This is a genomic window from Aureimonas glaciei (assembly GCF_014643375.1).
Taxonomy (GTDB): domain Bacteria; phylum Pseudomonadota; class Alphaproteobacteria; order Rhizobiales; family Rhizobiaceae; genus Plantimonas; species Plantimonas glaciei.
The window spans coordinates 52,001-107,875 of sequence record NZ_BMJJ01000010.1 but is presented as its reverse complement, the minus strand read 5'-3'; the positions used below and the strand labels follow the sequence as shown (position 1 = coordinate 107,875).

Here is a 55,875-nt window from a genome sequence, read left to right as displayed (position 1 = left end):
CGGTGGCGACCGGCCATCCCTTGACCGCCCCGCTCGCCATGCTGGTTTCCTTCTACGGCTTCATCGAGGAAGTGGCGCGGGCGCGCGGCCTCGACCCGGACGTGCCGCGGGGCCTTTCCAAGGTCACGGAGACGGTCTGATGGCCCGCTTCGCCCTCGTCGGCGCCGAGATCTTCGACGGCGAGAAGCGGCTGGCGGCGCACGCGCTGGTCGTCGACGGCGCCCGGATCGAAGCCGTCCTGCCGGCCGACCGTCTGAAGGCGGACATCGAGCGCGTGGCGCTGGCCGGCGGCCTCCTGGCGCCCGGCTTTATCGACATCCAGGTGAATGGCGGTGGCGGCGTGCTGTTCAACGAGTCCCCTGATGTGGAGGGGATCGCCGCGATCTGCGCCGCGCACGCCCGCTTCGGCTCGACGGCACTGCTGCCGACGGTCATCACCGACCGGCCCGACGTGACCTACGCTGCGATCGCGGCAGCGACCGAGGCGGTGGCGAAGGGCGTGCCGGGCTGTCTCGGCGTGCATGTCGAGGGGCCGTTCCTGTCGCTCGCCCGCAAGGGGGCGCATGATCCCGCTCTGATCCGCGCGATGACCGAGGACGATCTCGCGGCGCTGGTCGCCACGACGATCCGCCCCCTCCTCCTCACCGTCGCGCCGGAAAGCGTCACGGCCGGGCAGATCGCCCGGCTGGCGTCCGCCGGCATCCATGTCTCGCTGGGGCACACCGACACCGATTTCGACACCGCCGAGGCCGCCTTCGCGGCCGGCGCCGGCGGCGTCACGCATCTCTTCAACGCCATGAGCCAGCTCGGCCACCGCCAGCCCGGCCTCGTCGGTGCGACGCTGGCGAACGGCGCGGTCTGGTGCGGCATCATCGCCGACGGCCACCACGTCCATCCCGCCGCCATCGCGCTGGCGCTGCGCGCCAAGACCGGACCGGGCAGGCTGATGGCGATCACCGACGCGATGCCGACGGTTGGCGTCGATGACGACGTCTTCCACCTCGGCGGCCGGCGGGTCGAGCGGCGCGCGGGCCGGCTGACGCTGGAGGACGGGACGCTCGCGGGCTCCGATCTCACCATGATCGGCGCGGTGCGCTATCTCGCCGAGACCGTCGGGGTCGGCTTCGACGAGGCGCTGCGCATGGCCTCGCTCTATCCGGCGGAGTATCTCGGCCTGGAAAAGGAGCGCGGCCGTCTGGCGGCCGGCTGGCGCGCCGACATCGTGCATCTCGATGCCGCGCGCGACGTCGCCGGCGTCTGGATCGGCGGAAGGCCAGCGGCGCTGGAAGCGTGAGGGAAGCCCGTCAGACCGCGACGGCACGGTCCGGCTGGAACAGATGCGCGACGCCTTCGAGATGCAAGGCGACGCTTTCGCCGGCCAGCGGCGCCTGGACGCTCAGCACCTTGACGCGGTAGACGCGCGCGCCGGCCGGCACCACGCCGTCGTTGCCAGCGAGCGCGAGCGAGACGGTGCAGAGCGAGCCGCCGAAGGCCACGGCCTCGATGCGCGCCCGGCATACCTCCGGCCTGTCTCCGGCGGCGATCGCCGGAGGGAGCGGTGAAAGCCGGATCTGCTCGGGCCGCAGCATGATCTCGGCCGCGCCGCGTCGGCCGCCGGTATCGGTGCGCACCCGTCCCATCGGGCAATCCGCCCAGCCATCGGTGACCGTCGCCGGCAGGATGATCGCGTCGCCGAGAAAGCCGGCGGTGACCGGGTCCGCCGGCGCGAAATAGAGGGCGCGCGGCTGACCGTACTGAACGAGACGTCCCTCCCGCAGCACCGCCACCTGATCGGCGAAGGACAGCGCCTCGGCCTGGTCGTGCGTCACCAGCAGCGAAGCGACGCCGGCCTTTTCGAGCACGGCGACGACCGCCGCCCGCATCGCCTCGCGCAGGCCGGCGTCGAGGGCCGAGAACGGCTCGTCGAGCAGCATCAGCCGCGGCTTGCGGGCCAGCGCCCGCGCCAGCGCCACGCGCTGCTGCTGGCCGCCCGACAGCTGGTGCGGCCGGCGCGAGAGCATGGAGCGGTCGAGCTCGACGAGGTCCATCAGGCCCGTGATCGTCGTCTGCCGGTCGGCGGCCCGCCGCGGCAGGCCGAAGCCGATATTGGCCTCGACGTCGAGATGCGGAAACAGCGCGCCGTCCTGCGACACCACGCCGATGGCGCGCCGGTGCGCCGGCACGACGCGCCGCCCGTCGGCGAGGCATTCGCCGTCCAGAAGGATGCGGCCGCTGTCGGGCGCGTCGAAGCCGGCGACGAGGTTCAGCAGCGTGCTCTTGCCCGAGCCCGAGGGTCCGACGATCGCCGTCCGCGTTCCCTTGGGGATGTCGAGGTCGATGCCGTCGAGGGCGGTGACCGTGCCGAAGCGACGGGTGACGGATTCGAGGCGCAGAAAGCTCATCGTCTGCCGCTCCTTTTCAGTTGCGCCTGGAGCAGCAGCGTCAGCGGCAGCGACGACAGCACCATCAGAAAGGCGTAGGGCGCCGCGGCGACGTAGTCGATCTCGCTGGTCCGGGCCCAGAACTGCGTGGCGAGCGTCGTCGTGCCGTTCGGCGAGAGCATCAAGGTCGCGGTCAGCTCGGTGGTGATGCCGAGGGCTACGAGCGCAAAGGCGGCCGCCGCACCCGGCGCCGCGAGGCGGAGCGTCACCTGCCAGAGCGCGGCGAAGGGCGAGCGCCCGAGCGCCATCGCCGCCTGCTCGAGCTCGACGGGCGCCTGCGCGATGCTCGCGCGAAGCCCGACCAGGGCCCGCGGCAGGAACATCAGCGCATAGGCGGCGAGGAGCGTCGCCGTCGTCTGGTAGAGCGGCAGGGCGATGCGGACGGTGATGGTGACCAGCGCCAGCGCCACGACGACGCCCGGCAGCGAGCCGACATAGTAATGGCACGCCTCGAGGGCGCGTTGCAGGCGGCTCGGCGCGCGCACCGACAGCCAGGCCATGGGAACGACGAGGAGGGTCGTCACCAGCGCGCCGGCAAAGGCCAGCGCCAGCGTCGTGCCGAGGGCGGCAGCGACCTCGCCCGTCAGCCAGGCCTCAGCCCCGCCGAGCCAGAGCCAGCGGCCGAGGGTATAGGCCGGCACGCCGAGCGACAGTGCCGCAATGCTGCCGTGCAGAGCGAGCGCCGGCAGCGTCGCCCGTCCCAGGCGCTGGCGGGGACGCCGGCGCGGGGCGCCCGACCCGACGCGGGCATAGCGCTCGCTGCCGCGCGCCGCGCGCTCCAGGGCGATGAGGACGAGGCAGGACAAGACGAGCACGCCCGCCATCATGTTCGCCGCCGGCCCGTTGAAGGCCGACTGGAACTGGTCGACGATCGCGGTGGTGAAGGTGTCGAAGCGGATCATCACATAGAGGCCGTACTCGGCCAGGAGATGGATGCCGACGAGCAGCGCACCGCCCCAGATGGCGAGCCTGAGCTGAGGCAGCACGACGCGGAAGAAGACCTGAAAGGGGCCCTGCCCGAGGGCCGCGGCCGCATCCTCCAGCGCCGGATCGAGCCGCCGCAGCTGACCGGCGACCGGCAGGAAGAGGAAGGGAAAATAGGCCAGCATCGAGACCAGCGTCGCCGCGCCGAGGCCGTGCATGCCCGGCGCGACGCTGATCCAGGCATAGCTGTGGACGAAAGCGGGGACGGCGAGCGGCGTCACCGCCAGCCAAGTCCACAGCCGCCCGCCCGGCAGGTCGGTGCGCTCGGTCAGCCAGGCCAGCGCCACGGCGAGGACGATGGTCGGCGGCAGCGTGCAGAGCTCGAGCAGGAGCGTGTTGACGAGGAGTTCCCCGACCCGTCCCCGGAACACCAGGGAGACCACCGTGTCCCACCCGCTCTGGACCGCGACGACGATCACGAAGCCGAGCGGCACCAGCGCCAGCAGCGACACCGCCATCGCCACGGCCTGCAGCGGCAGGCCGGCAGCCCGCAGGCGTCGCAATTTCGGCGCGGGCAGGCCAGGGGCGGACCGGCGGTCGTCGGCAAGGGGCTGGGCGATGGACGTCATGAGGGTCTCGACGGAGAACACCCCGCGTCTGGCGCGCAGGGTGTCGATGGGCCCTTCATAAAGGACCCCGGGCGAAGTTTACAGCAGGCCCGCTTCGGTCATCAGGTCGGTCACCTTGGCATTGTCGAGCGTGTCGGGAACGACGCGCGGCGCGTCCAACTCGGCCAGCGGAACCAGCGCGGCGTTCGACGCCGCGTCCTTGCCGACCGCGTATTCGAAAGAGGTCCCGTCCTTCAGCACCGCCTGCCCGCCCTGGCCGGCCACCCATTTGACGAAGGCTTCGGCGGCGGCAGGGTTGGCGCTCGTCTTCAGGACGCCGGCGCCCGAGAGGCTGACGAAGGCGCCGGGATCTTGGCCGCGGAAATAGTGCAGCGCGACGTTTTGGCTGTTCTCGCCGGTCTTCGCCTGATCACCGAAGTAGTAGTAGTGATAGATCACCGCGCCTTCGATCTGGCCGGCATTGACCGCCTTCATCGCCGTGCTGTTGCCCTTGTAGGGGGTGGCGTTGGCCTTCATCGCCGTCAGCCAGGCCCGGGTCTCGTCCTCGCCCTTCAGCGCCAGCATGGCGCTGACGATCGCCTGGAAATCGGCGCCCGAGGGCGAGGCGGCCCAGCGGCCCTGCCATTCCGGCTTGGCGAGATCCATGATCGAGGCCGGCAGGTCTTTTTCCGAAAGCTTGGTCTTGTCATAGGCGAAGACCGTCGAGCGCGCGGCGATGCCGATCCAGTGGCCGTTGCTGGGGCGTCGGTCGGCGGGGACCTCGGCCAGCGTCGCCTCCGAGAGCGGCGCGAACAGTCCGGCCTTGTCGACCAGCGCCAATGCCGGCGAGTTTTCCGTCAGGAACACGTCGGCGGGCGAGGCCGCCCCTTCCTGCACCAGCTGGTTGGCAAATTCCATGTCGCTGCCCTTGCGCAGCGTCACCTCGATGCCGGTGTCGCGGGTGAAGCCTTCCGCCCACTCCTTGGTCAGGCTCTCGTGCTGGGCGTTGTAGACGACGATGCTGCCCTTGGCGGCGTCCTGGGCGCGCGCGGCAACCGAACCGACCGCGACGGCGAGGACCGCCAGGCTGACGATGCGGGCAAAGGATTTCTTCATGGCAAACCTCGGAGCAAGCGCCTTCCCCGGGGGGACGGCCAGGTCCGGCCGTGGTCGCAAACATGATCAGCAGTGTCAAATTACATTTTATCGAATTATAACGATTCTAAACAAAGACCCGCGGTATTTTATCATGAATCAACGGAAATCTCATGATGATTGCTTAGGGATAGCAACAATACCAGCGTTCTATGCTTGGGCGGAGAGCGGCCGGCGCGGCGTGCGGCATGCCATCACACCCTCGGCACGCTGACCGAAACGCCGCCCCGGAACGCGCCCGTGGCCCCAAACCGCAAGCCGGCGGTGCTGATTCGGTGGTAGTGCCATAGACTAAAAAATTAGGGACTCCCTTCCTATGGTCGAGACAGATCGGAGCGACGGCGATTGACTTGGCTCCTGCAGTACATTGGTAAGGATTTGTTACAGAGCGGCGGCCCTTGTCAGTCCGCCCGCGCCGGACCGCAAAGCAAAAGGCTGGTCCGGGCGACGCCTTCGTCCGCTGGCGAATCATGCGCCTCGACGGCTTCTGGCGGCACGCTTCTCGGCTCCGCCGATGCGGCGGCGGACGGAGCGAAGGACCGGCAGCATCGACAACGGATGCGCCGACAGTGGCTGAAATCAGGATGGGAACCAGGCGCGGAGTGCCGCATCTGGGAGTGGGGGTAGTGCATTGAGCGCGATGACGGAAATCAGGCAGACCTTCTTCGAGGAATGCGCCGAGCAACTGGTCGAACTGGAGTCGGGACTGGGCGCGCTGGAAAGCGGCGCCCACGACGGCGAGACCGTCGGGCGGGTCTTTCGCGCCGTCCATTCGATCAAGGGCGGCGCCGGCGCCTTTCACCTCAAGGAACTGGTCCGCTTCTCGCGGACCTTCGAGGGCGTCCTCAACGAGATCCGGTCGGACCGTCTGGCGCTCGAGGCGCCGGTCCTATCGCTGCTGCGCCGCGCCGCCGGCGTTCTGGCTGATCTCGTCGCCGTGTCGCGCGAGCAGGAGGGCGTCTATTCCGAGCTGCGGGCGCTGATCCCGGGCGCCGAGGCGGAGGTCGAGGACGAGCCGGAGGCCGAAAGTGAAGCTGAGGTGGACCTCGGCTTCACGCCCGTCGCCGTGGATTTCGGCAACCTCTTCGACGGCGGCGAAAAGCAGTTCCGCATCACCTTCACGCCCCGGCCGGAGCTCTACGCCAATGCCAATGAGAGCGCCCGGCTGATCCGGGAGTGCCTCGCGCTCGGCTCGGGCGACGTGTTCTGCGATACCAGCGCCACGCCGCTCCTCGACGCGCTCGTCCCGGAGGGGGCCTTCCTGTCCTGGACGATCGAGTTGACCACGCAGTCCGGCGAGGATGCGATCCGCGAAATCTTCGACTTCGCCGAGTTCGATTGCGATCTGGCGCTCGAACGGCTGGCCGACGGCGACGGCGCACAGGAGCCGGAAACGGAAATCCTGGACCCGGAAATTGCCGCCCTGTTCGAGCGGCTCAAGGCCGCGGAATAACCCGATCGATGCCGCAGCCGGCCACGCCGCGCCCCGAAGAGGGCGGAAGGAAAGTCTGATGAACGACAATATCGACGCCCTGGTCATCGACCTGCCGGCCCATCTCGACCTCACGGCGGCCGGCCCGCTCGCCGAGCGCTTCGTCGCCGCCCGCGGCGAGGCCATCGCCATCGACGCCTCGCATGTCGAGCGGCTCGGCGGGNTCTCCCTATGACCAAGACGATCCTGACCGTCGACGATTCGCGCACCATGCGCGAAATGCTGCGCCGCGCCCTGCAGGATTCCGGCTTCATCGTCGTCCAGGCCGAGGACGGCGTGCACGGCCTCGAAGTGCTGGAAGGCATGGCCTATCCCGACGTCATCATCACCGACGTCAACATGCCGCGCATGGACGGCCTGCAGTTCATCGAGGAAGTGCGCGCCGACGTGAACCGCCGCGTCATCCCGATCCTCGTCCTCTCCACCGAGAGCGATCCGGAGAAGAAGGCGAGAGCCCGCGGCGCCGGTGCCACCGGCTGGATCGTCAAGCCCTTCGATCCCGTCAAGCTCGTCGACGCCATCCGCCGCGTCGCCGCCTGAGCCTGCCGCGCCCGAGACGGGACTGGACTTTCGCGCCGGTTGCGCCAAGAGAAGATCGGGCGGCCGGCCGAAGTCACCCTCCGCCATTCCAGAAATCGAGAAGGAGAGGGTATGGCCTTCAAGTCGCAACTGAAAGTCATGATCGTCGACGACCAGCGCACCAGCCGTATGCTGATCCGCGACGCGCTCGACCAGCTGGGCATTTCGCAGATCACGATGGCCGTGGACGGCGAGGAGGCGCTGAAGATGCTGATGAGCGCGCCCTGTCACATCATCATCTCCGACTTCAACATGCCCAAGGTCGACGGCCTGCAGCTCCTGAAGGCGGTGCGCTCCTATCCGCCGACGAAGAAGACGCCCTTCATCATCCTCACCGGCCGCGGCGACCGCGAGCTCGTGCAGAAGGCCGCCGCCCTCGGCGTCAACAATTTCCTGGTCAAGCCGATCTCCGTGCCGGTTCTGCAGAAGACCATCGAAGCCGTCGTCGGAAAGCTTCAGTAGCCGTCGGGCGACCGCCCTTTTTTTTTGGGGGGGGGGGGCAGGGCTCCGGCCCGCCCGCGGCCGCTCGGCGGGAACCGGACGCCGGCGCATAATTCTGAGGCAAGTTTTCGAGCCTAACCTCCCGGTTCATCTCTTGTTTTGGAGGTTAGGATGACGCGCACCGCCTGGCATTGCCCGCATTGCGACCTGTGGCACGGCCCCCATATCGACACCTGCCCGCATGGACAGAAGGCATCCCCCGCGCAACCGGAAGCCCTGTCGACTCGGTCCTTCCAGCCCGCCCAGAAGCAATACGCGGTGCCCGTCCGGGGCGCCCGGCGCGGCCTCTACGACGCGCTCGGCCGCAACTGACGCCCGCCCTGCCCCACCGCGCGGCCGCCGGTTGGCGCGGTCCCGCCGCAGGCCTGGGATGCCGTACTCACCCACGCCCGGACCCGGCCGGACGCGACCGGAGCCAGCCCGTCGTCGCAGCATCGCAAGCCTCTAAAATTCGACCCATATTGGCAACGTGAAATAAAACGCCGAAGTATATCTACGGTCCGGAAGCAACCGGAGCTGGAAAATGCGGGCGCAAGGGTTTTTAGGGAGACTATGCGCCGGCCTGGCTATCCTGGCGGTGCTGCCTCTCCCGGCACAGGCCGACCTCAGCGGCCTCGCCCGCATCGCACCTGAAATCGAGCCGTCGGCGCACATCACCGCCAACAGGACGACGCTGGCGCCCTTTTCCTACATCCTGTTCTGCCAGCGCCAACCCGGCGAGTGCCGCGGCGGCGTCGAGGCGACCATCGCCTGGGACCTCCATGCCCGAATGCGTCTGGCGCGGATCAACCGCCGGGTCAACCGCCTGATGCTGCCGCAGCACGACAAGGCCGACGTCTGGAGCGTCGGAATGGCGGCCGGGGACTGCGAGGACTTTGCGCTGACCAAGCGGCACCTCCTCATCCGCGCCGGGTTTCCCGCCGCGTCCCTGCAAATGGCCGTGACGCGCATCCGCAGCGGAGAAGGCCATGCCGTTCTCGTCGTGCGCACCAGCAGGGGCGACCTCGTCCTCGACAGCCGCAACGATCGGCTCACCGAATGGCATCGCACCGACCTGACCTGGCTGAAGATCGCCTCGTCCGAGAATCCGCGCCTCTGGTACGCGATGAACTGATCGCCGAGCCCTCGGCCATCGCCTCCGAGCAAGAGGGAGCGCGAGCCCCGCGGCGCCGACCACCCGCTCCTTCGCCTCCCTTTGCCCCACCCCTTCGCGCCCGAACGGCGAGCAAAACGTCCGGCGAGGTCCGGCCCGGCGCTGGAAAATCGCGCCGCCGCCTGTTCGGCCCGGGCCGTGCGGGTTACTCTCGCCGTGGCCACCGATGGTCTTCGTCGGGCGAGGCCGGGACGGTCTGGGGCGACGCCGCGGCCAAAGGGAACGGCCGCCATGCACCCCATTGATCTGACGCATGGGCGCCACCGCCCCGGCGTGCCGCCGTCGGCCTGGTGCGGGCGATGACCGGCCCCTCCCGCCGGGCTCGGCTCCTCGCCGTGGTGACGGTCGCGCTTCTGGCAGCGGGGAGCGCGCCGGCGGCCGAAGGCAAGCGTTTGCCGCCCGCCTCCTACGGCCGCACGGTCGACAAGGGATTCGTCGTCGAGGCCGTTCCGGCCGCACGAATGGATCCCCGTCTTCTGCGCCAGCGCGTGGCCTATGGCGCCGGCGAGCCGCCGGGGACGATCGTCGTCGATTCCACCAACCGCTTTCTCTACCTGGTGGAAAAGGGCGGCACCGCGATCCGCTACGGCATCAGCGTCGGCGAGGCCGGCGCATCGTGGAGCGGCGAGGCAGCGATCGGCGCCAAGCGCTCCTGGCCGCGATGGACGCCCCCGGACGAGATGATCCAGCGTTCGCCGGAAGTGGCGCGCCATGCCGGCGGCCTCGCCGGCGGACCGTCGAACCCGCTCGGCGCGCGGGCGCTCTATCTTCATCAGGACGGCCGCGACACGCTTTTCCGGCTGCATGGCACCGGCGAATGGTGGTCGATCGGCCACGGCGCGACCTCCGGCTGCATCCGCCTCATGAACCAGGACATCATCGACCTCTTCGATCGCGTGCCGCTGCGGGCCCGTGTGATCGTCCGCCCGCACCGGCCGATCGACCTGATCGTCAAGACGCGATAAATGCTCACTGGTAATTTGAGGCGATAACCGCTTAGATATGAGGGGTCGGCGCGGAACGGCTTGTTAACATGTGGGGCCCAAAGCTTCGGGCGGACCATGGGAGAAACACGATGCTCTTGCTGATTGCCGCGGCGGCAGGCTTCGGTCTGTTGTCGGGGACGACCACCACCTTGCCCTGGATGGTCGTCCTGTCCCTGGTCGTCAGCCTCGTGACCGGCCTGTTGGCCCTGGCCAGCGCCACCTCCTGGCTGGCTGCTTTCGGTTTCGCCGTCTGCGCCGGCGCCGCCTTCCAGCTGTCCTTCGTGGTCGCCGCCGTGCTTCAGGAGGCCGTTCTCGCTCGCACAGCGAGACGGGCATCCGCCGCCGCGATACAGAATTAGACCCGGCCCCTCAAAGACGCGACCCCGCCCGGCGGTTCACCGCTTCGCCGGTGACGCCGCGAAATCGACCATCACATTGTAGCGCGGAACAGGGCCGAACTCCCGGCGCAGTTCCATGACCATGCCGCCGGTCTCTTGCCTCAGCGGCACGTGCTCGGCCAGCGCGGCCCGAAGGGCCTGCGGAAGGTCCCTGTCGAGGGCGGCGAAGACGGCTTGCAGGATTTCCTCGGCGGCCTGCTGCGCCTTTGCTCCCGCCGCGTCGTCGGGCAGGTTGAGCTTCAGCCTGAGACCGTCGACCCCGCTCTCGGCGCGACCGCGCAGGATTGCGAACACCGAGCCGCCACCCTCCTCCGCGGCGAAGACGCGCTCGGCGAAGCACTCCCAGCTTTCGTCCGGCAAGGCGCTGCGCTGCCACGCCGGCGCAGTCGCTGTGCCAGAGGTGAGCGCCGCGCAGAGCTTTTCCGGCTCAGCCCCGTCCCGCAGAGGCGCCGATTCCCCGAAGCGCGCGGCATCCGGCTCCGCTTTCGCCGGCCCGACGGCCTGATCCGGCCGATCGCGGCGGGGGCCCGGCAGTTCGGCTGCCGGCGTCCGGGCGCTCGGGTCTCCCGCCTGGTCATGGGGCGCGGCGGTGCTCGCGCCTGGAACCGACATGTCCCTCCCCTGCGCCTGCGCCGGCATGGGCGAAAGCATGCCGACGAGAAGGACGGCGCGGACCGTGGTGACGAGACAGGTGAAATCGGCCTCGCGAATCCGGGACCGGGGGAAGCCGAGAGAATGCCGCCGCGGCAAGGCGCCGGGCAACGCCCCGACCTCCTTCTCACCGCCCTCCGCCGCGATCGCCTTTTGCGGCATCGTCAGGTCTGCAGCAGCCGGTGCCCGTCACCGTCGAGCACGAGACAGGTGAGAACGCCCGTGGCGTAGGCGCCGGTATCGATGTTGATCCGGTTGCTCCGGAACTCCACCGCGCGGCACGGGGTATGACCATGAACGACGACCTGGCCGAAGCTTTCGTCGTGATCGAGAAACGGTCGCCGGATCGAGATGAGGTCCGCGGCGCGCTGGCGGTTCAGTGGCCGGGCGGGAGCGACCCCGGCATGGGCGAAAAAATACCCGCCATTGCTGAAGCTGAGGTCGAGCCCGCCGAGGAGAGCCAGATGGGCGGTCCCCAGGGCCGCGCGAAATTCATGCTGGCACGCCGTCGCCGTTGCCGCATCCAGAAAGGCCGGCGGCGAAACGCCGAAGGACAGGAGCGTCGGATATCCCCCGATCTTGCGCCACCCCTTCAGCGCCGCCGGATCCTTCAGGAAGCGCAGCAGCATCTCCTCGTGATTGCCCTTGAGGACGACGACCCGGCGCCCGAGTGCGCGGCGGGAAAGGATGAGGTCCATCACCGCCCGCGAGGCCGGGCCGCGGTCGATGAAGTCGCCCAGCACGATCTCGACGCCAGCGGGACCGGCGCGGTCCGCCTGGTCCTCATCGATCTGGCGAAACAGCGCGTGCAGCAGATCGGCACGGCCATGAATATCGCCGATGGCGTAGAGGACGTCGCCGGCCTCGGGGCGCGCCGGGCGCGCATCGACCCGCAGCCCCAGGGCTGCGCCCAGCCGTCGAAGCAGCCGCGCGATCACCGGTCCTGTCCCGGCCACGCCGCGCGGTGCGGGTTCGCTCCCGGCACCAGCCCGGCGCTCACCTCTTCCGAGCGGCGCTTCCAACGCTTCCCATGATTTCCCGCTGTAAATGTCTTGATAATCCCCATGGTCCAAGATGTTAGCGTAGTCTTGTCATTCAGGCTGACACAAGCTTCCTGCTCTCCTTGTATCGGTGACAGTGGCGTATCTTTCCTTAGAGCTCAGAAGCTACTTAAATTGTGATGTTATCGCAACGCACACACCGAATATACGCTATCTCAGACGCGCATGGGCGGGTGAATGATGCCTATTTTTCTTCCAAGATGCTAAAATCCGGAGAAATAGCATCGTCTGGGCCTGAAGGCCGACGCAACGCGGCGGCATGGTCGTTGCCGACATCCGGTGCCGGGAGACGTCGACCATGCGCATGCTGAGCAAACTGGCCCCGGGAATGCTGTCGCTGGCCTTGCTCAGCGGATGCGCCGCCTTGCCCAAGGATGGCCCGGACGACCGCACGATCCGCCGCGAGGCGTCGCTGACCATCGCCTCGCCCCGCGTCGCTTACGGCTACGCCCTGGTCAACATTTCCGACAAGATCCTGGAATTCGTCGGCAGCAACCGCGGCAAGGACGTCTTCAAGGGTTTTGGCGGCGGGCGCGGCGGGGCGCCGGAGATCACGCTCGGCGTCGGCGACGTCATCCAGATCACGGTCTACGAATCCCAGTCCGGCGGGCTCTTCATTCCGGCCGAGGCGGGCAGCCGCCCCGGCAACTTCGTCACCTTTCCGGCGCAGACGATCGGCCGCAGCGGCTTCATCACCGTGCCCTATGCCGGCGCGGTCAAGGCTGTCGGACGCTCGCAGTCCGACATCGAGGCCGACATCGTCTCCCGTCTTGTCGACCGCGCCATCGAGCCGCAGGTTACCCTGTCGGTCGTCAACCAGCAGGCCGCCAACGCCTCGGTCGTCGGCAGCGTCAACAACCCCAATGCGATGATCGTCCGGCCCGGCGGCGACACCGTCCTCGACATGATCGCACGGGCCGGCGGCCTGAAGGGAGAGGCCTACGATTCCTTCGTCACCCTGCAGCGCGGCGGCAAGGCCCGCACCGTCAGCTTCAACACGCTGGTCAAGGATCCGAAGGAAAACATCTACGTCGCGCCGGGCGACACGCTCTATGTCTACAGCGAGGCGAAGGTCTTCCAGGGGTTCGGCGCCTCCGGGCAGGTCGGCCGCTTCCCCTTCGGGCAGGAGAAGCTGAGTCTGGTCGATGCGGTCGGGCTCGCCGGCGGTCTGCTCGACGATCGCGCCGATCCGGGCGCCGTCTTCGTCTACCGCATGGAGGACGTCGCGGTGCTGCAGCAGATGGGCGTCGACGTGTCCCATCTCTCGCGCTCTGGCGAAAAGTCCTCGACCGCGAAGATCCCGACGATCTACCAGGCGAACTTCCGCCGGCCGGAAATCTATTTCCTGGCGCAGCGCTTCTTCATGCAGCCGGGCGACGTGCTCTACGTCTCGAACGCCGACGCGGTGGAACTGTCGAAGGCGATGAAGATGCTCGACAACATCACCGCCCCCGTCACCTCCACGGTCAGCACGGTCAGAAACTAGCGCTTCGGCAGAGGCTGGTCGCAGGCGGGCGGACGGCTCAGCCGCCGCGGGCGCCGTTCACCAGCGACAGCCGCGCGGGATCGGCACCCGAAACCGGAATGCCGCGCAGGAAGGGTCGGAGCTCCGGCCCCTCGTCCGCCAGCATCGCCCTGATGTCGTCGAGGCTCGCCCAGTTGAGGAAGACGAGGAGATCGGCTTCCAGGAGGGGAACCGCTTCGCCGACCGACTGGCCCGCGAGCCAGGTGGCATAGCGAATGCGCGCCTTCAGGGGCGCGGCGTCGTGCGGCGCGAACCAGGAGGACAGGACAACGCCCGGATAGGCCGCCGCGGGACGACCCTGCAGCCGGGCCGTGAGGACCGCATGGTCCAGCCAGGCCCGGCCGTCCGTAGGCGAACAGCCGAGAAGGTGGCGCGCGGCCGCGCCTGCCCGCTGGAGCGCCGACCGCTTCGTCGCCACCTCGCCGAAGTCGCCGATCAGGTCGACCCGCGCCAGAGCGAGGGTCAGCAGGTCGCGGTCGCGCTGGCCTAGGCAGGCAGGCTGAACCGGTGTCGCCTCCAGAAAGCGCTGCAGCGTGGCCGCCTCCTTTCGCCAACGGGCCGGGTCTTCCCGCAGGCTGGTGACCGCCGCGGCAACGCCCGCCCCGCCCCGCTCCTCGACGAACAGGCGGATGCACAGAAAGGCGCAGCCGAGGGAAATCAGGATCAGCCCCAGACGTGCCGCGCGCATTCGCATCCCTTCGGGCTCCGGCTGTTATCGGGAAATCGGAACCCGTTCTCGGTAAGGCGTCGATCCGAGGGTTCCAGGGTCGGCCGTCCGGACACCCGCAGTCTAGCTGCGATAGCTGGCATAGTCCTCGCCATAGTAGGCGGAGGAGTGATAGCTGTCGTAGAGACGCATCTTCTTCGGGTCGACCTTGTTGAACACGACACCGACGCACATTTCGCGCAGGCGCCTGTCGTTGTCGAAGGCGGTGCGGACCAGCTTGCGGTCGGTATGGCCCCACTCGACCACGAAGACCAGCGCATCCAGAAGCGGCGCCAAGGCACGGGCGTCGACGACGGCGCCGAGCGGCGGCAGATCGACGAAAATGTAGTCGAACTCCTCGCCCGCCTCGGCCAGCAACGCCCGCATGCGCGGCGAGGTCAGGAGATCGGCGGTGTGCGAAATCGACCGCGACGGAAAGGTCGGCAGGATCGACAGCCCGGTACTTTCTTCGACGACGAGCGCGTCGCGCCAGCCGCAATGGCCGTGCAGAACGTCCAGCAGGCCGCCCTCGCGCCCCTTGACGGTGCCGCGCGACAGGCCGGGATTGCGAAGGTCGGCGTCCACCAGAAGCGTGCGCGTCTCGCCGCTCGACACCAGCGAGGCGAGATTCTTGGAAACCGTCGTCTTGCCCTCGCGCGGCAGCATGGAGACGATGCCGACCAGTTTCGTCTTCTTGGTCCCGAGCACCAGGTCGCAGGCGACCTTGGTGGCGCGCAGGGTTTCGGCAAAACTCGACAGCGGCGCGTCGATCGTGTGGCGCAGAACGGGATCCTGGTTGGCGATCACCGCCGCGCCCGGCGCCTCGGCCCCGTCGGCGAGCGGGCCGGGCGACCGCTTTTGCCGGACGGGCCGCAGCAGGTTCAGCATGCCGATGAACTCGACGCCGAGTTCCTCCCGGACCTGTTCGCCCGTGCGGAACACGCGGTCGCGGAGCTCCCCGACGACGCCCAGCGCTCCGCCGAGCATCGCGCCGAGGACGGTGGAAAGCGCCAGAGCGACGAGCGAGCGGGGATAGGTCTGCATGCCCGCCGCGGCGGAGGTGATCACCCGCGCCTCGGTGATCGGAAAGGAACTGCGCTGCGCCGTCTCCTCGTAGCGGGCCAGAAGCGACTCGTGCAGGCCGCGAAAGATCGTCGCCTGCCGCTCGAGATCGCGCAGCGCCGACTGCGACTGCGTGGCCGAGGCGGTCATGCCGGCCAGCCGATCGACTTCGCGCGAGAGCGCGTCGACGCGGCTGCCGGCGACTTCCAGATTGCTCTTGTAGACCTGGGCGATCCGCTTCAGCTCCTCGAAGATCAGCCGCTCGTACTGGGCCATCTCGCCGCGCAGTTTCACCCCCTGGGCATGGGCCGGCCCGAGCCGCGCGACGATCTCCTGATAGCGCTTGGAGGCGTCGAGATAGCGGGTTCTGAGGTCGGAAATGATACCGCTCTGCAGCGCTTCCGAGACCGCCGCATCGGTCTGCTTGTTGTCGATGATCGAGCGGATCCGCTCGTAGCGGGCGGCGGCCTGCCCGGCTTCGGATCGTGCGGTGATCAGCTCGGCGTTCACGCCGGTCAATTGCTGGTCCGACAAGAGCTCGCCGCTGGCCGACATCATGTTGTTCTGGCGCCGGAAGTTCTGGACGGCGAGATCGGCGGCCCGCGACTGCTGCTCGGCCTCGACGATCCGCTGCTGCAGCCACTCCCCGGCCCGCCGCGTGGCCTCGAACTTGGCGTCGAGCTTGTCGGTGATGTAGGCCTCGGCATAGGCATTGGCGATCTGCGCCGCCAACGCCCGATCGGGCGAGGTGTAGCTGATGTCCAGCACCTGCGTCCGCTGCACGCGCTCGACACCGAGATGGGCGCGCAGTTTGGCGCCGGCGGCCCGCTTGCTCGCCTCCGGCCGTTCCGCCACCGCCAGGAGATCGGCCCCCTCGACGGCGGGTGCCGCGACGAGATCGACCAGCCTGTCGACGAGCCGGCGCGTCAGAGCGACACCCTGCGCGACGAGGCTGCCTTCACGGCTGGTGAAAACCGGGTTGTCGAGCAGACCGAGACGGTCGACCACCGCCTCGGCGATCTTCTGCGATTTCAGCACCTCGACTTCGCTTTCGACGACGGAGGCATCGAAGACCATGTCCGTCACCAAAGCGGACTCCTGGGCGCTGCGCGCTTCCCGCGTGTCGATGAGGAGCTGCGTCGAGGAGGTGTAGAGCGGCACCGCGGTGGCGAGGTAGGCCACGCCCAGCGCCAAACCGACGAGAGCGAGCAGAAGGACGGTCCAGATCCGACGCCGTATCGCCGCCAGGATCTTGTCGACCTCGATATCGCTGCCGGCGTTGGCCGGCCTGTGGTCCGCGACGAGCGTCCCCTGGGAGTGCAGCATTGGGAAAACCATTCAGTACGCAACGCGCCGACGGACGAAACCGGGGCCGATCGCCGAATTGGGAGAACGCTCGTCTGGCAAGGCGCTGGGGCGGCACGACGAGGATTTACTCGCCGCGCCGCCCGCATCAAAGGCACGCGCATGATCTTGTCCGGCGGCGGCAAGCCACCGTCCGGAATTACGCCTCAGCGCGTGGGGCTGAGGGGCGCGCCGTCGCTGTTGTCATTGTCATCATCGTTGGAAGAGCCGGAACCGGAAAGGCCGGAGAGGAAGCTCGTCCCATCGCCGAGACCGCCGCTCGCGGCCGCGGGATTGGCGATCGGCCCGGAGGCCGCCATGGCGACGTCGCCGGTTCCCGCTGTCGACTCCGTTTCACTGCCGCCGCCGACCGCGTCGCTGCCGATGACAGTGGCGTCACTGCCGATTGGAAGGGCGCCTTCGCCGAGGACACTCGCATCTGCCGGCAGGGCAGGCGCAAGGTCCTCCAGTGCCGCCGTCGCCACATCCTCGCTCGCGACGGCGAAGGATGCCTGCATCTGCGGCATCTCGGAGGCGGCGACCTTCTCCTGCAGAAGCGAAGCGAGTTCGGGAAACTCGGTCACGCAGGCCTTCGCCGCCGAGGCCAGGCCGCGCCCGATGGCGCTCTGGACCTCCGGCGGTGCGGCCACCGCCAGCGCGATGACGGCATCGGCGGTCCCGAGATCGGACGCGACCAGCGACCGGACCTCGTTGGCCAGCGCCTGCCCCCCGAGAGGGTTCCTCGACAGCAAGGTCGATGGCTCCGCCCTGAACCCCGCGATTGCCTCCGGGCCCATGGCCGCAGTTCCGCTGAGACACGCCGCTGCCGAGGCGGCCTGCGGCGACAGCGCCAGAAGGGCCCCGACGGCGCCACCGAGAAGCCTGCCGAAACGCCTGTGCATAGCATTGGTCATTCGCCCAGCCTCAATTACGCTCATCGTCAAAAGAATTTCGCACCGAAATGCCCAGGAAGTATGTCAATAATAACTTCTTCTGGCAATATTTCTAAATCGCCACAACAAGTTGCTCAATGATCCGAATGAAGAAGTAGCCAATGAGCAGCTATCTGTTTTCCAGTCGCGCCCGAAACGCCGGAGAGGTCGCTCGACCAATGCGACCGCGATCAAAGGGTTCCGCCCTGCGGCGAGAGCGCTTCCCGCAAGGGCAGGGTTCGGTCGCCGGCCGGGGACGCAGGGCATGACATGGTATGGGTTGAAGGACGCGGTCGCCCTTCTGTTGACGACCCCGCACGACAGCATGCACGGGCACGTCGGCCTGGCGATCTTCCTCTCGTGCACGCTGCTTCTGCGCCGGCGCCGGCATCCCGTCGCGCTGGCCTTTCTCGTCACCGCCGCCCTTGAATTGGCCAACGAGGGTCTGGACGCGCGGGACTGGATCTCCTGGACGGGCCATGTGAACTGGCCAGAGACCGCCAAGGATATCGTCGACACCCTGCTCTGGCCCGGCATCTTACTCTTCGCCACGCGCGGCGGGGGAGACCGGGGCATACCGCGCCCCGATTCCGGAACGCCCTCGGCAACGCCCATGCGGCCGTGACGATGGATTCTTACGGCGGCGATGGCAAAGCGAGGCGGATGGCCGCGAGGTAGCGGTCGATGACGATCTGCTCGTCGAACTCGCGCTCCACCTTGCTGCGGCTGAAGGCCCCCATCTCGGCGCGCTCGGCGGGCGAGGCCGCGATCATCTCCAGCATGCACCGCGCCAAGTCTTCGGCGTCGCGGACGGCGCAGAGCAACCCGTTGCTGCCGTTGTCGACGACCTCGCGGCAGCCGGGAACATCGGTAGCGATCAGCGGGCGTCCGAGGGCGGCGGCTTCGAGCAGCGTGCGCGGCGTTCCCTCGCGATAGGACGGAAGGACGATACAGTCGGCGTCGGCGATGAAGGGCCGCACGTCGTCCGTGGTGCCGAGATAGTCGATGCCCTCCTCCGCCACCCAGCGATCGACTTCGCTGCGCGGCACCGCGGTCTGATTGGCCGCGTCGAGGAAGCCGAGAATCTGGAACCGGACCTTCGGATGCCGGGCCCGCACCTGGCGCGCCGCCGCCACGAACTCCGCCAGGCCCTTGTCCCAGAGGATGCGGCCGATCAGAAGAAAGCAGAGGTCGGCCGCCGGCCGCCCGTTCATCGGCGCCGCCGAAAAGCGCGTCAGGTCGATTCCCGACCCCGGCAAGAGGGCCGTCCGCTCCCTCTGCACGAGCTTCTGGTCGACGAAGAGGGCGCGGTCGTCGCGGTTCTGGAAGAACACCGTGGCCGAGCGTCGGAGGGCCAGGCGGTAAAGGCTCTTGGCCAGGCGGCTCAGCCAGCCGCCGCGGATGAAGGCGGTGCCGAGACCGGAAATGTTGTTGATGGCCGGAATGCCGAGGCTTTGGGCGGCCAGCGTTCCATAGATGTTGGGCTTGATCGTCCAGCCGAGAAAGCAGTCGGGCTTCTCGGCCCGCATCAGGCGGCGATAGTTGCGATAGAGCCTGATGTCGCTGCGCGGCGACGTGCCCTGGTTGTCCATCGGCAGGGCGATGTATCGGCAGCCCAGATCCGCCAGACGCGCCGAGTGGCCGTCCTCCGGCGCGGCGACGACCACCTCGTATCCCGCCGCCACCAGCGCCTGCACCAGGCCCGACCGGAAATTGTAGACGTTCCAGGAGGTGTTGATCGAGATCAGGATCTTGGGTGGGGATTGGATGGCCATCCCTCCTCGTTGCCGCCGACAGCGGCGCGTGTTGTTGACGGGTGGCGCAGGATGCCCGCCGGCAGGGTCGCATCGCGGCGGCCTTGTTCCCCGGCGACCCGGGCTAGCGAAGTCTCGTCTTCAGCCAGGTTCGGGCGCTGTGCGTGCGCGCTTCGGTCGCCTGCGCGAACACCCATGCGAAGACCAGGCTCGCGGCGGCCACCAGGGCGTAGGCCAGAAGGCCCTGCGGGTCGGTCGGCGCGTAGCCGGTGGCGATCCCGGGAAACCAGCCGGTGCGATGGAGAGCGCCGAGCAGGAACAGAAGCAGCGGGAAATGCACGAGATAGAGGCTGAACGAAAAGCCCGCGACGACGCGGTTGAACCCGGCCATCCGCTGCAGCAGCGGGCTGCGGAGCCCGCGCATCGACACCAGCAGCCAGGCGAAGGCCAGCGCGACGCCATAGTCGCGGATCGGCAGGGCGAACGTTCCTTGCTGCAGCAGGGCGACGTTCAGCCGGGCCGCCACGAGCACGGCGAGAAACAGCGCCAGGGCCGGAAGCGGCCGTTCCAGCCAGCGCCAGGGAATGAGGGCGGATGCCATCCCGATCGTCCAGAGGCCGAGATAATAGGGAAAGCGGGATCCGAGGAGGAGGAAGACGGCGATGAGGACGACGAGGGGCAAGACCCGGCCGCCCGCCCTGCCCCTGGCTGTGAGCCAGGCCGCGCAGCCGAAGACGACGTAGAACCAGAACTCGGCGGCGATGGTCCACAGCGGCTGGTTGCTGCCATAGGGGGGCAGCACAAAATGCTGCAGCATGGCGAGCGTGCCGGCAAAGTTTTCCGGTGTCGCCAGGGCGACCAAGGGTCCGAACCGCAGTTTTTCGGCCAGCATCGGTTGGGTGCCGTCGTAGAGGCCGGCCGCCGCGAAGGCGGATCCGCCGACGGCGTCGAGCAACACCGTCAACAGGACGGCCGGCAGGAACGGCAGGTACAGCCGGGTAAAGCGATCGATGGCATAGGCGCGAAGATCGAAGCGCTGCCCCTGCATCTTGCCGAGCGAGAGGCCGCCGACGAGGTAACCGGACAGGACGAAGAACACGATCACCGCTTCGCCGAACCAGCCGGTGACGAAATACCAGATCATGACGGGGACGGTGCGGTCCGCCGCCGCCACGGCGCCATAACCCAGAAACAACGGATCGCGCAGATGGCCGAGAAGGACAATCACCGCCGCCATCCAGCGCGCCATGTCGAGAAAGGAGGCGAAGGCCGGGTTGCGCACGTCATCGAGCGCGGCCGCGGGATAGGTGTCGGCGCCCCCGCTTGGAGCGGCCCGGTCGGCCGCGGTCATGGAAAGGTGCCGAGCACGGTGTTCTTGAAAGGCAGCCACAGCACCGTGGCGAATTCGCCGAAATGCAGCCAGACGAGAAGGTTGAGGGCATAGATCGCCAGCACCGCCGCAACCAGCAGCTGCCGGACCTGCCGGCTGGCCGGCATTACCGTCAGCCGCTCGAAGACGAGGATCTGGAAGGGCAAAAGAAACAGTCCGACGCGATCCGTGGCCGTGCTCTGGACGAGCGACAGGGGAACGGCCGCCAGGCTCGTCAGCGCCAGGACGTTCCAGACATGGGTGTCGCCGAAGCTGCGGCTCCAGCTGCGGCGCACGACGAAGAAGATCAGCCCGGCGGCCGCCGTCAGGAGGCTGCGGATCAAGGCGCCCTGCGAGACGTAGCGGTTGCTTTCCAGGTAGAACTGCGAATAGTCCGAGAGGCGGTCGGACGCGATGGTGAGGGAGAAGCCGATGCTGGCCCCGATCGCGCCGACCTTCTGCACCAGGTTGAGGATGCCTGGGCGCCGGCGAACGCCGAAATAGGCCAGCGGCAGCGCAATCAGGGCCGAGGTGTGAAAGCCCGCCGCCAGGAAGATCAGCAGGAGGTAGCGCACCGGCCTGTCGCGGCGCAGCTGCGTCAGAGCGAGCATAAAGAGCCCGATCGCCGTGCCCTGGCGCGTATAGCCAATCGCCACCACGATGATCAGGTACGGCACGGCCAGGGCGACGACGAGAAGCGGCCGGGGTTCGTCGATCGCCAGGCGGTAGAGGCCATAGAGGAAGACGACGGCACAGACCGCATTGACCCCGGCCATGCCGAGACCGAGGCCGGCGGACACGAAGTTCACCAGCGCATAGAGCGGCTCGGCCATGCCGATGGCCTCTCCGAAGGGCATGAACTCGACGATGGTGAAGAGGTAGAGGTAGCGGCTGTAGTCGCCCCCGGCTTCGCGGAAGGCCATGACCACGAAAAACACCGGCATCAGCCAGAGCACGGGGTGCCAGGCCCGTCGCTGCGCTTGCGTCTTCTCGAACAGGGCCGGCAGGGCCGCGATGACGTAGAGGCTCCAGAACAGCGTCATGCGTCGAGCCGGGCCCGGCCCGACGCCGCAGCACTTTGCACACACGAGGCGTTCACGCGCCCTGGACCTTCAGCCAGGCGAGAAGTTGCAGCAGGCTCCACAAAGCGGGACCGGCATCGACTTGCCTTGCCTGATGCGCATCCCAGAGTCGCATCGCCACCTTGTGCGAGCCGAGCCCGTAATCGTCGAGAAAGACCTCCTCCAGCAGGGACTCGCCCCAGTCGCGCAAGGGACCGCGCAGCCAAGCGCCGACGGGGACCGTGAAGCCCTGTTTCGGACGGTCGACGAGCGCGGCCGGGACGCGGCCGTAGAGCACCGATCTCAGCACCCGCTTGCCGCCGCCCGGACCGAAACGGTCGGCCGAGGAGAGCCGCCAGGCAAATTCGACGATCCGCCGGTCGAGCAGCGGGGCGCGTGTCTCGAGCGAGGCGCTCATCGCGGCACGGTCGACCTTGGCCATGACCTCGTCGGTGAGATAGGTCGCGGCGTCCAGCGCCATCATCCGCTCCCCCGTCGTGCCGAGCTCGGCAAAGCGCTCGCCCGCGGCGAGAACCCCGGCCGGTTCCTCGCCCTCCAGCGGCAGCGCGAATTCGGGCGGCCAGATCCGCACGAGGCCGGCGTAGAAGCCGGCAAAGCTTTCGGCCCGCCCGAGCACGCCGGCCAGGGGCCGCAACCGTTCGGCCATGCTCGCCGGCAGCCCGAGCGCCGAGAGCAGCCGGTCGCCGCCGTGGCGGCCGGAGAGGAAGCCGAGGCCCGCACCGGCCATGTCCATCGCGGCCGCGCGCAAGGGGCGCGGCATCCAACCGAGCTGTCGCCAGATCCGCGGGGCGAAGACGTGCCGGTTGTAGCCGCCGAACAGTTCGTCGCCACCGTCGCCCGACAGGACGACCGCGACCTCCCCCGCGGCCAGGCGCGACAACAGGATCGTCGGCAGGCCCGAGGCGGCCGCGAGCGGCTCGTCGTAGATTTGCGGTAGCGTGCCGACGAGATCGAGGACGTCCCGCTCGGTCACCACGAGGGTCGTGTGCCGGGTGCCGAGCCGGGCCGCGACGGCGGCGGCATGGCCCGATTCGTCGAAGCGCTTGTCCTCGAAACCGATGGCGAAGGTGCGGACCCGGTTCGCCGACCGGCTCTGCATCATCGCCGTCACCACCGACGAATCGATGCCGCCGGACAGGAAGGCGCCGAGCGGCACGTCGGACAGCATCTGCTCTTCAACGACGTCACCGAGGAGGCCGTCGAGAGCCGCGGTGGCTGCGGCATGATCGCCTGGGAAGGGCTGGCTTCGTCCGGCGGCGATCACCGCCTCCAGCGACCAGTAGGGAACGGGTACGGGCTGCGCGTCGGCGGTCTCGAAGGTGACCGACGTGCCCGGCGTCAACTTGCCGATGTTGCTGTAGATGGACAGGGGATGCGGGACATAGCCCAGTTGCAGATAGGCCATCGCCGCCCGCCGGTCGATCGCCGGCCGAAATCCCGGAAAGGCGCGCAGGGCCTTGAGTTCGGACGCAAACAACAGGGTCGTGCCGCAGCGACCGTAATACAGCGGCTTTTCGCCCATCCGGTCGCGGGCCAGGGTCAGGCGCCGCGTGGCGCGATCAAAGTGGGCGAAGGCGAACATCCCGTCGGCGCGGGCGAGCGCTTCGGCCATGCCCCAGGCCTCGATCGCGGCCAGAAGCGTCTCGGTGTCGGAATGGCCGCGCCAAGCCGGGGCCCGGCCCTCGCCGCGAAGCCGTTCGCGCAGCTGCAGGTGGTTATAGATCTCGCCGTTGAAGACGAGGACGCCGGACGCGTTCTGCATGGGCTGCGCCCCGGCGGCCGACAGGTCGATGACGGCCAGGCGCCGATGAGCGAGGCCGATGCCGGCGCCCTCGTCTGACCAGACGCCCTCGCCATCCGGTCCGCGATGGCCGAGCGCCAGCGCCATGCGCGACAGCACCGCCTCGGCGCCGTCGGCGCCCGGCAGCCCTCCGGCGGCCCAGTAGCCCGCAATCCCGCACATCTCCCCGTTCCTCCTAGGACGCCATCGCTTCCGTCAGCATCTGCTCGAAATACGGAATGGTGAGCGTCAGGCCTTCCTCGAGGGCGATCTCGGGCTGCCAGTCGAGAAGGTCGCGCGCCAGGGTGATGTCGGGCTGGCGCTGGGTCGGATCGTCCTGCGGCAGAGGCCGCCGGATCAGCGCCGAGCGCGAACCGGTCAGCGCGATGATGGTTTCGGCGAGTTCCAGGATGGTGAACTCCCCGGGATTGCCGAGATTGACCGGCCCGATGACGTCGTCGCCCGAGCCCATCAGAGCGAGGAAGCCCGAGATCAGATCGTCGACATGGCAGAAGGAGCGCGTCTGCAGGCCCTCGCCATAGATGGTGATCGGCTCGTTGCGCAGCGCCTGAACGATGAAGTTCGAGACGACGCGGCCGTCGTCGAGCGCCATCTTCGGCCCATAGGTGTTGAAGATCCGGGCGATCTTGACCTTCATGTGGTGCTGGCGGTGATAGTCCATGAACAGCGTCTCGGCGCAGCGCTTGCCCTCGTCGTAGCACGACCTGATGCCGATCGGATTGACCCGGCCCCAATAGCCCTCGACCTGCGGATGCACTTCCGGATCCCCGTAGACTTCCGAGGTCGAGGCCTGAAAAATCTTCGCCTTGGTGCGGCGGGCCAGGCCCAGCATGTTGATCGCGCCGATGACGCTCGTCTTCGTCGTCTGCACCGGATCGAACTGATAGTGGATCGGCGAGGCGGGACAGGCGAGATTGTAGATCTCATCGACCTCGACATAGAGCGGAAACGTCACGTCGTGCCGCATCAGCTCGAAGTTCTTGCGGTCGAGCAAAGCGTGGATGTTGGCCCGGCGTCCGGTGAAGAAATTGTCGACGCACAGGACCTCGTTGCCGGCGTCGAGCAGGCGCTCGCACAGATGCGAGCCGAGGAAGCCGCTGCCGCCGGTGACCAGAACGCGTTTCATCGGGCAGATCCTGACAGGAGGGTTTTCTGGACGGAGCGCAGGGACATGAGGGCCGTCCGCACGATCGCCTCGAGGTCGGTGATTTCGGGTTCGAAGCCCAGCATCCGCTTCGCCTTGGCGGCATCGGCGACGAGCGCGGGCGGATCGCCGGGACGGCGGTCGCGAAACACGTGCGGCGGCCGGACGCCGACGACGCGCTCGCAGGCACCCAGCATATCGAGGATCGAATGGCCCCGGCCGAGACCGAGATTGAACGCCTCGCTCTCCTGCGTTCGCAGGAGGAACTGCAGCGCCAGGATGTGCCCGCGCGCGAGGTCGCCCACATGGATGTAGTCGCGCACGCAGGTGCCGTCGGCGGTGTCGTAGTCGGTACCGAAGATTTCCAGGAGGTCGATCATGCCGGTCGCGGCCATCAGCATGCGCGGCAGGAGGTGGGTCTCCGGCTCGTGCCACTCGAAGAGTTCGCCGTCCGGATCGGCGCCGCAGGCGTTGAAATAGCGCAGGATGCCGTAGCGGATCTTTCCGGCCGCCGCGTAGTCGCGCAGCATCATCTCGCCGATCAGCTTGGTGCGGCCATAGGGGTTGATTGGCGCCTGCGCCGTCGTCTCGTCGATCGGCAGCAGGGCTGGAATGCCGTAGGTGGCGCAGGAGCTGGAGAAGATGAGATCCCTGATGCCGGCCTCCTCCATGGCGGCCAGCAGCGACACCATGCCCTCGACATTGTTGGAATAGTATTTGGCCGGGTCGGTCACGGACTCGCCGACATAGGCGGCGGCGGCGAAATGCAGGACGGCGACCGGCTGCCAGGTCCGCAGGACCTCGGCAAGCCGGGCGGTGTCGCGCACGTCGCCTTCCTCGAACGGCCCGAACTTCACGAACTGGCGATGGCCTGTCGAGAGATTGTCGAAGGTCACCGGCGTATAGCCGGCCGCGGCCAGCGCCTTGCAGCAATGGCTGCCGATGAACCCCGCGCCGCCGGTGACGACGACGGAGGCCTTTGCAGGCTGTGCGCCCATGAATGTCTCCTGATGGACCCGGAGCCCGGGCCGAAAGCCGGTCAATCCGCGTCGAGGATTGCCTGGTAGGTCGCCGCGACGGCGTCGCGCGAATAGTGCGCGACCGCGACAGCGCGCGCGTTGGCGCCCTTGCGCTGGCGGGCCTCGGCGTCGTCGATGAGGGCGGTGAGGGCGTCGAGCCATTCGGCGTCGGTCTTCACCATCGACCCGATATCGCCATGCTCGAAGAGAAGCGGCGTCGTGCCGACATGCGAGGCGACGACCGGCAGGCCCATCGCCATGTAGACGATCGCCTTCAACCCGCTCTTGCCATAGACCCAGGGGTCGTCCGGCAGCGGGTAGATGCCGATGTCGAAGGCGTCGAGATCGGCGATCTCGGTGGCCTTGGAGAACTGCACCACCTTCAGGTCGACGCCGTCCATGGCGTAGTCGAAATTGCCGACGATGCGGAACTCGAAGTCCCGCCGCCGGGAGAGCTCGGCCAGCATCGGCGCGATCATGTCCAGGAAGGGCCGGCTGGAGAAGGTGCCGGTCCAGCCGACGACGACCTTGGCATTGTACGGGCGCTGCACCCGCGGCCGGAAGTGATCGGTGTCGACCGAGGAGGTGATGTAGAGCGCTCGTCCATGCCGGTTGATCGCCCGCGCATCCGCCTCGAGAAAGGGCGAACTGGCGACGACATAGTCGGCTTCACGCATCAGGAACAACGGCTTGCCCGGGTTCTTCAGGAAGCGCAGGAACGGGTTCGGGTTGTGCGTCGTCTCAAGGCTCTGGCCGAGATGGACGTTGTCGTCGATGTCGTAGACGAGACGGCGGCTGAGCGCCCGGAACAGCCGCTCCCAGAGCGTCGTGCCGATCGGCGTCACCCAGAGGAAGAGGTAGACGGTGTCGTAGCGGCGGATCCGGAAGACGTCGCGCAGGCGCCGCGCATAGCCTTTCAGCGTTCCCCAGATCTTGGCGCTATAGTGCCCCTTCTTCCAGACGACGGCGAAGAGGTCCATGTCCATGAAGGGCGAGACGTCGACCGTGGCGCCGGCGGCGCGCCAGAGCTCGATATACTGCTCGTATTTCAGCCGCTGCGCCGGCGCGATGCCTTCGGGAAACGGGCAGATCACGAGGATCGACTTCGTCCTCATCGCCCCGCCTCGCCGCCGGCGCCGAGGACGGCCGCGTCTCGGCCGCCGATCTTGGTGCCGCAGGCGACCCAGAACGGCTCGCGGTCGGAGAAGCGGATATGTTCGAGGCCGGCGCCCTGCATCATCGCGGCGATCTCCGCCTTGTTGAAACGCTGCTCCAGCGGCGTGCCGAAACGGTCACGGCTGTCGGTGCGCATGGTGTAGAAGCTCCGGTCCCGGTAGTAGGACAGCGGCAGGGAAGCGGGATCGAAGCCGCAGCGTTCCGCCAGAAGCGCGCCGCGCGCCAGCGGCCAGTAGACGGTGGCGGCGACGGCATCCGTCACGACAGGCTTCAGCCGGCCCGGGAGGCGGCTGACCAGGCCGCGCAGCGTTTCGCTCGCCTGCCACAGGCCGCGGAACCAGGCGGGGCGGTTGTCGAAGCGGTAGTAGAGGTAGACCAGAAACGGCGCGCCCGGCTTCAGCAGCGCGGTGCAGGCGGCCAGCGCGGCGGCCGTATCCGGGATGTGATGCAAGACACCCAGCGAATAACCGAAATCCTGGCTTTCGGGTGCCAGCGGCACGTCGTCGACGCCGGCCTGGTGGAAGACGGCGTTGTCGACGCCGGCCAGATTGCACCGCGCAACGCCGAGCGCCTGGGCCGAAGGATCGATGCAGTGCAGGCGTCCGACCATCGGGGCCACGCCCCGCGCCCAGCGGCCGGAGCCGCAGCCCATGTCGAACCCCTCGGCGTCACCCGGCAGGTCGTGCCAGGGAAAGATGCCGAAATAGGTGTCGAAGATCGCCGCCCATTCACCGGCGCCAAGCGCCTTCTGGTCGAAGCGCGCCCATTCGTCGCCGAAGGAGGCGACGGTCTCTTGGTGGAGATTGGCCATGGTTCTTTCGCTATTGAAGTGGCCCGGGATGCCGGGATCGGCCAAGAGGGATCACGCCTCCTGCGCCGCTTCCCCGTACCCTCGTGCCTTCAGGCGCTGGTAGATCGACGCGTACTGAGTGATGCCGTCATCGAGCGAGAACAGACGCTCCGCTGTCCCGCGACATCGCGACGCCGTTCCCGCGTCGGCGGCGAGATCGATGATGGCGGTCGCCGCCCTGTCCATATCGCTCTCGGAAAATCCCCGCATCACGACGCCGACGGCGTTGTCGGCCAGGATCGCCTCGACATCGCCGACGCCGATATTGCCGACACAGGGCACGCCGCATCCCAGATATTCCGCAAGCTTCGTCGGCGACGATGAAAGCTTGGAGTAGCAGGGCCGGATCAGCGCGGACGCAGCGTGCATGCGGACAATTTGAGCCGGCACGTCGCGGTGCTCTGCGCCCCGCAGTTCCAGGCGGTCGAGCGGGATGCCGGCGCGCTCGGCTGCGGCATGGATCGCCGCGTGCTCGTGACGGTTGATGACCAGCATCCGGGCATCGGGCTTTTGTCGTAGGATCGCCCCGAACAGAGACAGGGCCTCGTCCAACAAGTACCAGGTTCCGAACTGGCCGACATAGCCGAACGTGAACGGCCCCGTCGGCGGGGTTGCCGCCGGAACGAAGCGACCGAGATCGGCGCAGGTCGGGATCACCGTCAACGCCGGAGGATGGTCCGCCAGATAATCGAACCTTTCGATCAACCGGGCGGACGCCTCGGTCAGCGTCACGACGTGATCGGCAGCGCGAAAGAACCGGCGCTCCAACCGCTTGGCGATGCGATAAAGCGTGCCGCCCCGTGGCCAGAGATCGCCGTCGACCCGCTCGTCGGCCCAGAACCCCCGGATATCGAACAGAAATCTCGCTCCGGTCAGGCGGGCTGCGGGCATCGCGATCAGGGCCGGAACATAGGACCGCGCGTGCAGGATCTGGCTGCGATGGCGCAGCGCCAGAGCGAGGACGACGATTTGGCCGACGGCGATGTCGAAGGCGGTCGCCAATGCCGACGGCGACTTGTGATAGCGCAGCGGCGTCCAGCGCACGCCGGTGGCCGCCAGCCGGTCGCGCATCGCCTGCATGCGCACCGGGTCGCGGCGATCCCGCGCCTTCTCGAACGAGACGAGGTGGATCGCGTGGGTGGCGGCGAGCGGTTCGAGGTAGCCGAGCACCTGGCTCTGACCGAGCGGTTCCAGCATTCCATCGTAGGACACGTAGAGGACACGGCCCATGATCACGTCTCGTGCTTGCGCAGGAAGACCGTGAGCTGCAGCCCCGTATCGCTTCGCGCCATCAACGCCCTGAGCACGGGGTGAAGAACAGGGGGCACGTGGAAGATCGAACCGGTGTCGACCCAGCTGCTCGCGACCTCGTAACCCTGCGCCCTGCCATTGTGCACGAAGGATTGGATGTCGAATTCGTAGAGATGGAACGGCACGTGCATCGGCGAGGTGTTGGTGACGAAATTCGTGCCGATCAGCCGGTAGTAGGCGTTGAGGAGACGCGATACCAGGTGGTTCCGATTGGGGATTTCCGCGTGCACGATTCCGCCGGGGCGCAGCCAGAGCATGGCCTTGGCCAGCGCCGCGTCGGGATCGAACAGGTGTTCGAGGACCGCGCCGAAGGTCACGAAATCGAACGATTGCGGCGCGAACTCCGCGGTCTCGATGCTGGCCAGCTGGAAACCTTCAGCACTGCCGCCCAGCAGTTCCACGGCCTTGGCGTAGAAGGGCGGCGAGGGCTCGAAGCCCTCGACTTCGAAGCCTGACGCGCGCATCGCGCGGGCGGCCTTGCCAAGACCAAGGCCGATGTCCAGTGCCCTCATGCCCGTGCGAAACGGCAGAAGCTCCTTGGCCGCATCGATCTGGCGCTGGAAATAGCCTGGTTGCGGGTCGTATTCGACCGTATTCCAGTAGCTTTCCGGCGGAATGCCGTAATGCGCCTCGATGGACTGGGGCATGGGCTGCGGATTGCAGAAGACGAGACCGCAGGCGCGGCAGCGGCAGACCGTGGTGGCAATGCCCGTCAGCCCGCGGGGGCGTGTTCCCTGCGACCGGTCGAGGCGCAGGCCGAGAACGTCGAAGGGAGCGGGCTGCCGGCACATGTTGCACTCGGCGACCGGCAGGAAGGTGTACGTTCGGCCCACGGCCGGAGCGCCGGCATCCACCGGCGCCCCGTCCTGTCGATCCGCAGGCCGATGGGCCTCCCCCTGCCCTTCGAGAGGGGAAACGTCGGCGTCCAAACCGGCGAAGGGCTCGGAGCGGTTCATGGCTTGCGGACCAGGCCGACATGCTTGCCGGCCGATTCCGTCACCGCGAAGGGGGCGCCCTTCGCTTCGACGAACTCCTGGAAGGCCAGGTTGTCCTGGATATCATCGGAGATGAAGATTCCGCCGGGCGACAACGCATCCCAGAGCAGCGGATAGGCGAACTGGCGTCCGTAGTAGGATTTGTCGGAATCGAAATGGCAGAGATCGATGCTGCCGCCGACGAGCGACAGGGCGCTCTTGAGGCCGTTGCGATCCGGCTGGCGCACGAGCTCCCAGTTTTTCCGAAATCGGTCCGGCACGACGATGCCGACGAAATCGTCGTTGTTCATCTTGGGATAGGGCATGTCGACGCTGACCAGATGCGCCCCCTCGCGCCCTTCCAGCGCCGCCAGAATGGCGAGGCTCGACCAGCCATAGGCGACTCCCGTCTCGATCACCGAGTAGGCATTGCTGAGGCGGACGGCGGCATACAGGAGATCGAGATCGGCAGGACCGCCCATGACCACCGCCGAGTGCGCGGCCAAAGCCTCCCCCTCGGCCCGGATCGCGCGGTCCAACACCGGCACGGGGCCATCGAGGCCGATCGCCCGCAGGGCAAAGGGCACCGAGACCGCCCGTTCCACCGCCCAGAGACGGGCCTCACGGGCATGGTCCGGGCCGTCGCGGTCGGGTCGGAGCTTGCGCAGGCCGAGCTCGGCCGCCTGCAACCAGTGCGTCGGCCGCCCGGCGAACCAGACCGCCGTCTTCAATTTTTCGATCACGTCGGCAGACCCTTGTTGGTGCGGGGACAGAGCGGGAGCTGCCCCGGGCGGAAAAGCCGCCGATAGGCTTTCGCCGCCACGGCCGGGGCAAAATTCGCGGCCCGGCGTCGGAGGCGGTCAGAATCGATCGGAGCGGCAAGCACGCTGCCCAGCGCTGTGGCCAGAGCGGCGGCATCGCCCATCGGCACGAGCCGACCGAAGCAATTGGCGCCGAGGATCTCGCGCGGACCGTGAGGACAATCCGTCGCGACCACCGGCAGCCCGCAGGCGAGCGCCTCGACGATGACGTTGCCAAAACCTTCGTAGTCGGAAGACAGAGCGAGCGCATCCGCCGTTCGGTAGAAAGGCGCAGGATCGCAGAAGCCCGGCATTCGAACGAAGGACGCGATCCCGAGTGCTTCGGCCTGCGCCGCGAGAGCCTCGCGGCGTTCCCCCTCGCCGAGCAACATCAGCACGGGACGCTGAGCCGCGGGCATGCGGGCAAGCGCCTCCAGCAGCAGCGCCTGGTTCTTCTGCGGCTTGAACGAGCCGACCGAGAGGAGGCGACGGCCGGCGCCGCAGCCCCATGCCTTCTCCGCGGCATCCGTCGTCGCGGCTGTGCTGGCGGCAGGCGCGACGACCGGGTTGTGGATCACCTCGAAATGGCTCCGGTCGATGCCCGAAAGAGTGGCAAGATCGCCGGCCACCCCTGCCGATACCGCCACGCGGGCATCGGCGAGCCGGTAGGTCGCCGCCAGGCTGGCGCGAAGGGCCAGACGATGCCGCCTGCCCCGACTGCCATACTGGAGCGAAAGCGGGTTGTGATCGACGAGGATCAGGCGGGGGCGGTGGGCCGCGCCCAGCCTGGCGACCACGGCCATGCTGGTTAGAGGCCAGATGTTCGCGATCACCGCATCGGGGCGCGCCTGGCCGAGCCAGTCGCGCAAGGGGGCGACGACATGGCGGATCTTGTCCGCCCCCAGCACCGCCACCTCGCCCAATCCAGCCGCCTCGCCGCGCAGGTCGCCGGCATCGCGCATCAGGACGAAGTCAACAGCGTCCCCTTCCCGGCGAAGCGCCCGGGCAAGTTCGATCATCGCCCGCTCCGCCCCGCCCCCGTGAAGATCGGGAAGGAGGATCGCCAGCCTCATCCGACGATCTCCGGCACGCTGCGGTCAAGGCTGCGCAACACCCGCGCTGGGCATCCGACAGCCAGAGAATTCTGGGCAAGGCTTCGCGTCACCACGGCATTCGCCCCGACGACGCAGCCGTCGCCGATCTCGACGCCTCTCGTCACGGTCGACTTGGCGCCCAGCCAGACCCGGTCGCCGATCCGGACGGGGGTCGTAGCAAAGCCCGGCCGCAGGCCCTCGCTGCCCGCAAAGAGGTGGTCCTGGTCGCGAACGGTCACGTATTCGGCCAACAGGCAGCCGCTGCCGATGACGACGCTTTCCAGCGCACAGAGAGTGCCGCCACGGCCAAGGCTACTGCCGCGGCCGATCTCCAGCCGCCCGCCCTTAACGAGAACAAGGCTGTTTTCGCCGATCGAGACGCCGTCGTGCAGCACCATCGTGCCGCCGTCCGAGCAGCGCAGGGACGCGCCCCTGGCCAGATGGACCTTCCGCCCGATCGTGACGCCGTCGTCCCGCAGCCGGCAGTAGGCGACGCGCCATGCCGAGCCGACATGGACACCGGCGGCGGCCACCGTCCGCAGAAGGATGCCGGCTGATTTCTGAAGCCACATGGGTGCAAGGATACCTGATGGGTCTGATGGCGGGGCAAGAGAGCAAGTGGCCGGGGCGGCACCGGCGTCGCGTCTCGAGTCGGGCGATGACGGCGGTCAGTCGTTGGCAAGGTCGGCGTGACGGCGGCCTTCGCGAATGCCGAGCCCGTCGGCGACATCGGGGCGACACAGCAAGTAGTTGCCGGGATGTCGTCCGAGGATGTCATCGGGAACGATCCCCATCCGCTCGTCGACACGGAAAGAGAGATAGCCCGGCCCCGACAGCAGCGGCGAGAGCCGCTCGCCCATTGCCCTGTCGAGAACCTCGACGAGGAGAGACGGCCTGTCCCTTGCCAAACGGTCGCCGAACCCGGCCAGGACTTCGGGCTCGTGCCGCTCGGCATCGATCTTCACGAGGTCGACGCGCCTCAACCCGTGCGCAACGGCGAAGGCATCGATCCGTGTGACGGGAACCTTGCTCTCCAGCATCTGCGGGGCCGCGCCCAGCATTTCGCGCGTGAGCGAGGCGGAGTAGGCGTGCTCGGCGTCCGGCTCGAAGATCGTGGCATGTCCGGTCTGGTCGGAGGCGCCAGCGATGACGACGGCGATCGAGGCGCCGTTCAGCGCCGCGTTCGCGGCCAGGCGCTGGGCGATCCGGGGCACCGGCTCGAAGGCGAAAATCCTGGCCGCCGGATTCACCGCCTGGGCCGCCAGGGCATAGACGCCCGTGTTGGCGCCGATGTCGAGGATGACATCGGCGCGCTTGGCCAGGAGAGCCCAGAGCCGCAGCGAGGTCGCTTCCCAGCCGCGACCATAGCCGGCCCAATAGAGGTCGTTTTCCACCTGATAGCCGAAATGATGCATCCGGAAGTCGGCACCCGGCCCGGCCGAGAGGGTAACGACGTCCCTGAAGTGCAGGCTTCGGTAGACGGCCTGCGGGAGCGGCAGAAGCCGCAGCACACGGCGCATCGTCGGCCGCGTCAGGGCTCGTCGCGAGAGGGTGATCAGCATGAAGGTCCAGAAGTCATCGACGGCGGAGCGCGATCGCGTTGGCGTTGACGCCCATGTGGCGGGCGACGAGCCAGCTCATCGAAGCGTTGAGAAAGACTGTCGTGACGCAGACGGCGAGACCCGCGCCGGTCGCCCCGAAAGCCGCCGCCAGAGGGAAGAGCATGGCGAGCTGACCGACGGCGCACATCAGCATGAGGCGAGCCACCAGGGATTGGCGCCCCGTCATCAGCAGAAGGCTGGCGGAGGCTCCAGTGAACGCCGCGGCAAAACCACCAAGCGAGAGGGCAAGAAGAGCTGGAAAGGCGGCGAGATATTGCGGCCCGAAGGCGCCGAGCACCCACCTGCCAAAGAGAGCAAAGAGAGCGGTGGGCAGGACGGCAGAGAGGACCGCCAGCCGCGCATTCAGGCTGGCGATTTGCTGCAGCCTGGACTTGTCTCGGGCATGCCAGGCCTCGACGATCATCGGCGCGGTGATGGAAGCGAGGGCAGAAAGGGGAAAGGTGACGAGCAGTGTCAGCCTCGCCGCCAGGGCGTATCCGGCCGCCTGTTCGGTGGTCGATACCATGCCGAGTACGAGAATGCCGGCCTGCGTGAGCAGCTGCTGCGCTGCGGACGAGAGCAGGGAGGGCATCGCCATCGCCCACCACCGCCGCCGTGCTTCCCCGATCTCTTCGTTTCGCAGCGCCGGTGCGGCCAGGCTGCCTTCCGCGCGACCCTCACGGCGTCCCGCTAGGAACAGGTGCAGCCCGAGAAGCACCGTTGCCGCGAGCGCCGACAGTGCCGTGATGGCGAGCGCGCTGCCGGCGTCGAGGCCGCCATGGCGCGCCACCAGGAGCGTCAGCCCCAGCAGCAAGGCAGCGCGCAGGACCTGCTGGTAGAACTGCGACAGAAAGATCTTCCTGCGGGCGCGAAACAGCGCCGACAGCACCACGAGAAGGGCGGAGGCACCCGACAGGAGGGCCAGCCAAAGGGTCGGCATATCGGACGGAAGGCCGAGGAGCCCCGGAAAGGCGGTCGTCAGGCCATGAAATCCGATGCCGACCAACACGGTCAGCACGATGACGACGCCGACGGCTGTCTGCACCAGCTTTCGCAGCAGAGCCCTGCGCCCATCGGCCAGATAGCCCGATGCAAAGCGCAGGAGGGCGAAGTCGAAGCCGGCAGTGGCCGGGATCGCCAGCATCAGGGCCCAGCCTGTCGCGATGGCATAGACGCCATAGTCGGCGGCACTCAGCAGCCGCGCCAGCAGCAGGTTGGTCGCGAGACCAAGACCCGTGCCGACGACGATCGAGCCGAGCGAGACGGCCCCGCCCCGCACGATCGTCGCGCCGACCGATCCCGGGTTCCGAAGACGGGCGACGATCCGCCTCATCCCCTCACCGCCGGGCGCGGCGTTCAAATGCCATGATAGCTCCGATACCACTCCACGAAGCAGGCGACGCCCTCCTTCACCGGCGTCGCAGGCTTGTAGCCGACGGCGCGCACCAGTTCGCTGACATCGGCATAGGTGTCGGGCACGTCGCCCGGTTGCAGCGGCAGGAGTTCGCGCTCGGCCTTCTTGCCGAGCGCCTCTTCCAGCGCCTCGACATAGGCGGTGAGCTTCACCGGATTGTTGTTGCCGATGTTGAAGAGGCGGAAGGGCGCGTTGCTGGTGGCGGGGTCGGGCCGGTCGCTGTCCCAGTCGGGATTGGGCTGCGCAGCGTCGTCGCTCGCCCGGATCACGCCCTCGGCGATGTCCTCGACGAAGGTGAAGTCGCGGGTGTGGTCGCCATTGTTGAACAGCTTGATCGGCCGACCCTCGAGAATGCAGCGGGTGAACAGGAACAGCGCCATGTCAGGCCGGCCCCATGGTCCGTAGACGGTGAAGAAGCGCAGGCCCGTCGTCGGCAGGCGGAACAGGTGGCTGTAGGAATGCGCCATCAACTCGTTGGCGCGCTTGGTCGCGGCGTAGAACTGCAACGGATGGTCGACGCTCTGGTGCTCGGAGAAGGGCATCGCCGTATCGGCGCCGTAGACGCTGGAGGTGCTGGCATAGGTGAGATGCTCGACGCCGCCATGGCGGCAGGCCTCGAGGATGTTGGTGAAGGCGACGATGTTGCTCTCGACATAGGCGTGCGGGTTCTCGATCGAGTAGCGCACGCCCGCCTGCGCGGCGAGATGGATCACCCGGTCGGGCCGGTGCTCGGCAAAGCATGCCTCGACCGCCTCGCGCGACGCCAGATTGGCCCGCACGAAGGCGTAGTCACCCTTCGAGGCCGCGGCTTCCTTGTCCAGAAGCTGCAGCCGCGCCTCCTTCAGCGCCGGGTCGTAGTAGCCGTTGACGACATCGAAGCCGACGACGCTGTCGCCGCGCGCCAGGAGCTTGCGGGCGACGTGGAAGCCGATGAATCCGGCATTGCCGGTGACCAGGATCTTCATCAGAGGCGTCCGTCCGTTTCGTGTTTCGGAAATATGCCCTTCACGTCGTAGAGGACGGCGCCGTCCCGGCCCAGCGCCCGGATGGCGGCGGCGCCCATCTCGGCGAACTGGCGGTGGCCGACGGCTAGGATGATGCCGTCATAGCTGCCGGCGTCCGGCACCGCCGTCAGGCCTTCGAGGCCATAGGCGGCGCTGAGGCCCTCGGGCGAGACCCAGGGATCCCAGACATCGACGCGGGCGTTGAAGTGCTTCAGCTCGGTGATGATGTCGAAGACCTTGGAATTGCGGATGTCAGGGCAGTTCTCCTTGAAGGCGACGCCCATCACCAAGATGCGGCTGCCGACGACGGGAATGGAACGGCTCATCATCGCGCGGGCCACCTGGCCGGCGACATACTGGCCCATGCGGTCGTTGATCCGCCGACCGGCGAGGATCACCTCGGGATGGTAGCCGACCTCCTGGGCCCGGTGCGTCAGATAGTAGGGATCGACGCCGATGCAGTGGCCGCCGACGAGGCCCGGCGTGAAGGGCAGGAAATTCCACTTCGTCCCGGCGGCGGCGAGAACCTCCAGCGTGTCGATGCCGAGGCGCTCGAAGATGATCGACAGCTCGTTCATCAGCGCGATGTTGAGGTCGCGCTGGGTGTTCTCGATCACCTTGGCGGCCTCGGCCACCTCGATCGAACTCGCACGGTGCGTGCCGGCGGTGACGATCGAGGCGTAGAGCCGGTCGACCGCATCGGCGGCTTCCGGCGTCGAGCCGGAGGTCACCTTCACGATGGTGGTCAGCCGATGCTGCTTGTCGCCGGGATTGGCGCGCTCCGGACTGTAGCCGAGGAAGAAGCCCTCGTTCAGCGTCAGGCCGGAGAGTTCTTCCAGGATAGGCACGCAGACTTCGCGCGTGCAGCCGGGAAAGACCGTGGATTCGTAGATCACCACCGCGCCCGGCTTCATCGCCCGGCCCACCGTCTGCGTCGCGGCAATCAGATTTGCGAGGTCCGGGCGGTTGGCGCGGTCGATCGGGGTCGGCACCGTCACGATGAAGATGCCGCAACCGCCGAGATCGTCGGCATCGCTGGTAAAACGCAAGGTCTCGGCCGCCGCCAGGGCGTCTGGCTCGACTTCGAGCGTCGCATCCCGCCCGCTGCACAGCTCGGCGATCCGCTCCTGGCGGATATCGAAGCCGACCACCTGGCGCGACTTGGCGAACTCGACGGCCAGCGGCAGGCCGACATAGCCGAGCCCGACGACGGAGATGGCTTTTTGCTCGAGATCGGTGGGAAATGCGCTCAATGTGTCTCTCCGATGTCGATCGGACCCGGGCTGCCGGAGCGGTCGATGGATGGGCCGGATCGGCCAATCTGACAAGAGGGCCCGGGCCGGAAGGGCCGGGTGTCGCGCGGGTCTTGAACGGCTACCGCACCGGGGGTCAAGCGGACCGCCCGGACGTATCGTCCCTCCCATGCTTGTGTCGCAAGGCTGAAAGCCGTGCCTTCGCCTGCTTGCCGGCCGACCGGCGCCTTGTACGGCGCCGGTTGTCCGCCGGGTCGTTTCTTTTGGTTCGACCGCCGGGGACGCAGGCCGCCGGAGCATCCCGCCGACCCGACCCTAGCAAGGGCGGCCCGCCCCCTCAAGAAGGTTGTGTGTTTACAGGACCCTGTCGTCCGATTTGGTTACCCGGGTCACCATCATTCTCACTTCTGTTAACCATCGCCTCTTTCTGGGAGACAAGCCGGCGGCGACGGCCTCTAGGCGACACGCTGCAGGTCGTCGCGGGAGACCGTCACGCGCGCCGTCCGCCCCAGTAGGTCGAGCAGCAGCCTCGCCCGGTCACCGCCGGCCATTGCCTCGATGGTGCCGACCATGTCATCGAACGGCCCACCCGACAGCCTGACGCGCTCTCCCGGCCGGAGTTCCTGCATCCGTCGCGTGGAGAACACGCCCTCGTCGTCGCAGGCGCGCACCAGCGGCGACATGATCGTGCGGCCCACGGGCTGCGGCACATCGGTGAAGGAGACCAGCCGCTTCACCCCCAGCGTTCCGTTGATGCACCGCCAGGGCTCGCGCCGCGGATCGAAGGCGACGAACAGGTAGCCGGGAAAGAGCGGCCGCAAGACCTCGACGGGCTTGCCGGCCTTGCGGTCGACGCGCCGGATCAGCGGCAGGAACACGGGAAAATCCTGGCGCCGCAGATTGGCTACCGCCAGCCTTTCCTTGCCGCCGTGGCACTGGAGGACGAACCAGTCCCGCCCCTGCCCCGGCCCGGCGATCTCAATCGTCGGCATCGAAACCCACCTTGTCGTGATCGTGCAAGGCCCGACGGGCGGGGCGGCCGACGATGTCCTTCAGCCGCTTGCGGTAGCGCGATTGCGGATCGGCCTCCGCCGCCCGGCTGGCGACCAGCCCATAAGCGTCTTGCAGCAGCCCCTCTGCCGGCGGCTTTTCGCCGCCCAGGACGAAGCGCAGGGTGAGGAAGATGATCCTGGCATCGATCCACGGGCCGGCATTCTCGATGTACCAGAAATCCAGAGCCCCCTTGTCCGGCAAAGAGAGATGGCGGCCGCCGTTGACCTGCGCCCAGCCGGTGAGGCCGGGCCGCATCGACAGGCGCATCGCCACGTTGCCGGGCTGGTCCACCGGCAGCAGCGGCCGAGGGCCGACGAAGGACATGTGGCCCAGCAGGATATTGAACAGCTGCGGCAGCTCGTCGAGCCGCAGCCGCCGCAGCGCCCGGCCGATCGACGACAGACGCTCGGCCTCCGGCACTTCTTTGCCGTCGAGATCGTAGGCATCCCGCATGGTCCGGAACTTGTAGACGCGGAAGGGGCGGCCGCCGAAGCCGGGGCGCTCCTGCCAGAACGCGATCGGGCTGCCGAGATCCTTGGCCACCAGCCCGGCCAGGAGCAGGTAGACCGGCGCCAGAACGAGGATCAGCGTCAGCGCGGTCACGAAATCGAAGACGCGCTTGGCGGCGAGATAACGCCCGCGCGGCGTGCCCAGCCCCCATTCGCCCTGGCGGGCAACCAGCACCTGTTGCGCGCGCGTGGCTGTGACCGGATGCGCATCCAGGTCGTCGAAGCCGAAGAGCCCCTCGAACCGCTCGACCCGCACCACGCCCTCCGCCCGGATCTGTGCCACCGCCCCCTGAAAGGCTGCGGACAGCTGCTGCTCGGGGGTCGTCATGACGATCCGGGCGATCTCGATCCCGTGGTTTCGAAACCGCATCAGGGTTGCCGCCAGCATGGAGGAGTGGCCGATGACGGGCTTTCCCTTCAGCATCAGGCCGCCGGAGCGCGGATGGTCGTCGAGAATGCCGACAACCGAGGCGCGGTTGGCATAGAGCGCCTCGATGCACTGCAAAAAAATCTCAGACCTTGGGTTGTAGCCGACAAGAAGAATGTACTCTCTGCCGCCCATCTCCTCCGCATTTCCATCGTCCTTCGCCATCGGCATGTATCGCCAGGCAACCCGAACGAGGACGAGCAGGGTCAGAGACAGGATCCACTGCAGAAACGGAACGGAGCGAGCAACGAAGTCGGACCGGTTGAGCGTGAACATGATGAAGATCGCGATAACGACAACAGCCGTTACTGCAAAAACAAGATAAATGATGTCTGAAACCGTAAAATATTGCCACGGTCGACGCGACAAACCTGATATCAACCAAACAAGAAGCGCGATCAACGTCGAAAAAGTTGCGAAGATCCAATAATAGGGAGAGATAAAAAGAGCGTCAAAGGAAGAATCACGAATATTTACCGCAAGTATCGAGGCGACAAATACCACGATCAGGTCAGCGATGAGAAATGTGCAACGCAAATCCGGCAACCCTGCGTTCATTTTCCTGGAGAATCTCGTTCATATATAACGCCTTATAGTCAGAAATGAATGGTATTTCATACCTTGGTTAACGGCGTGAAAAGAATTATTCTGTGAGCATATCCATGTTGACTGAGCATTACACGCATAGGTGCACTGAACTATTTACGGGTATTTACGTAGAAATGATGCACCAGAGGCGGCTCTTGCCGCAGGGCGACGCGCAGGCACGCCGCCCTCCCCCTTGCCCAAGGCCGGCAGCGCCATGCCGCTGACACCGCTCCGCGGGCTGTTCCTGGGCGCTCTCCTGATCGCCATCCTGCCGCTCGGTTCGGTCAGGCCGGGCAACCTGTTCTTCTCGGCCGCCTGTCAGGCCCTCCTGTTCGGCGCCATCCTCGCGCTGACGCCCTGGTCGACGAACTTGCGTCGTCCGCTCTGCATGCTTCTCGGAATCGGTGGCCTTGCCGGTCTCTACACCTTCGCACAGACCCTCTGGTTCGCCGGCAATCCGCTCGCGCATCCGGCCTTCGCGCTGGCTGGGCGGGAGCTGGGGGTGGCCGGCGGGTCGATCTCCCTCTCCCCCGGCGACACACTCCGCAGCCTGCCGAGCCTGGTGTCGCCCTTCTTCGCCTTCGGCACGGCGCTGCTGCTGTCGCGCAGCGACGTCCAGGGCTACCGGACCTGGCGGATGCTGGCGGGGCTCGGAGCCGCCTTCGCGCTGTTCGGCCTGGTCCGCCTCTCCGTCTTCCCGCAGGCGCGGCTGTTTGCGCAGGAGCATCTCAGCACCGGCGTGATGACCGGCACCTTCGTCAACCAGAACAACGCAGCGACCTTTCTCGGCCTGTCCGCTCTGTCGATGCTTGGCCTGCTGTCATGGCAGGTCGCGCGGAGCGACAGGGGCCGGCTGCTGCGCGACGTGCGACGCCCGGGCCTGGACGGTCTCGGGCGGCAATGGCCCTTGCTCCTCAGCCTCCTCGCTCTGCTGGCGATCGTGCTCGGCCTGTTTCTCACGCGGTCGCGGGCCGGCATCGCTCTATCCGCCGCGGCGCTCGTGGCCGGCACGCTCGCCACCATCGCGACGCTGCCCTATCGGGCAGCCACGCCCCGACGCAAGGCGGCCGGCATGGTCCTGGCGATCGGCATCGCCCTGGCGGGGATCGCCGTTCTCGGCCAGCGGACGGTCCTGCGCGCCGAGCTCGCCGGCCCCGAAAGCATCCGGGAGTGCCTCTACCGCGACGTCCTTTCCGCCATCGGCGACAGTCCGCTGCTCGGGACAGGTCTTGGCACCTTCGAGCGCATCTATCCCATGGCCCGCTCGACCGTCTGCGGCCTCTACGGCAATCCGGAAAGGGCACACAATTCCTATCTCGAGGGCTATCTCGGCTTCGGCCTTCCCTTCGCCGTCCTGCTTCTCGCCTGTCTCGCCTGCCTTGGCTGGATCTACGCCGCGGGCCTGCGCGAGAGGCGGCGGCTGCGCTTCGTCCCGATCCTGGCGCTGGCGGCATTGGCACTGCTGCTCGCCCATTCCGCTGTCGACTTCCCGATCCAGATCCACGGCATCGCGATCTACTTCGCCGCTCTGCTCGGCACGGCGGCCGGCGTTTCGCTGGCGCACCCGCGGGGCTGACGCCTTGGCCGTCCGGTCACCGTTCCGGCGTCGCGGCGGGCCTATCGCAGCGACAGGATCACAGCGGGATCACCATCGGCCGCTGCGTCACAGGATCCGCCTGAACGAGGGCCGAGAGGCCGAAGGCGCGGGCGAGATAGGGCGCCGTCATCACCGCCGACGGCGGGCCCTCGGCCACCGGGCCGTCCGGTCCGAGGAGGATCAGATGATCGCAGAAGCGCGCCGCCAGGTTGAGGTCGTGCAGGACGCTGACCACCGTCGTGCCCGCCTCGCGGTTGCGTTGCCGCAGGAGGCCCAGCACGTCGAGCTGGTGCGGCAGGTCGAGGAAGGTCGTCGGCTCGTCGAGCAAAAGAAGCGGCGTCGCCTGCGCCAGAACCAGCGCCAGCCAGGCGCGCTGGCGCTGGCCGCCGGACAGTTCCGCGAGCGGACGCCCCGCCATGGCGGTCATCGCCACGGCGTCGAGCGCCTCGTTGCAAGCCTTGGCGTCGGCGGCGCTCCACGGGCTGAGGAGGCCGCGCCAGGGCGCACGCCCCCGCTTCACCAGATCGCCGACGCCGATCCCCTCCGGCGCCAGCGGTGCCTGCGGCAGGATGGCGATCCGGCGGGCGAGCGCGCGCGTCTCCTGGCCATGGATGTCGTCACCGCCGAGCGTCACCCGCCCCGCTCGTGGCCGGATCAGCCGGGCGAAGGCGCGCAACAGGGTCGACTTGCCGCAGCCGTTCGGGCCAAGGATCGCGGTGACCTGCCCGGCCGGAACCGCGAGCGACAGCCGGTCGATCACCAGGCGGTCGCCATAGCCGAGGCTGAGGCCTTCGGCGCGGAGCGTCATGTCGGTCAAAGCTCGCCCTTCTCCATTTCGCGCGACAGGCGCCACAACAGGTAGGGCGCGCCGAGCGGGCCGGTCATCACGCCGATCGGCAGGACGAGACCGGGGATCGCCAGCCGCGCCGCGAGGTCGGCCAGAAGCGTGACGGCGGCGCCCGCGCCGGCCGCTGCGGCCAGTCGGCCGGAAAGGCTTTGGGCCCCGGTGAGGCGCGCGCCGAGCGGGGCGGCCATCAGGGCAACGAAGGGAATCGGCCCGGCAACCGCGACGCCCGCCGCCGCCAAAAGTACGCCCGTCGCCGCCAGGCGCCAGCGCGCCGGCTCGACCCGGAGGCCGAGACCGGCGGCGAGGTCGTTGCCGAAGCCGAGCAGGTCGAGCGAACGGACCTGCAGGGCGAGCGCCATCGCGAGCGCCGTCCCGATCCCCCAGACCTGGAGCGCGTGGCTCCAGTCGCGCGCGGCGAGCGAGCCGGACAGCCAGCGCTGCGCTTCGGCCGCTTCGGAACTCGGTAGCCGCGTCATCAGGAAGGTGCCGATGGCGGCGGTGGTGAAGCCGACGCCGAGGCCGACGAGGACGAGGGTGACCGCCGGCGTCGCCTGTCCCGGCCGGTGGGCGAGCCCGGCGACGAGCACGGCGGCGGCAAGGCCCCCCGCCGCGGCGACGAGCGGCAGCGGCAGCATCAGACCGGCACTGACCGAAGCGAGAACGGCGAGCCCCGCGCCCGAGGTGAAGCCCATGATGTCCGGCGCCGCCAACGGGTTGCGCAACAGGCTCTGGAAGACCGCGCCGGAGAGGCCGAGCACCGCCCCGGCGCCCAGCGCCACGGCGACGCGCGGGCCGCGAATGACGCGGATCGTCAGCGCGCCCGGCCCGTCGCCGCCCCAGACGCCCTGCCAGAGATCGCCGAGGCCGAGCGGCACGTCGCCGAGGGTCAGCGACGCCGCGCTGGCCACGACCAGGAGGACGACGAGGAAGACGGCGCCCCTCATGCCTGCGCCCCCGGCTTCAGGCGGCGGGCGATCCAGATGAAGACGGGCCCCCCGAGCAGGGCGGTCATGACGCCGGCGCGGATCTCGGCCGGGGCGAGGAGCAGGCGCCCGGCGGTGTCGGCGAGGAGCAGGATGCCGGCGCCCAGAAGGGCGGAAGCGACGAGTTCGCGGCGCAGGGAATGGCCGGCGACGCGGCGCGCCAGCGGCGGCACCATCAGGCCGAGAAAGGCGATGGGACCGGCGACCGAGACCGCCGCGCCGACGAGCAGCGTCACCGCGAGAAGGGCGAGCGCCTGGATCCGGCCGGGCCGGGTTCCGAGGCCCCGCGCCAGCGCGTCGCCGAGCGAGAGCAGTTCCAGCCGCGGCGCGGCGGCCAGCGCCAAGACGGCGCCGGACAAAACCACCAGCGCCATCATGGCCACCGGTCGCTCGATCGCCCAGGCGAGCGAGCCGGCCATCCAGAAGCGGAACACTTCCAGCGCCTCGCCGCGGACGAGGACGACGGCGGAGACGCAGGAGAGCAGCAGCGCGTTCAGCGCCGCGCCGGCCAGCGTCAGCCGGACCGGGCCGGCATCGCCGCTGAGACCGCCGCCGAGGACGAAGACGGCGAGCGTCGCCAGCGCCGCGCCGGGAAAGGCCAGCGCCGTGATCAGCCCGCCATCGGCGCGGCCGAGCAGCAGCGCGCCGAGGACCACGGCGAAGGCGGCGCCCGCATTGACGCCGAGAAGGCCGGGATCGGCCAGCGGATTGCGCGTCAGCGCTTGCATGACGCTGCCGGCCATGCCGAGGGCGGCGCCCGCGACGAGCCCCGCGCCGAGCCGCGGCAGCCGGATGGAGAGGATGGCGACATGCGCCGGATCGAGCGGATCGGGTGCCGTGGACGCCTGCCAGAGGTCGAGCAGCGAGACCGGCCGCACGCCCCAGGCGAGCGTCACCGTCATTGCGGCCAAGAGAAGCGCGAGGATCAGCGTCCAGCCTCTCACGGCGCGAGCCCGGCGGCCACGGCGGTCGCGACCGGGGTGTCGGGGAGGCCGTCCGATGCGGCGGCCAGATCGGCCTCCAGCGCCGTCAGCGCGAACGGCAGGGAGAGGACGCTGCCATGCGACATGGCGCCGGAGACCAGCGGCCCGGCGAAGACCTCGCGCCCCTCCCGATGCGCCGTCAGCGTCCGCCGCATGGGCAGCGCGGCAAGGTCGGGCACGGCGGCGAGACCCGAGATCCAGACGAGGACGTCGGCATCGAGCGGCGATAAGTCCTCCGGCGACAGGGCGACGTAGAAGCCGTCCGGCCCGGAGAGCTCGGTGACGCCCGCCGTCAGGCGAAAGCCGAGCTCTTCGAGAAAGCGGGCGCGCGTGTCGACGCCGGTGAAGGCGCCCGTCTCGCCGCCGGTGTGGTAGGCGGCGACCGCCGTCTGGCCGGCCCAGGCCGGATTGCGGGCGCGGGCCGCGGCGAAATCCCGGGTGGCCGCCGCCACCAGTTCCTCGGCCCGGCCGCTGCGTCCGAGCGCACGGCCGAGCGTGCGGGTCATCACGTCCCAGGGCGTGCCGTAGCCGGAATAGCGTGGCTCATGCACGAGCACCGGCGCGATGCGCGACAGGACCGCGTACTCCGCCTCGGAAATGCCGGCGCCGATGGCGACGATCAGGTCGGGGGACAGCGCTGCCACCTTCTCCATCGACACCTCGCCCGCGAGCAGCACCGGCTCGGCACCGCCGAGAAAAGGCTGCGCCCAGGGCCAGACGCCGAAGGGGTGATCGCCATACCAGTAGCGGATGGCGAGCGGCGGCTGGCCGAGCGCCAGAAGCGTGTCGTGCGTGGTGTAGCCGAGCGAGACGATCCGGCGCGCCGGTTGCGGCAGCACCGTCTCGCCATAGGCGTGGACGAAACGCAGCCCCTCCCCTGCCGCGGCGGCGGGCGGGGCTCTCAGGCCGCAGGCCACGAGGCCGCCAACCAGGCCGGCAAGAAAATGACGGCGATGCGGGCCGACGCGGTGCGGCGGCCGATCGACTGGCGCTGCCGTCGTCAAGTCGCGCCTCGCACGCGGGTAGGCGTCGACAGCCCGGGCGCCACGGGACGCTTGGCGGCGAGCTGCCCCGTCATGGGCGGGCACCGTGGCCAAACCGCCGACCGATAGCGCATCTCGCCATCCGCTGCGTCCATGCCCTTCCTGCTCCCTGCTGACCACCGCTCTGGACTTCGGTCTCGGCACGCCTTGCCGCCGCCGCGCGACCAAACATGAGTAGGAATTTCAAGTAAAGAGCTTGGGTCGCAAGCGTACCGAGATAAGGGCTTTTGCTGTGCAGCAATGCCGCAACAGACGGCAACGGTCAGCCGCGGGCGAGTGCGCCCGGGTCGAAGGGGCGCCAGGGCGTTTTGGCGGGCCCGCTCCATGCTGCAGTGCATTGAGCCCCGGGGAGAGATCCACTAGCATCGGCGGTGCGGCGGCGCAGGCGCGCGCGCCATCCATCGGGACCGCCAGGATCGCATGCAGAACGACAGTCACGGCTGGCAGGCGCTGTTCGAGGGCATGTCGCGCAGCGGCCAGTCGCTGCAGCTGCAGATTCGCCAGCGGCTGATCGGCGCCATCAGCGAGGGGCGGCTGCCGAGCGAGACCCGCCTGCCCTCCAGCCGGCGTCTGGCGGCGATCCTCGGCGTCGGCCGTAACACGGTGACGCTCGCCTATCAGCAGCTGCTCGACGACAAGGTGCTCGACAGCCGCGAGCGCAGCGGCATCTTCGTCGCCGGCGGGCAGCAGGAACCGCGGCGCCGTCGCCCGCAGGCCGTCGCGGGGTCCGGGCCCGCATCGGGACCAGAGGCTGGAGCGCAGGACGCCGCGGATTTCGAGCCGCGCTTCGCCTTCCGGCCGAGCCGCATGCGCCAGATCGTCAAGCCGCGCGATTGGGCGGGCTATCCCTATCCCTTCCTGTTCGGCCAGTTCGATCCCTCGCTGTTTCCGCTGAACGACTGGCGCGAGAGCGTGCGCGCCGCCTCCAGCGCCAGCGAGGTGGGCGAATGGTCGGTCGACATGATCGACGACGACGACCGCGATCTCGTCGCGGAGATCTGCACAAAGATCCTGCCGCGGCGCGGCATTTGGGCGACGCTCGACGAGGTGACGATCACGCTGGGCGCACAGCAGGCGCTCTACATGCTGGCGCGGCTGTTCGCGGGCCCGTCGATCCGCGTCGGCATCGAGGATCCCTGCTATCCCGACCTGCGCAACATGCTGGAGGTCGGCGGCGTCACGCCAGCGCATCTCACGCTCGACCGCCAGGGCGCGGTGCCCGATGCCGTCTTCGCCGCCTGCGACGTGGTCTTCCTGACGCCCGGCCACCAGTGCCCGACGACGGTGACGATGGAGCCGGCGCGCCGCGAGGCGATCCTCGCCAGCGCGGAGCGCACCGGCGCTCTGATCGTCGAGGACGATTACGAGGCCGACCTCTTTCCCGAGGACGCCGAGCCGCCGGCGCTCAAAAGCATCGATGCCCACGGCCACGTCGTCTATGTCGGCAGCCTGTCGAAGGCCCTCGCCCCCGGCCTGCGCCTCGGCTTCGCCGTCGCCCGTCCGGCGATCATCGAGGAATTGAGGGCGCTGCGCCGGATGATGCTGCGCCATCCCCCGGCCAACAACCAGCGCGCCATGGCCATGTTCATCGCGCTCGGCCACCACCGCAGCCATGTCCGCCGGCTCGGCCTCGTCCTCGCCGAACGCGCCCGCCTGATCGAAGCCCGGCTCGACGCGCTGCCGACGGGCTTCCGCTGGCGGCGCGAGCCCGGCGCGACGAGCTTCTGGATCACCGGCCCCGCCGGCTTCGACGCAAGGGCCATGGCGCTCCAGGCGCGCGAGGCCGGCGTCCTGGTCGAGCCCGGCGATATCTTCTTCGCCGACCCGCAGAACGGCCGCGCCAGTTTTCGCCTGGGCTTTGCCGCCATCCGAGCCGAGCGGATCGACGGCGGCATCGACCGGCTGTTGCAGGCGATCGTGGCGGCGCGGACGGCGTAAACCTCAGCGCCCGAGAACGCCCTGCGCCCCCGTGAGGACGGCGATTGCCGCCAGCACCGACAGGGAGGCCATGCGGTGGTGCGTGCCGCCGCTGCGGCGAAAGACGCTCTCGCCCGCCCAGGTCCCGGCCAGCATCAAAGGCAGGCCGAGCGCGACGAGGCTGGCGGTCTTCAGGCTCCACAGCCCGGCGATGGCCGTCGTCAGCAAGGCGACGGCCGCGGTGGCGGTGAAGAAGGTGACGAGCGACGCGCGTGCCGCCGCCGAGGGAAGCGCGCTCGCCATGTAATAGGCGACGACCGGCGGTCCCGGCATCGCGGCGAGGCCGTTGAACAGGCCGGCAACGACCCCGAACAAGGCGGTCGCGGCGCCGCGCGGCGGGCGGGCGAACACCCGGCCGAGACCTAGCGCCACGACGGCGAGAAGGCAGATGGCCGAGATCAGGAGGCGCGCCGTCGCCGGCGACACGGCCACCAGCGCCAGCGTGCCGAGCGGCGAGCCGAGGACGGCACCGGCCATCAGCCAGCGCAGCGAGGGCCAGTCGCAGAGTGCGTGCAGCCGCCGGACATCGGACAGGCCGCCGAAGAACTGCAGCCCGACCGCCACCACCACGGCCTCGGCCGGCGGCATCACGAGGCTCATCAGCGGCACCGCCGCGATGCCAAAGCCGAAACCGGTGAAGCCGCGCAGGAGCGCCGAGCCGGCGATCGCCAGCGCGACCAGCAGGAAAACCCGGCCGTCGAAAAGGCTCGCCAGGGCCTCCATGCCTCAGCCGAGATCCACGACGATGGTTTTTACCCGGGTGAAATGCTCCAGCATGGCGGCGAGCGAGGCCTCCTTGCCGAGGCCCGACTTCTTGAAGCCGCCATAGGCGAGGTTCGGCTGGATGGTGAGCGTCCGGTTGACCTGGATGAAGCCGGCCTCGATCCGCTGCGCCATCGTCAGCCCGCGCTTCAGGTCGCGCGTCCAGAGCGTGGCGGCGAGACCGAAATCGCTGTCGTTGGCGGCTTGCAGTACGGCGGCGTCGTCGTCGAAGGGCACGAGACAGGTCACGGGACCAAAAATCTCCTCGCGCATCAGCACATTGTCCTCGGTCGCGCCAAGGCAGAGCACCGGCAGCACGAACAGGCCGTCCTTCAGAAGAGAGTCCTGCGGCAGCCGGCCGACCGTCCGCAACTCGACGCCGTCTACGGACGCCCCTTCGGCCAACAAGGCTTCGATCTTCTGCTTCTGCCGGACATTGACGACGGCGCCGGCATCGGTCGCCTCGTCGAGGGGATCGCCGATGACCATGGCCTCCAGGCGAAGGACCAAAGCATCCAGGAAGCGGTCGTAGAGGCTGCGGTGGACATAGATGCGGCTGGATGCGGTGCAGCTCTGCCCCATGCGGGTGAAGCGCATGCCGGCGAAGGCGCCTTCGACGGCCCGGTCGAGGTCGGCATCGCCAAAGACGATCATCGGGCTCTTGCCGCCGAGTTCGAGGCTGACCGGCATCAGCTTCGTCGCCGCCATGGCGTGGATCGCTTCGCCGACCGGCTGCGAGCCCGTGAAGGTCACCTTGGCGACACGCGGATGCAGGACCAGCGGCCCGCCGCAGTCGGCGCCCGTGCCGCAGATCACGTTGAGGACGCCGGGCGGCAGGGCGTCGGCAAGGAGTTTCGCGGCGGCGATGGTGGCGAAGGGCGCCTCCTCCGAGGCCTTCACCACCACCGTGTTGCCGGCGACGAGGGCCGGCGCGATCTTCAGCATCATCAGGACGAGCGGCACGTTCCACGGCAGGATGGCGGCGACGACGCCGAGCGGCTCGCGCAGCGTATAGGCGAGCATGCCGGGATCGTAGGGCACCGTCTCGCCCTTCAGCTCGCCGGCAAGGCCGGCATACATCGACAGGATGTCGACGGCCGAGCCGAGCTCGGGCCGGCATTCCGTGCGGATCGCCTTGCCGGTCTCCAGCGCCAGCAGCGGCGCCAGATCGGCGATCTCCGCCTCGATCCGCCTTGCACCCTCCGCGACGGCCTTGCCGCGGGCGCGGGCAGCGGTGTCCCGCCAGGCGGGAAAGGCGCGGACGGCGGCCGCGACGGCCGCGGCGACATCGGCCTCGCCCGCCGCGGGCGCCCGGCCGAGCACGCCGCCGGTGGAGGGATCGAGGACATCGAGCGTTCCGAGGTCGCAGCTCGCGACCAATGCCCCGTCGATCAGCTGCCTCTCCTCGACGCTCTCGAACAGAAGGCGGGCGCCGTCGGGAAGGCGGTCGCGCACGGGCGCGGCGGGCATCATGTCCATAGAAAATCCTGTCGGGTGGGTATGCGCGCCGGATTGCGGCGCAGCCAGTGGCCGAGCGGGGCCGGCCTGGCGGGTCTGTCATTCTCTGGTTCTGCTACATCGTGGCGGTGCGGTCCGGGGTCGGGGTCCTCGGCGCCTAGACCTTGCCCTTCCAGGGCACCAGCCAGCGCTCCAGCCCGCGCATGCCGAACTCGAACAGGATGGCGAAGAAGCCGATGACGAAAATGCCCATCATCACGATGTCGGTGCGCAGGAAATTCGAGGCGTTCAGCACCATCTGGCCGATGCCGGCGGTGGCGGCGACCATTTCGGCGGCGACCAGCGTCGTCCAGCCGACGCCCATGCCGATCCTGAGGCCGACGAGGATTTCCGGCAGCGCCGCCGGCAGCACGACATGGCGCACCACCTGCCAGCGGCTGGCGCCGAGCGCCCGCGCCGCATTGATCTGGTCCGCGGACGCCGAGGCGACGCCGGAGCGGGCGGCCAGTGCCACCGGGGCGAAGCAGGCGAGGAAGATCAGGAGGATCTTCGAGGTCTCGCCGATGCCGAACCAGATGATCACCAGCGGCAGATAGGCCAGCGGCGGCAGCGGCCGGTAGAACTCGACCACCGGGTCCATGATGCCGCGCGCCACCTTGTTCATGCCCATGGCGATGCCGGCGGGAATGCCGATCACGGCGGCCAGCAGAAACGCGCCGACGACGCGCTGCAGGCTGGCGAGGACGTGCACCGAGAGCGGCGCGCCGTCCATCTTGCCGTCGACGGCGTTGAGGAAGGCGGTGAAGATCGTCTCCAGCTTCGGCAGGAACAGCCCCCTGACCAGGCCGAGATGGGTCACCGTCGCCCAGAGGGCGAGGATCGCCAGCACCGTCAGCGTGCTGATCAACCCGGTGTTCAGCTCGCCCAGACGTTGGCGGCGCCGCGCCGGCACCGCCTTGGGCGGCGGCGTCTCGGTCGCCGTCGGGGCAACGTCGTCAAGGGCCTTGGCCACGGGGTCGCTCGCATAGGTCATGTCATGCCCCTTCGAGGACGGGCTGGTCGCGGTGGATCTGGTCGAGCACTTCCTCGCGCATGGCGATGAAGTCGGGCGAGGATTTCACCGCCCGGGCGTTGCGCGTCTCGAGGAAGCGGCGGCAGAAGTCGAGCGGCACCACCTTGCGGATGCGGCCCGGCCGCGGGCTCATGATGACGAGACGGGTGGCGAGAAAGATCGCCTCCTCGACGTCGTGGGTGATGAAGAAGGCCATCTTGCCGGTCGCCGACCAGACGTCGAGGATCAGCTCCTGCACCTGTTCGCGGGTGAAGGCGTCGAGCGCGCCGAGCGGCTCGTCCATCAGGAGCATGCGCGGGTCGGCGGCGAGCGCCCGGGCAATGCCGACGCGCTGCTGCATGCCGCCGGAAAGCTCGTAGATGCGCTTTTCCGCGAACTCGGAGAGGCCGACGAGATGCAGCATATGCAGCGCCTTGTCGCGGCGCTCGGTCTTCGCCATGCCCTGCATGCGCAGGCCGAAGGCGACATTGTCGACGACCGAGAGCCAGGGCATCAGCGCGTGCTTCTGGAACACCACGCCGCGGTCGGCGCCCGGCCCGCGGACCGGCGCACCGTCGAGCAGGATCTCGCCCGAGGTCGGCGCGAGGAAGCCGGCGATGCACGAGAGGAGCGTAGTCTTCCCGCAGCCGGAAGCGCCGAGGGCGACGACGAAATCGCCCGAGCGGATCGCGAGATCGATGCGCGACAGCGCCACCGTGCCGCTTTCGCCTTCGCCGTAGTGCACGCTGAGATTCTTGATTTCCAGCATGGTGCTTGTCCTCTCTCGCTGCCCCGTCGGGTTTATCGACGCGGGTCGGAGCCGCCCGTACGCGCCGGACGGCGCCCTGATCCGCCGATTATTTCGCTGCTGCTTCGGCAAACTCCTTGGTGACGAAGGCCGCGTAGTCCGGCGCCAGCTCGGTGACGCGGCCCTGCTCCATCAAAAACTCCGACGTCGACTTCAGTGCCGCGGCCGCGCCGCCGCCCAGCCATTTCGGCGAAACCTGCTCGGCGAGCGTCGGGAAGACATAGGCGGCCATGCCGGCCGGAACGTCCGCGGGCGTGGCACCCGTCCACTTGGCGACGGCCTGGACCTCGGGCGAGGCCTCGGCCCAGCCGGCGCCGTCCTTGCGATAGGCCTCGTCGGCCTTGGCCAGAAGCGACACGAACTTGACCATGAAGTCCTTGTTGTCGGCGGCGAATTCGTCGGTGACGACGAGCCCGTCAAAGGTCGGCTTGCCCTTGGCCGAGATGTCGCCGGCGCTGACCAGCACGGTGCCGTTCTTCTTGGCGACGGTCAGCACCGGGGCCCAGATGAAGGTCGCGTCGACGTCGCCGCGCTCCCAGGCGGCGGCGATTTCCGGCGGGCGCATGTTCAGCATCTTGACGTCGTTTGGCGACAGTCCGGCGTCCTGCAGCGCATAGATCAGCTGGTAGTGCGCGGTCGAGACGAAGGGCACGGCGACGGTCTTGCCCTTAAGATCGGCGATGGTCTTGATGCCGGCATCGTTGCGCACGACCAGCTGCTCGGCATTGGCGATGTCGTCGAGGATCCAGAAAAGCTTCAGCGGCAGGCCCTGCGAGGCGGCGGTGGCGACCGGCGAGGAGCCGGCCTCGCCCATGTCGATATCGCCCGAGGCCATGGCGCGGATGACGTCGCCGCCGCCGCCGAACTTCACCCACTTCACGGTGTAGCCCGTCTCCTTCTCCAAGGCGCCGCTCTCCATCATCACCCGGATCGGGGTCATCATGTCCTGGTAGGCGAAGGTCACTTCCTTGTCGGCAGCGACGGCGAGGGCCGTCCAGCTGACGAAGGCCCCGAGGGCGGCGGCGAGGGTCAGGGTCTGGCGCATGAAAGGTCTCCGTGGCGGGGGTCGGGGCGGTTGGATCCCGTCCATAGAGCCCCTGCAACCGCCGTGCCGGAAGGACCAGACCGGTGCCGTTTCACGCCCCGTCTGGCTCCATCGGCTTCATTGCAAGGCAGTTTCAAATGCAATGATGAGAAAATGGGCACAGTCCACCACTGCGCGAAACTGGCCCACGGGTGCCCGCGATCTGGCTCTACTCTCCCGGTCCGCGGCGCGCGCATCGTGCCGCCCACAGCATCGAGGAGACTGACATGACCGACCCGACATTTCGACTGGCCCTCCTCGACACGCTGTTCGAGGCGTTCAACGCGCATGATGTGGAGGGGGTGCTCGCCTGCTTCGACGACAACGTGGTGTTCGAGACTGCCGTCGGGCCTGAGCCGTATGGCGCCCGCATCACCGGCAAGGCGGCGACGGGCGCTGCGTTCACCGCGGTCTGGACGGGCATGCCGGACGTGCGCTGGACCGTCGTGCGCCACAGCATCGACGGCGACCACGCCCTGACGGAGTGGCTGTTCACCGGCACCAAGGACGGCGTCGCGGTCGAGCGCGAGGGGCTCGACCTCTTCCGCTTCAGCGGCGACCGCATCGTCTCCAAGCGCGCCTTCCGCAAGAGCGCGGCGGCCTGACCCCGAGGGAAGACCGATGACCCGCAACGAGACCGCCGCCACCCCCGGTTCCCTGCCCTACGATCCGCGCTACGATCCGCTGCGCGAGGCGACGCCCGGCGAGAACCGCGCCTATGCCCCGACCTACTGGATCGCCACCGCCGGCGCCCCGCCGGCCGATGACGGGCCGTTCACCGGCGACGGCGAGGCGGAGGTGGTCGTCGTCGGCTCCGGCTATACCGGCCTTGCCACCGCGATCTTCCTCGCCCGCGAGCACGGCATCAAGGCGCATGTGGTCGAGGCCAACCGCGTCGCCTGGGGCTGCTCCACGCGCAATGGCGGCCAGGGCCAGTCGGCGTCCGGCCGGCTGTCGCGCTCGCAGTGGATCGCCCGCTGGGGCGTCGATACCGCCAAGGCGCTGCACCGGGAGATCGTCGAGGGGTTCGAGGTCTTCAGCGATCTCGTCGCCGGCATCGACTGCGACCCGCAGCCGGGCGGCCATCTCCACATCGCGCATCGGCCGCGCTATTTCGACAAGCTGAAGGCCGAGGCCGAGGTCGCGAACAGCGTCTTCAGCTACGGCATCAAGGTCATAGGACCGGAGGAGCTGCGCCGCGACTTCACCGGCGAAAAGGGCGCCGCGGGCGCTTATCTGGAGCCGCTCGGTACCGGCATCCATGCGGGAAAGCTCGCCTTCGGCTACCTGAAATTCGCCCGCTCGCTCGGCGCCAGAGTCCATCCCGGCAGCCCGGTGACCTCGATCACGAGGGAGGGCGAGTATTTTCGCGTGGTGACGCCGAAAGGCTCGCTGAGGGCGAAATCCGTAGTGTTGGCGACCGGCGGCTATGGCGGGCAAAAGCTGCACCCGGCGCTGAAGAGCCGGATCATGCCGATCCTGTCGAATTCGGTGGTGACGCGGGTCCTGTCCAAGGCGGAGATCGAGGCGGCGGGAATTCGCGCCCGGCAGGTGATGACCGATACGCGCACGCTGCGCTTCTACTACCGCCTCCTGCCCGACGACCGGCTGCAGATCGGCTCGCGCAGCGCCATCGCCGGCGCCGATGCCGAGAACCCGAAACACCTGGCGCTACTGGAGCGCGGCATCGCCGAAAAGTTCCCGGCGCTGGCGGGCGTGGCGCTCGACTATTCCTGGTGGGGCTGGGTCGATGTCAGCCACGACATGATGCCGCGTATCGTCCAGCCGGATGCCGGCGAGCGGCTGTTCTATGCCGGCGGCTATGGCGGCAACGGCGTGTCCTATTCGGCCCAGGCCGGCCGCCGCGTCGCCGCCCTCGTCGCCGGACAGCCGGCCCAGGCTCTGCCCATTTTCCAGGGCCCCCTGCCCGGCCACGCCTTCGCGCCGTTCCGACGCATCGGCCAGAGCCTACTCTATCGCTGGTATCAGGCGCGCGACGAGGCAGCATAGCGGCAACTGATCCGGACGGCCGCATCGCCGTGAAGGTCGCGCCCGGCCGGCGGGCGCGGTGACCGCGCCCGCGAGGTTGGCGCGCAGCCGGCCGATCAGAAGCCCAGCGCCATGCCGTCCTTGCGGCCGTCCGACCCGCCTTCGAGCATCCCGTCGGCGATGCGGATCGCCTGGCTGCCACCGATCGGGCTGGTGACGACCTTCAGCACATGACCGCGGCGGGCGAGCTCGGCGCGCGTCGCCTCGCCGATGCCGGGCTCGATTTCGAGGACGCCGGCGGTGGCAAAGCTGCGCGGCTCGTCCATCGCCGCCTGCAGGTCGAGGCCGCGGTCGATCACCGCCGAGAGGAAGGCCGCGTGTCCCGCCGCCTGGTACTGGCCGCCCATCACGCCGAAAGGCATGAGCGTTTGGCCATCCTTCGTCACCATGCCGGGAATGATCGTGTGCATCGGGCGCTTGCGCGGGCCGATGGCGTTGGGATGGCCCTCGATCAACCGGAACGAGGCGCCGCGGCTGTGGAAGAGGACGCCGGTCGCGGGATCCAGCCGGGTCGAGCCGAAACCGTGGAAGATCGAATTGATGAAGGACAGGGCGTTGCCGGCCGCGTCGACGACGCTGAGATAGATCGTGTCCTTGTGTTCGGGCTCGTCCCAGAGCGCGGCGGTCTTGGCGCGCGCCATGTCGATCCGCGCCCGCAGCGCCGCGATGACTTCCTCCGACAACAGCGTCTCGGCGACGCCCGTGCAATGGTCGTGGTCGGCGATGAGAGCGTCGCGGTGGTGATAGCCGAGCTTGGTCGCCTCGGCGTGGAGGTGCAGGCGGTCGACCTCCTCCATGGCGGCGACGTCGAACCCCTCCATGATCTTCAGGATCACCAGCGCGACGAGGCCCTGGCCGTTGGGCGGGCATTCGTGGACGTCGAAGCCGCGATAATCAGCCGAGACCGGCTCGACCCAATGGGCGCCCGTCTTGCCCTCGGCAAAATCCTCGACAGTATGAAGGCCGCCGAGCGAAGAGAGATGCCCGACCATCCGCGCCGCGGTCTCGCCCTCGTAGAAGCCCGCCGCGCCCTTTGCGGCGATCTCTTCCAGCCGCTCGGCCAGCAAGGGCTGGGCGTGCCGCGATCCCGGCGCGGGCGCAACGCCGCCCGGCAGGAAAACGGCCGCCGCGTGGACGTCGCCGCCGATGACGGCGGCATTGTTCGCCCAGTCCATGGCGACGCGCGGCGTGACGGGATAGCCGTCGCGCGCATAGCCGATCGCCCGGCGGAACAGCTCGGCCAGCGGCCGCGAGCCATGGTCGGCATGGAGAAGGCACCAGGCCGAGATCGCGCCCGGCACGGTGACGGCGTGCGCGCTGGTCTGCGGGATCTCGTCGGTGAGCCCCGCGGCCTTCAGCGCCGCGACCGTGGCGGCGGCGGGCGCCCGCCCGGAGCCGTTCAGCGCCTTCACCGTCTCGCCCTTCGGCGCGTAGAGCGCAAAGCAGTCGCCGCCGATTCCGGTCATCAGGGGATCGACCACGCATTGCACCG

General features: G+C 68.5%; 52 protein-coding genes (2 of these 52 only partly in view). 15 read left to right on the top strand and 37 right to left on the bottom strand.

Annotated elements, in window-relative coordinates:
* Both IEX88_RS19330 and nagA read left to right on the top strand, forming a co-directional pair.
* A protein-coding gene (locus IEX88_RS19330) for an SIS domain-containing protein (RefSeq protein ID WP_244640365.1) crosses the window boundary here: on the top strand, positions 1-140 show its 3' portion. Its footprint begins 892 nt before the window's first position; the window shows 140 of its 1,032 coding nt (coding positions 893-1,032); its start codon lies beyond the left edge, outside the window; its stop codon occupies positions 138-140.
* The gene (gene nagA, locus IEX88_RS19325) at positions 140-1,294 is read left to right on the top strand and encodes an N-acetylglucosamine-6-phosphate deacetylase (protein ID WP_308423857.1); all 1,155 of its coding nucleotides are present in this window, start codon (positions 140-142) and stop codon (positions 1,292-1,294) included. Before IEX88_RS19330 ends, nagA begins: the two co-directional genes overlap by 1 nt.
* Before the next feature lie 10 nt (positions 1,295-1,304).
* On the opposite strand, the gene IEX88_RS19320 is transcribed toward nagA, so the two are convergent.
* The 3 genes from IEX88_RS19320 to IEX88_RS19310 form a co-directional block, all read right to left on the bottom strand.
* A complete protein-coding gene (locus tag IEX88_RS19320) occupies positions 1,305-2,402 on the bottom strand; it encodes an ABC transporter ATP-binding protein (RefSeq protein ID WP_188853865.1) in 1,098 nt (365 codons plus the stop codon).
* Positions 2,399-3,994, bottom strand: a complete 1,596-nt coding sequence (locus IEX88_RS27090; RefSeq protein WP_188853863.1) for an ABC transporter permease — start codon at positions 3,992-3,994, stop codon at positions 2,399-2,401. Before IEX88_RS27090 ends, IEX88_RS19320 begins: the two co-directional genes overlap by 4 nt.
* A gap of 78 nt (positions 3,995-4,072) precedes the next feature.
* Entirely contained in the window at positions 4,073-5,089 is a 1,017-nt protein-coding gene (locus IEX88_RS19310; RefSeq protein ID WP_188853861.1) for an iron ABC transporter substrate-binding protein, read from the bottom strand.
* Positions 5,090-5,768: 679 nt separating this feature from the next.
* Between IEX88_RS19310 and IEX88_RS19305 the strand changes: the two genes are divergently transcribed.
* The 7 genes from IEX88_RS19305 to IEX88_RS19270 all read left to right on the top strand — a co-directional run bounded on the left by IEX88_RS19305 (position 5,769) and on the right by IEX88_RS19270 (position 10,198).
* On the top strand, positions 5,769-6,581 hold the full coding sequence (locus IEX88_RS19305) for an Hpt domain-containing protein (RefSeq protein ID WP_188853859.1): 813 nt from the start codon (positions 5,769-5,771) through the stop codon (positions 6,579-6,581).
* A 210-nt stretch (positions 6,582-6,791) separates the two neighbouring features.
* Positions 6,792-7,160, top strand: a complete 369-nt coding sequence (locus IEX88_RS19295; RefSeq protein ID WP_188853855.1) for a response regulator — start codon at positions 6,792-6,794, stop codon at positions 7,158-7,160.
* A gap of 111 nt (positions 7,161-7,271) precedes the next feature.
* Entirely contained in the window at positions 7,272-7,661 is a 390-nt protein-coding gene (locus IEX88_RS19290) for a response regulator (RefSeq protein ID WP_188853853.1), read from the top strand.
* A 150-nt stretch (positions 7,662-7,811) separates the two neighbouring features.
* Positions 7,812-8,012: a hypothetical protein gene (locus IEX88_RS19285; protein WP_188853851.1), complete on the top strand. Its 201-nt coding sequence runs from the start codon at positions 7,812-7,814 to the stop codon at positions 8,010-8,012.
* Positions 8,013-8,277: 265 nt separating this feature from the next.
* Positions 8,278-8,814: a transglutaminase-like cysteine peptidase gene (locus IEX88_RS19280; protein ID WP_188853849.1), complete on the top strand. Its 537-nt coding sequence runs from the start codon at positions 8,278-8,280 to the stop codon at positions 8,812-8,814.
* Positions 8,815-9,152: 338 nt separating this feature from the next.
* Positions 9,153-9,818, top strand: coding sequence for a L,D-transpeptidase (locus IEX88_RS19275; RefSeq protein ID WP_188853847.1), 666 nt, complete (start codon positions 9,153-9,155; stop codon positions 9,816-9,818).
* A 110-nt stretch (positions 9,819-9,928) separates the two neighbouring features.
* A complete protein-coding gene (locus IEX88_RS19270; protein WP_188853845.1) occupies positions 9,929-10,198 on the top strand; it encodes a hypothetical protein in 270 nt (89 codons plus the stop codon).
* Between the two features lie 36 nt (positions 10,199-10,234).
* Here the strand turns inward: IEX88_RS19270 and IEX88_RS19265 are convergent, their stop codons facing one another.
* Positions 10,235-11,050 carry a DUF6030 family protein gene (locus IEX88_RS19265; RefSeq protein ID WP_188853843.1) on the bottom strand — a complete coding sequence of 272 codons (816 nt, stop codon included), beginning with the start codon at positions 11,048-11,050 and terminating at the stop codon, positions 10,235-10,237.
* 2 nt (positions 11,051-11,052) lie between these two features.
* A complete protein-coding gene (locus IEX88_RS19260) occupies positions 11,053-11,826 on the bottom strand; it encodes a metallophosphoesterase (protein WP_244640363.1) in 774 nt (257 codons plus the stop codon).
* Between the two features lie 421 nt (positions 11,827-12,247).
* Here IEX88_RS19260 and IEX88_RS19255 point away from each other — a divergent pair, with 421 nt between their 5' ends.
* Positions 12,248-13,435, top strand: a complete 1,188-nt coding sequence (locus IEX88_RS19255) for a polysaccharide biosynthesis/export family protein (protein ID WP_188853841.1) — start codon at positions 12,248-12,250, stop codon at positions 13,433-13,435.
* Positions 13,436-13,472: 37 nt separating this feature from the next.
* Here the strand turns inward: IEX88_RS19255 and IEX88_RS19250 are convergent, their stop codons facing one another.
* The 3 genes from IEX88_RS19250 to IEX88_RS19240 form a co-directional block, all read right to left on the bottom strand.
* The gene (locus tag IEX88_RS19250) at positions 13,473-14,162 is read right to left on the bottom strand and encodes a hypothetical protein (RefSeq protein WP_188853839.1); all 690 of its coding nucleotides are present in this window, start codon (positions 14,160-14,162) and stop codon (positions 13,473-13,475) included.
* Between the two features lie 102 nt (positions 14,163-14,264).
* Complete coding sequence (locus IEX88_RS19245) at positions 14,265-16,568, bottom strand: Wzz/FepE/Etk N-terminal domain-containing protein (RefSeq protein WP_188853837.1); 2,304 nt, start codon at positions 16,566-16,568, stop codon at positions 14,265-14,267.
* Positions 16,569-16,753: 185 nt separating this feature from the next.
* Entirely contained in the window at positions 16,754-17,500 is a 747-nt protein-coding gene (locus IEX88_RS19240) for a hypothetical protein (RefSeq protein WP_188853835.1), read from the bottom strand.
* Positions 17,501-17,783: 283 nt separating this feature from the next.
* Here IEX88_RS19240 and IEX88_RS19235 point away from each other — a divergent pair, with 283 nt between their 5' ends.
* Positions 17,784-18,143: a hypothetical protein gene (locus IEX88_RS19235; protein ID WP_188853833.1), complete on the top strand. Its 360-nt coding sequence runs from the start codon at positions 17,784-17,786 to the stop codon at positions 18,141-18,143.
* Positions 18,144-18,153: 10 nt separating this feature from the next.
* On the opposite strand, the gene IEX88_RS19230 is transcribed toward IEX88_RS19235, so the two are convergent.
* From IEX88_RS19230 to IEX88_RS19140, 19 genes are all read right to left on the bottom strand, one after another.
* A complete protein-coding gene (locus IEX88_RS19230; protein ID WP_188853831.1) occupies positions 18,154-19,293 on the bottom strand; it encodes a glycosyltransferase family 4 protein in 1,140 nt (379 codons plus the stop codon).
* A 103-nt stretch (positions 19,294-19,396) separates the two neighbouring features.
* The gene (locus IEX88_RS19225) at positions 19,397-20,623 is read right to left on the bottom strand and encodes an acyltransferase family protein (protein WP_188853829.1); all 1,227 of its coding nucleotides are present in this window, start codon (positions 20,621-20,623) and stop codon (positions 19,397-19,399) included.
* Positions 20,620-21,684, bottom strand: coding sequence for an EpsG family protein (locus IEX88_RS19220; protein ID WP_188853827.1), 1,065 nt, complete (start codon positions 21,682-21,684; stop codon positions 20,620-20,622). The genes IEX88_RS19225 and IEX88_RS19220 overlap by 4 nt, the downstream gene beginning before the upstream one ends.
* Positions 21,685-21,736: 52 nt before the next feature.
* Positions 21,737-23,686: an asparagine synthase (glutamine-hydrolyzing) gene (gene asnB, locus IEX88_RS19215; protein WP_188853825.1), complete on the bottom strand. Its 1,950-nt coding sequence runs from the start codon at positions 23,684-23,686 to the stop codon at positions 21,737-21,739.
* A gap of 13 nt (positions 23,687-23,699) precedes the next feature.
* A complete protein-coding gene (locus IEX88_RS19210; RefSeq protein ID WP_188853823.1) occupies positions 23,700-24,650 on the bottom strand; it encodes a UDP-glucuronic acid decarboxylase family protein in 951 nt (316 codons plus the stop codon).
* Complete coding sequence (gene galE, locus IEX88_RS19205; RefSeq protein WP_188853822.1) at positions 24,647-25,666, bottom strand: UDP-glucose 4-epimerase GalE; 1,020 nt, start codon at positions 25,664-25,666, stop codon at positions 24,647-24,649. The genes IEX88_RS19210 and galE overlap by 4 nt, the downstream gene beginning before the upstream one ends.
* Positions 25,667-25,707: 41 nt before the next feature.
* Complete coding sequence (locus IEX88_RS19200; RefSeq protein ID WP_188853820.1) at positions 25,708-26,802, bottom strand: glycosyltransferase family 4 protein; 1,095 nt, start codon at positions 26,800-26,802, stop codon at positions 25,708-25,710.
* Positions 26,799-27,674 (bottom strand): class I SAM-dependent methyltransferase, encoded by an 876-nt coding sequence (locus IEX88_RS19195; protein ID WP_188853818.1) that lies wholly within the window; start codon positions 27,672-27,674, stop codon positions 26,799-26,801. Before IEX88_RS19195 ends, IEX88_RS19200 begins: the two co-directional genes overlap by 4 nt.
* 51 nt (positions 27,675-27,725) lie before the next feature.
* Entirely contained in the window at positions 27,726-28,943 is a 1,218-nt protein-coding gene (locus tag IEX88_RS19190; RefSeq protein ID WP_188853816.1) for a glycosyltransferase, read from the bottom strand.
* Between the two features lie 2 nt (positions 28,944-28,945).
* Positions 28,946-29,857 (bottom strand): class I SAM-dependent methyltransferase, encoded by a 912-nt coding sequence (locus IEX88_RS19185; protein ID WP_244640362.1) that lies wholly within the window; start codon positions 29,855-29,857, stop codon positions 28,946-28,948.
* Between the two features lie 119 nt (positions 29,858-29,976).
* Positions 29,977-30,741: an O-methyltransferase gene (locus IEX88_RS19180; protein WP_188853812.1), complete on the bottom strand. Its 765-nt coding sequence runs from the start codon at positions 30,739-30,741 to the stop codon at positions 29,977-29,979.
* Positions 30,738-31,871, bottom strand: coding sequence for a glycosyltransferase (locus IEX88_RS19175; protein ID WP_188853810.1), 1,134 nt, complete (start codon positions 31,869-31,871; stop codon positions 30,738-30,740). Before IEX88_RS19175 ends, IEX88_RS19180 begins: the two co-directional genes overlap by 4 nt.
* The gene (locus IEX88_RS19170) at positions 31,868-32,464 is read right to left on the bottom strand and encodes an acyltransferase (protein ID WP_210319300.1); all 597 of its coding nucleotides are present in this window, start codon (positions 32,462-32,464) and stop codon (positions 31,868-31,870) included. Before IEX88_RS19170 ends, IEX88_RS19175 begins: the two co-directional genes overlap by 4 nt.
* A 96-nt stretch (positions 32,465-32,560) precedes the next feature.
* Positions 32,561-33,454, bottom strand: coding sequence for an FkbM family methyltransferase (locus IEX88_RS19165; protein ID WP_188853808.1), 894 nt, complete (start codon positions 33,452-33,454; stop codon positions 32,561-32,563).
* A gap of 13 nt (positions 33,455-33,467) precedes the next feature.
* Positions 33,468-34,826, bottom strand: a complete 1,359-nt coding sequence (locus IEX88_RS19160) for a lipopolysaccharide biosynthesis protein (RefSeq protein ID WP_188853806.1) — start codon at positions 34,824-34,826, stop codon at positions 33,468-33,470.
* 23 nt (positions 34,827-34,849) lie between these two features.
* Positions 34,850-35,872: an NAD-dependent epimerase gene (locus tag IEX88_RS19155; RefSeq protein WP_188853804.1), complete on the bottom strand. Its 1,023-nt coding sequence runs from the start codon at positions 35,870-35,872 to the stop codon at positions 34,850-34,852.
* Positions 35,872-37,164, bottom strand: a complete 1,293-nt coding sequence (locus IEX88_RS19150; RefSeq protein ID WP_244640361.1) for a nucleotide sugar dehydrogenase — start codon at positions 37,162-37,164, stop codon at positions 35,872-35,874. The genes IEX88_RS19155 and IEX88_RS19150 overlap by 1 nt, the downstream gene beginning before the upstream one ends.
* Positions 37,165-37,619: 455 nt before the next feature.
* Entirely contained in the window at positions 37,620-38,156 is a 537-nt protein-coding gene (locus tag IEX88_RS19145; RefSeq protein WP_188853794.1) for a transcriptional activator RfaH, read from the bottom strand.
* Positions 38,143-39,711 carry a sugar transferase gene (locus IEX88_RS19140; protein ID WP_188853792.1) on the bottom strand — a complete coding sequence of 523 codons (1,569 nt, stop codon included), beginning with the start codon at positions 39,709-39,711 and terminating at the stop codon, positions 38,143-38,145. Before IEX88_RS19140 ends, IEX88_RS19145 begins: the two co-directional genes overlap by 14 nt.
* Positions 39,712-39,955: 244 nt before the next feature.
* Here IEX88_RS19140 and IEX88_RS19135 point away from each other — a divergent pair, with 244 nt between their 5' ends.
* On the top strand, positions 39,956-41,317 hold the full coding sequence (locus IEX88_RS19135) for an O-antigen ligase family protein (protein ID WP_188853791.1): 1,362 nt from the start codon (positions 39,956-39,958) through the stop codon (positions 41,315-41,317).
* Between the two features lie 58 nt (positions 41,318-41,375).
* On the opposite strand, the gene IEX88_RS19130 is transcribed toward IEX88_RS19135, so the two are convergent.
* The 4 genes from IEX88_RS19130 to IEX88_RS19115 are packed head-to-tail and all read right to left on the bottom strand — an operon-like array spanning position 41,376 to position 45,155.
* Positions 41,376-42,146 carry an ABC transporter ATP-binding protein gene (locus IEX88_RS19130; RefSeq protein ID WP_188854109.1) on the bottom strand — a complete coding sequence of 257 codons (771 nt, stop codon included), beginning with the start codon at positions 42,144-42,146 and terminating at the stop codon, positions 41,376-41,378.
* A gap of 5 nt (positions 42,147-42,151) precedes the next feature.
* Complete coding sequence (locus IEX88_RS19125) at positions 42,152-43,129, bottom strand: FecCD family ABC transporter permease (RefSeq protein ID WP_188853789.1); 978 nt, start codon at positions 43,127-43,129, stop codon at positions 42,152-42,154.
* Positions 43,126-44,112 carry a FecCD family ABC transporter permease gene (locus tag IEX88_RS19120; protein WP_210319299.1) on the bottom strand — a complete coding sequence of 329 codons (987 nt, stop codon included), beginning with the start codon at positions 44,110-44,112 and terminating at the stop codon, positions 43,126-43,128. The genes IEX88_RS19125 and IEX88_RS19120 overlap by 4 nt, the downstream gene beginning before the upstream one ends.
* The gene (locus tag IEX88_RS19115) at positions 44,109-45,155 is read right to left on the bottom strand and encodes an ABC transporter substrate-binding protein (protein WP_188853786.1); all 1,047 of its coding nucleotides are present in this window, start codon (positions 45,153-45,155) and stop codon (positions 44,109-44,111) included. Before IEX88_RS19115 ends, IEX88_RS19120 begins: the two co-directional genes overlap by 4 nt.
* Positions 45,156-45,614: 459 nt before the next feature.
* Here IEX88_RS19115 and IEX88_RS19110 point away from each other — a divergent pair, with 459 nt between their 5' ends.
* The gene (locus tag IEX88_RS19110; protein ID WP_188853784.1) at positions 45,615-47,132 is read left to right on the top strand and encodes an aminotransferase-like domain-containing protein; all 1,518 of its coding nucleotides are present in this window, start codon (positions 45,615-45,617) and stop codon (positions 47,130-47,132) included.
* A 3-nt stretch (positions 47,133-47,135) separates the two neighbouring features.
* On the opposite strand, the gene IEX88_RS19105 is transcribed toward IEX88_RS19110, so the two are convergent.
* The 5 genes from IEX88_RS19105 to tauA all read right to left on the bottom strand — a co-directional run bounded on the left by IEX88_RS19105 (position 47,136) and on the right by tauA (position 52,295).
* Positions 47,136-47,894 carry a sulfite exporter TauE/SafE family protein gene (locus IEX88_RS19105; protein WP_188853782.1) on the bottom strand — a complete coding sequence of 253 codons (759 nt, stop codon included), beginning with the start codon at positions 47,892-47,894 and terminating at the stop codon, positions 47,136-47,138.
* A 3-nt stretch (positions 47,895-47,897) separates the two neighbouring features.
* Positions 47,898-49,412 carry an aldehyde dehydrogenase family protein gene (locus IEX88_RS19100; protein WP_244640359.1) on the bottom strand — a complete coding sequence of 505 codons (1,515 nt, stop codon included), beginning with the start codon at positions 49,410-49,412 and terminating at the stop codon, positions 47,898-47,900.
* 136 nt (positions 49,413-49,548) lie between these two features.
* Positions 49,549-50,424 (bottom strand): ABC transporter permease subunit, encoded by an 876-nt coding sequence (locus IEX88_RS19095; RefSeq protein ID WP_188853780.1) that lies wholly within the window; start codon positions 50,422-50,424, stop codon positions 49,549-49,551.
* A gap of 1 nt (position 50,425) precedes the next feature.
* Complete coding sequence (locus IEX88_RS19090; protein ID WP_188853778.1) at positions 50,426-51,211, bottom strand: taurine ABC transporter ATP-binding protein; 786 nt, start codon at positions 51,209-51,211, stop codon at positions 50,426-50,428.
* Positions 51,212-51,299: 88 nt separating this feature from the next.
* Positions 51,300-52,295, bottom strand: coding sequence for a taurine ABC transporter substrate-binding protein (gene tauA, locus IEX88_RS19085; RefSeq protein ID WP_188853776.1), 996 nt, complete (start codon positions 52,293-52,295; stop codon positions 51,300-51,302).
* Positions 52,296-52,561: 266 nt separating this feature from the next.
* On the opposite strand from tauA, the gene IEX88_RS19080 reads away from it, so the two are divergent.
* Positions 52,562-52,939 (top strand): nuclear transport factor 2 family protein, encoded by a 378-nt coding sequence (locus tag IEX88_RS19080; protein WP_188853773.1) that lies wholly within the window; start codon positions 52,562-52,564, stop codon positions 52,937-52,939.
* Between the two features lie 16 nt (positions 52,940-52,955).
* Positions 52,956-54,344 carry an NAD(P)/FAD-dependent oxidoreductase gene (locus IEX88_RS19075; protein ID WP_188853771.1) on the top strand — a complete coding sequence of 463 codons (1,389 nt, stop codon included), beginning with the start codon at positions 52,956-52,958 and terminating at the stop codon, positions 54,342-54,344.
* Between the two features lie 95 nt (positions 54,345-54,439).
* Here IEX88_RS19075 and IEX88_RS19070 read toward each other — a convergent pair whose 3' ends face one another.
* Positions 54,440-55,875 carry the 3' portion of a gamma-glutamyltransferase family protein gene (locus tag IEX88_RS19070; RefSeq protein WP_188853769.1) on the bottom strand. Its footprint extends 145 nt past the window's final position, so only the last 1,436 of its 1,581 coding nucleotides appear in the window; the start codon falls outside the window, past its right edge; it ends in the stop codon at positions 54,440-54,442.

What these genes read in the sequence shown, in the direction of transcription:
- IEX88_RS19305 (WP_188853859.1), top strand. Translation starts at nt 5,769, where the DNA reads ATGACGGAAATCAGGCAGACCTTCTTCGAGGAATGCGCCGAGCAACTG.
- IEX88_RS19110 (WP_188853784.1), top strand. Translation starts at nt 45,615, where the DNA reads ATGCAGAACGACAGTCACGGCTGGCAGGCGCTGTTCGAGGGCATGTCG.
- IEX88_RS19140 (WP_188853792.1), bottom strand. Translation starts at nt 39,711, where the DNA reads ATGAACGCAGGGTTGCCGGATTTGCGTTGCACATTTCTCATCGCTGAC.
- IEX88_RS27090 (WP_188853863.1), bottom strand. Translation starts at nt 3,994, where the DNA reads ATGACGTCCATCGCCCAGCCCCTTGCCGACGACCGCCGGTCCGCCCCT.
- IEX88_RS19195 (WP_188853818.1), bottom strand. Translation starts at nt 27,674, where the DNA reads ATGGCCAATCTCCACCAAGAGACCGTCGCCTCCTTCGGCGACGAATGG.
- IEX88_RS19080 (WP_188853773.1), top strand. Translation starts at nt 52,562, where the DNA reads ATGACCGACCCGACATTTCGACTGGCCCTCCTCGACACGCTGTTCGAG.
- IEX88_RS19230 (WP_188853831.1), bottom strand. Translation starts at nt 19,293, where the DNA reads ATGGCCATCCAATCCCCACCCAAGATCCTGATCTCGATCAACACCTCC.
- IEX88_RS19200 (WP_188853820.1), bottom strand. Translation starts at nt 26,802, where the DNA reads ATGAGGACGAAGTCGATCCTCGTGATCTGCCCGTTTCCCGAAGGCATC.
- IEX88_RS19170 (WP_210319300.1), bottom strand. Translation starts at nt 32,464, where the DNA reads ATGTGGCTTCAGAAATCAGCCGGCATCCTTCTGCGGACGGTGGCCGCC.
- IEX88_RS19220 (WP_188853827.1), bottom strand. Translation starts at nt 21,684, where the DNA reads ATGACGCTGTTCTGGAGCCTCTACGTCATCGCGGCCCTGCCGGCCCTG.
- IEX88_RS19310 (WP_188853861.1), bottom strand. Translation starts at nt 5,089, where the DNA reads ATGAAGAAATCCTTTGCCCGCATCGTCAGCCTGGCGGTCCTCGCCGTC.
- IEX88_RS19165 (WP_188853808.1), bottom strand. Translation starts at nt 33,454, where the DNA reads ATGCTGATCACCCTCTCGCGACGAGCCCTGACGCGGCCGACGATGCGC.
- IEX88_RS19290 (WP_188853853.1), top strand. Translation starts at nt 7,272, where the DNA reads ATGGCCTTCAAGTCGCAACTGAAAGTCATGATCGTCGACGACCAGCGC.
- IEX88_RS19145 (WP_188853794.1), bottom strand. Translation starts at nt 38,156, where the DNA reads ATGCCGACGATTGAGATCGCCGGGCCGGGGCAGGGGCGGGACTGGTTC.
- tauA (WP_188853776.1), bottom strand. Translation starts at nt 52,295, where the DNA reads ATGCGCCAGACCCTGACCCTCGCCGCCGCCCTCGGGGCCTTCGTCAGC.
- IEX88_RS19175 (WP_188853810.1), bottom strand. Translation starts at nt 31,871, where the DNA reads ATGAGGCTGGCGATCCTCCTTCCCGATCTTCACGGGGGCGGGGCGGAG.
- IEX88_RS19135 (WP_188853791.1), top strand. Translation starts at nt 39,956, where the DNA reads ATGCCGCTGACACCGCTCCGCGGGCTGTTCCTGGGCGCTCTCCTGATC.
- IEX88_RS19125 (WP_188853789.1), bottom strand. Translation starts at nt 43,129, where the DNA reads ATGAGGGGCGCCGTCTTCCTCGTCGTCCTCCTGGTCGTGGCCAGCGCG.
- IEX88_RS19275 (WP_188853847.1), top strand. Translation starts at nt 9,153, where the DNA reads ATGACCGGCCCCTCCCGCCGGGCTCGGCTCCTCGCCGTGGTGACGGTC.
- IEX88_RS19155 (WP_188853804.1), bottom strand. Translation starts at nt 35,872, where the DNA reads ATGAAGATCCTGGTCACCGGCAATGCCGGATTCATCGGCTTCCACGTC.
- IEX88_RS19225 (WP_188853829.1), bottom strand. Translation starts at nt 20,623, where the DNA reads ATGACCGCGGCCGACCGGGCCGCTCCAAGCGGGGGCGCCGACACCTAT.
- IEX88_RS19250 (WP_188853839.1), bottom strand. Translation starts at nt 14,162, where the DNA reads ATGCGCGCGGCACGTCTGGGGCTGATCCTGATTTCCCTCGGCTGCGCC.
- galE (WP_188853822.1), bottom strand. Translation starts at nt 25,666, where the DNA reads ATGGGCGCACAGCCTGCAAAGGCCTCCGTCGTCGTCACCGGCGGCGCG.
- IEX88_RS19210 (WP_188853823.1), bottom strand. Translation starts at nt 24,650, where the DNA reads ATGAAACGCGTTCTGGTCACCGGCGGCAGCGGCTTCCTCGGCTCGCAT.
- asnB (WP_188853825.1), bottom strand. Translation starts at nt 23,686, where the DNA reads ATGTGCGGGATTGCGGGCTACTGGGCCGCCGGAGGGCTGCCGGGCGCC.
- IEX88_RS19095 (WP_188853780.1), bottom strand. Translation starts at nt 50,424, where the DNA reads ATGACCTATGCGAGCGACCCCGTGGCCAAGGCCCTTGACGACGTTGCC.
- IEX88_RS19235 (WP_188853833.1), top strand. Translation starts at nt 17,784, where the DNA reads ATGACATGGTATGGGTTGAAGGACGCGGTCGCCCTTCTGTTGACGACC.
- IEX88_RS19285 (WP_188853851.1), top strand. Translation starts at nt 7,812, where the DNA reads ATGACGCGCACCGCCTGGCATTGCCCGCATTGCGACCTGTGGCACGGC.
- IEX88_RS19130 (WP_188854109.1), bottom strand. Translation starts at nt 42,146, where the DNA reads ATGACGCTCCGCGCCGAAGGCCTCAGCCTCGGCTATGGCGACCGCCTG.
- IEX88_RS19245 (WP_188853837.1), bottom strand. Translation starts at nt 16,568, where the DNA reads ATGCTGCACTCCCAGGGGACGCTCGTCGCGGACCACAGGCCGGCCAAC.
- IEX88_RS19270 (WP_188853845.1), top strand. Translation starts at nt 9,929, where the DNA reads ATGCTCTTGCTGATTGCCGCGGCGGCAGGCTTCGGTCTGTTGTCGGGG.
- IEX88_RS19320 (WP_188853865.1), bottom strand. Translation starts at nt 2,402, where the DNA reads ATGAGCTTTCTGCGCCTCGAATCCGTCACCCGTCGCTTCGGCACGGTC.
- IEX88_RS19105 (WP_188853782.1), bottom strand. Translation starts at nt 47,894, where the DNA reads ATGGAGGCCCTGGCGAGCCTTTTCGACGGCCGGGTTTTCCTGCTGGTC.
- IEX88_RS19075 (WP_188853771.1), top strand. Translation starts at nt 52,956, where the DNA reads ATGACCCGCAACGAGACCGCCGCCACCCCCGGTTCCCTGCCCTACGAT.
- IEX88_RS19090 (WP_188853778.1), bottom strand. Translation starts at nt 51,211, where the DNA reads ATGCTGGAAATCAAGAATCTCAGCGTGCACTACGGCGAAGGCGAAAGC.
- IEX88_RS19265 (WP_188853843.1), bottom strand. Translation starts at nt 11,050, where the DNA reads ATGCCGCAAAAGGCGATCGCGGCGGAGGGCGGTGAGAAGGAGGTCGGG.
- IEX88_RS19160 (WP_188853806.1), bottom strand. Translation starts at nt 34,826, where the DNA reads ATGAGGCGGATCGTCGCCCGTCTTCGGAACCCGGGATCGGTCGGCGCG.
- nagA (WP_308423857.1), top strand. Translation starts at nt 140, where the DNA reads ATGGCCCGCTTCGCCCTCGTCGGCGCCGAGATCTTCGACGGCGAGAAG.
- IEX88_RS19190 (WP_188853816.1), bottom strand. Translation starts at nt 28,943, where the DNA reads ATGGGCCGTGTCCTCTACGTGTCCTACGATGGAATGCTGGAACCGCTC.
- IEX88_RS19240 (WP_188853835.1), bottom strand. Translation starts at nt 17,500, where the DNA reads ATGACCAATGCTATGCACAGGCGTTTCGGCAGGCTTCTCGGTGGCGCC.
- IEX88_RS19100 (WP_244640359.1), bottom strand. Translation starts at nt 49,412, where the DNA reads ATGGACATGATGCCCGCCGCGCCCGTGCGCGACCGCCTTCCCGACGGC.
- IEX88_RS19295 (WP_188853855.1), top strand. Translation starts at nt 6,792, where the DNA reads ATGACCAAGACGATCCTGACCGTCGACGATTCGCGCACCATGCGCGAA.
- IEX88_RS19255 (WP_188853841.1), top strand. Translation starts at nt 12,248, where the DNA reads ATGCGCATGCTGAGCAAACTGGCCCCGGGAATGCTGTCGCTGGCCTTG.